Origin of the sequence: Terribacillus sp. 7520-G, assembly GCF_002271665.1 — a bacterium.
Lineage (GTDB): Bacteria > Bacillota > Bacilli > Bacillales > Amphibacillaceae > Terribacillus.
Window position 1 is genome coordinate 1 of the sequence record NZ_NQFP01000046.1, and the last position, 45,040, is coordinate 45,040.

46 protein-coding genes, 2 pseudogenes and 4 riboswitches are annotated in these 45,040 nt (G+C 46.2%); of the genes and pseudogenes, 37 read left to right on the forward strand and 11 right to left on the reverse strand.

From position 1 onward, the window contains the following. From CHH53_RS15310 to thiM, 6 genes and pseudogenes are all read left to right on the forward strand, one after another. A pseudogene (locus tag CHH53_RS15310) lies at positions 1–227 on the forward strand (hypothetical protein); the annotation flags it as partial. Positions 228–420: 193 nt separating this feature from the next. Further along, a complete protein-coding gene (locus tag CHH53_RS15315) occupies positions 421–663 on the forward strand; it encodes a transcriptional regulator SplA domain-containing protein (RefSeq protein ID WP_095217009.1) in 243 nt (80 codons plus the stop codon). After that, a complete protein-coding gene (gene splB / locus CHH53_RS15320) occupies positions 656–1,684 on the forward strand; it encodes a spore photoproduct lyase (protein WP_095217010.1) in 1,029 nt (342 codons plus the stop codon). Before CHH53_RS15315 ends, splB begins: the two co-directional genes overlap by 8 nt. 59 nt (positions 1,685–1,743) lie before the next feature. Beyond that, a riboswitch (TPP riboswitch) is annotated at positions 1,744–1,844 on the forward strand. Positions 1,845–1,964: 120 nt separating this feature from the next. Next, entirely contained in the window at positions 1,965–2,663 is a 699-nt protein-coding gene (gene tenA, locus CHH53_RS15325) for a thiaminase II (protein ID WP_095217011.1), read from the forward strand. After that, complete coding sequence (thiD, locus tag CHH53_RS15330) at positions 2,656–3,492, forward strand: bifunctional hydroxymethylpyrimidine kinase/phosphomethylpyrimidine kinase (RefSeq protein ID WP_095217012.1); 837 nt, start codon at positions 2,656–2,658, stop codon at positions 3,490–3,492. The genes tenA and thiD overlap by 8 nt, the downstream gene beginning before the upstream one ends. After that, positions 3,479–4,276 carry a hydroxyethylthiazole kinase gene (gene thiM, locus CHH53_RS15335; protein WP_095217013.1) on the forward strand — a complete coding sequence of 266 codons (798 nt, stop codon included), beginning with the start codon at positions 3,479–3,481 and terminating at the stop codon, positions 4,274–4,276. Before thiD ends, thiM begins: the two co-directional genes overlap by 14 nt. A 41-nt stretch (positions 4,277–4,317) precedes the next feature. Here thiM and CHH53_RS15340 read toward each other — a convergent pair whose 3' ends face one another. After that, positions 4,318–4,641 carry a YckD family protein gene (locus tag CHH53_RS15340; RefSeq protein ID WP_158221581.1) on the reverse strand — a complete coding sequence of 108 codons (324 nt, stop codon included), beginning with the start codon at positions 4,639–4,641 and terminating at the stop codon, positions 4,318–4,320. A 173-nt stretch (positions 4,642–4,814) separates the two neighbouring features. Here CHH53_RS15340 and thiE point away from each other — a divergent pair, with 173 nt between their 5' ends. From thiE to CHH53_RS15355, 3 genes are all read left to right on the forward strand, one after another. Then, the gene (thiE, locus tag CHH53_RS15345; RefSeq protein WP_095217015.1) at positions 4,815–5,453 is read left to right on the forward strand and encodes a thiamine phosphate synthase; all 639 of its coding nucleotides are present in this window, start codon (positions 4,815–4,817) and stop codon (positions 5,451–5,453) included. 332 nt (positions 5,454–5,785) lie between these two features. Further along, positions 5,786–6,850, forward strand: a complete 1,065-nt coding sequence (locus CHH53_RS15350; RefSeq protein WP_095217016.1) for a copper resistance D family protein — start codon at positions 5,786–5,788, stop codon at positions 6,848–6,850. 241 nt (positions 6,851–7,091) lie between these two features. Beyond that, positions 7,092–8,354 carry a S8 family peptidase gene (locus CHH53_RS15355; protein ID WP_095217017.1) on the forward strand — a complete coding sequence of 421 codons (1,263 nt, stop codon included), beginning with the start codon at positions 7,092–7,094 and terminating at the stop codon, positions 8,352–8,354. Between the two features lie 137 nt (positions 8,355–8,491). On the opposite strand, the gene CHH53_RS15360 is transcribed toward CHH53_RS15355, so the two are convergent. Together CHH53_RS15360 and CHH53_RS15365 are read right to left on the reverse strand one after the other, a co-directional pair. After that, positions 8,492–9,592: an MFS transporter gene (locus CHH53_RS15360; protein ID WP_095217018.1), complete on the reverse strand. Its 1,101-nt coding sequence runs from the start codon at positions 9,590–9,592 to the stop codon at positions 8,492–8,494. A gap of 4 nt (positions 9,593–9,596) precedes the next feature. Then, positions 9,597–10,640, reverse strand: coding sequence for an ArsR/SmtB family transcription factor (locus tag CHH53_RS15365; RefSeq protein ID WP_158221582.1), 1,044 nt, complete (start codon positions 10,638–10,640; stop codon positions 9,597–9,599). 70 nt (positions 10,641–10,710) lie between these two features. Between CHH53_RS15365 and CHH53_RS15370 the strand changes: the two genes are divergently transcribed. From CHH53_RS15370 to CHH53_RS15380, 3 genes are all read left to right on the forward strand, one after another. Continuing rightward, positions 10,711–11,199 (forward strand): NUDIX hydrolase, encoded by a 489-nt coding sequence (locus CHH53_RS15370; RefSeq protein WP_095217020.1) that lies wholly within the window; start codon positions 10,711–10,713, stop codon positions 11,197–11,199. Between the two features lie 217 nt (positions 11,200–11,416). Continuing rightward, positions 11,417–12,493: a tetratricopeptide repeat-containing glycosyltransferase family 2 protein gene (locus CHH53_RS15375; RefSeq protein WP_095217021.1), complete on the forward strand. Its 1,077-nt coding sequence runs from the start codon at positions 11,417–11,419 to the stop codon at positions 12,491–12,493. 69 nt (positions 12,494–12,562) lie between these two features. Then, positions 12,563–13,045, forward strand: a complete 483-nt coding sequence (locus tag CHH53_RS15380; protein WP_095217054.1) for a DUF456 domain-containing protein — start codon at positions 12,563–12,565, stop codon at positions 13,043–13,045. 113 nt (positions 13,046–13,158) lie between these two features. Here CHH53_RS15380 and CHH53_RS15385 read toward each other — a convergent pair whose 3' ends face one another. From CHH53_RS15385 to CHH53_RS15395, 3 genes are all read right to left on the reverse strand, one after another. Beyond that, a complete protein-coding gene (locus CHH53_RS15385) occupies positions 13,159–13,452 on the reverse strand; it encodes a DUF3817 domain-containing protein (RefSeq protein WP_095217022.1) in 294 nt (97 codons plus the stop codon). 94 nt (positions 13,453–13,546) lie between these two features. Beyond that, the gene (locus tag CHH53_RS15390) at positions 13,547–14,329 is read right to left on the reverse strand and encodes a carbon-nitrogen family hydrolase (protein WP_095217023.1); all 783 of its coding nucleotides are present in this window, start codon (positions 14,327–14,329) and stop codon (positions 13,547–13,549) included. Continuing rightward, the gene (locus CHH53_RS15395) at positions 14,326–15,420 is read right to left on the reverse strand and encodes an iron-containing alcohol dehydrogenase family protein (RefSeq protein WP_095217024.1); all 1,095 of its coding nucleotides are present in this window, start codon (positions 15,418–15,420) and stop codon (positions 14,326–14,328) included. Before CHH53_RS15395 ends, CHH53_RS15390 begins: the two co-directional genes overlap by 4 nt. 78 nt (positions 15,421–15,498) lie before the next feature. Beyond that, a riboswitch (SAM riboswitch) is annotated at positions 15,499–15,601 on the reverse strand. 107 nt (positions 15,602–15,708) lie between these two features. Between CHH53_RS15395 and CHH53_RS15400 the strand changes: the two genes are divergently transcribed. Continuing rightward, a complete protein-coding gene (locus CHH53_RS15400; RefSeq protein WP_095217025.1) occupies positions 15,709–16,887 on the forward strand; it encodes a pyridoxal phosphate-dependent aminotransferase in 1,179 nt (392 codons plus the stop codon). A 34-nt stretch (positions 16,888–16,921) separates the two neighbouring features. Here the strand turns inward: CHH53_RS15400 and CHH53_RS15405 are convergent, their stop codons facing one another. Together CHH53_RS15405 and CHH53_RS15410 are read right to left on the reverse strand one after the other, a co-directional pair. Next, positions 16,922–18,052 (reverse strand): MBL fold metallo-hydrolase, encoded by a 1,131-nt coding sequence (locus tag CHH53_RS15405; RefSeq protein ID WP_095217026.1) that lies wholly within the window; start codon positions 18,050–18,052, stop codon positions 16,922–16,924. A 13-nt stretch (positions 18,053–18,065) separates the two neighbouring features. Next, entirely contained in the window at positions 18,066–18,692 is a 627-nt protein-coding gene (locus tag CHH53_RS15410; protein ID WP_095217027.1) for a metal-dependent hydrolase, read from the reverse strand. Between the two features lie 284 nt (positions 18,693–18,976). Between CHH53_RS15410 and ddlA the strand changes: the two genes are divergently transcribed. The 16 genes from ddlA (at position 18,977) to CHH53_RS15490 (ending at position 37,280) form a co-directional block, all read left to right on the forward strand. Beyond that, on the forward strand, positions 18,977–20,083 hold the full coding sequence (ddlA, locus tag CHH53_RS15415; protein ID WP_095217028.1) for a D-alanine--D-alanine ligase: 1,107 nt from the start codon (positions 18,977–18,979) through the stop codon (positions 20,081–20,083). An 874-nt stretch (positions 20,084–20,957) separates the two neighbouring features. Then, positions 20,958–22,103: a ThiF family adenylyltransferase gene (locus CHH53_RS15420; protein WP_095217029.1), complete on the forward strand. Its 1,146-nt coding sequence runs from the start codon at positions 20,958–20,960 to the stop codon at positions 22,101–22,103. Between the two features lie 62 nt (positions 22,104–22,165). Then, complete coding sequence (locus CHH53_RS15425) at positions 22,166–23,005, forward strand: hypothetical protein (protein ID WP_095217030.1); 840 nt, start codon at positions 22,166–22,168, stop codon at positions 23,003–23,005. Positions 23,006–23,042: 37 nt separating this feature from the next. Further along, on the forward strand, positions 23,043–23,987 hold the full coding sequence (locus CHH53_RS15430; protein WP_095217031.1) for an ABC transporter ATP-binding protein: 945 nt from the start codon (positions 23,043–23,045) through the stop codon (positions 23,985–23,987). Continuing rightward, complete coding sequence (locus CHH53_RS15435; protein ID WP_233135150.1) at positions 23,974–24,750, forward strand: ABC transporter permease; 777 nt, start codon at positions 23,974–23,976, stop codon at positions 24,748–24,750. The genes CHH53_RS15430 and CHH53_RS15435 overlap by 14 nt, the downstream gene beginning before the upstream one ends. Before the next feature lie 5 nt (positions 24,751–24,755). Further along, the gene (locus CHH53_RS15440) at positions 24,756–25,484 is read left to right on the forward strand and encodes an ABC transporter ATP-binding protein (RefSeq protein WP_158221583.1); all 729 of its coding nucleotides are present in this window, start codon (positions 24,756–24,758) and stop codon (positions 25,482–25,484) included. Next, positions 25,477–26,193: a hypothetical protein gene (locus CHH53_RS15445; protein ID WP_095217033.1), complete on the forward strand. Its 717-nt coding sequence runs from the start codon at positions 25,477–25,479 to the stop codon at positions 26,191–26,193. Before CHH53_RS15440 ends, CHH53_RS15445 begins: the two co-directional genes overlap by 8 nt. A 226-nt stretch (positions 26,194–26,419) precedes the next feature. Continuing rightward, positions 26,420–26,464, forward strand: a riboswitch (PreQ1 riboswitch). A gap of 105 nt (positions 26,465–26,569) precedes the next feature. After that, a complete protein-coding gene (gene queC, locus CHH53_RS15450; RefSeq protein ID WP_095217034.1) occupies positions 26,570–27,229 on the forward strand; it encodes a 7-cyano-7-deazaguanine synthase QueC in 660 nt (219 codons plus the stop codon). Then, positions 27,226–27,663 carry a 6-carboxytetrahydropterin synthase QueD gene (gene queD, locus CHH53_RS15455; protein ID WP_095217035.1) on the forward strand — a complete coding sequence of 146 codons (438 nt, stop codon included), beginning with the start codon at positions 27,226–27,228 and terminating at the stop codon, positions 27,661–27,663. The genes queC and queD overlap by 4 nt, the downstream gene beginning before the upstream one ends. After that, complete coding sequence (gene queE, locus CHH53_RS15460) at positions 27,653–28,384, forward strand: 7-carboxy-7-deazaguanine synthase QueE (RefSeq protein WP_095217036.1); 732 nt, start codon at positions 27,653–27,655, stop codon at positions 28,382–28,384. The genes queD and queE overlap by 11 nt, the downstream gene beginning before the upstream one ends. 185 nt (positions 28,385–28,569) lie before the next feature. Further along, positions 28,570–29,829: an argininosuccinate synthase gene (locus CHH53_RS15465; RefSeq protein ID WP_095217037.1), complete on the forward strand. Its 1,260-nt coding sequence runs from the start codon at positions 28,570–28,572 to the stop codon at positions 29,827–29,829. After that, entirely contained in the window at positions 29,826–31,241 is a 1,416-nt protein-coding gene (gene argH, locus CHH53_RS15470; protein WP_095217038.1) for an argininosuccinate lyase, read from the forward strand. Before CHH53_RS15465 ends, argH begins: the two co-directional genes overlap by 4 nt. A gap of 89 nt (positions 31,242–31,330) precedes the next feature. Beyond that, a complete protein-coding gene (locus tag CHH53_RS15475; protein WP_095217039.1) occupies positions 31,331–32,416 on the forward strand; it encodes a carbamoyl phosphate synthase small subunit in 1,086 nt (361 codons plus the stop codon). Further along, the gene (gene carB / locus CHH53_RS15480; RefSeq protein ID WP_095217040.1) at positions 32,409–35,612 is read left to right on the forward strand and encodes a carbamoyl-phosphate synthase (glutamine-hydrolyzing) large subunit; all 3,204 of its coding nucleotides are present in this window, start codon (positions 32,409–32,411) and stop codon (positions 35,610–35,612) included. Before CHH53_RS15475 ends, carB begins: the two co-directional genes overlap by 8 nt. Then, positions 35,609–36,559 (forward strand): ornithine carbamoyltransferase, encoded by a 951-nt coding sequence (gene argF, locus CHH53_RS15485; protein WP_095217041.1) that lies wholly within the window; start codon positions 35,609–35,611, stop codon positions 36,557–36,559. Before carB ends, argF begins: the two co-directional genes overlap by 4 nt. Positions 36,560–36,707: 148 nt before the next feature. Then, positions 36,708–37,280, forward strand: a complete 573-nt coding sequence (locus CHH53_RS15490; protein WP_095217042.1) for a VanZ family protein — start codon at positions 36,708–36,710, stop codon at positions 37,278–37,280. On the opposite strand, the gene CHH53_RS15495 is transcribed toward CHH53_RS15490, so the two are convergent. Together CHH53_RS15495 and CHH53_RS15500 are read right to left on the reverse strand one after the other, a co-directional pair. Next, positions 37,281–38,549 carry an MFS transporter gene (locus tag CHH53_RS15495; protein WP_095217043.1) on the reverse strand — a complete coding sequence of 423 codons (1,269 nt, stop codon included), beginning with the start codon at positions 38,547–38,549 and terminating at the stop codon, positions 37,281–37,283. A 2-nt stretch (positions 38,550–38,551) separates the two neighbouring features. Next, positions 38,552–39,172 carry an ArsR/SmtB family transcription factor gene (locus tag CHH53_RS15500; protein WP_095217044.1) on the reverse strand — a complete coding sequence of 207 codons (621 nt, stop codon included), beginning with the start codon at positions 39,170–39,172 and terminating at the stop codon, positions 38,552–38,554. Between the two features lie 157 nt (positions 39,173–39,329). Further along, positions 39,330–39,470: riboswitch (FMN riboswitch) on the forward strand. A gap of 298 nt (positions 39,471–39,768) precedes the next feature. On the opposite strand from CHH53_RS15500, the gene ribE reads away from it, so the two are divergent. The 7 genes and pseudogenes from ribE to CHH53_RS15535 all read left to right on the forward strand — a co-directional run bounded on the left by ribE (position 39,769) and on the right by CHH53_RS15535 (position 43,857). Next, the gene (ribE, locus tag CHH53_RS15505; RefSeq protein ID WP_095217045.1) at positions 39,769–40,416 is read left to right on the forward strand and encodes a riboflavin synthase; all 648 of its coding nucleotides are present in this window, start codon (positions 39,769–39,771) and stop codon (positions 40,414–40,416) included. Between the two features lie 11 nt (positions 40,417–40,427). After that, a pseudogene (gene ribB / locus CHH53_RS15510) lies at positions 40,428–41,039 on the forward strand (3,4-dihydroxy-2-butanone-4-phosphate synthase); the annotation flags it as partial. An 86-nt stretch (positions 41,040–41,125) separates the two neighbouring features. Beyond that, positions 41,126–41,590: a 6,7-dimethyl-8-ribityllumazine synthase gene (ribH, locus tag CHH53_RS15515; RefSeq protein WP_095217047.1), complete on the forward strand. Its 465-nt coding sequence runs from the start codon at positions 41,126–41,128 to the stop codon at positions 41,588–41,590. A gap of 225 nt (positions 41,591–41,815) precedes the next feature. Beyond that, on the forward strand, positions 41,816–42,340 hold the full coding sequence (locus CHH53_RS15520; protein WP_095217048.1) for a P-loop NTPase family protein: 525 nt from the start codon (positions 41,816–41,818) through the stop codon (positions 42,338–42,340). 121 nt (positions 42,341–42,461) lie between these two features. Further along, positions 42,462–42,785 carry a PadR family transcriptional regulator gene (locus tag CHH53_RS15525; protein WP_255374718.1) on the forward strand — a complete coding sequence of 108 codons (324 nt, stop codon included), beginning with the start codon at positions 42,462–42,464 and terminating at the stop codon, positions 42,783–42,785. Beyond that, a complete protein-coding gene (locus CHH53_RS15530) occupies positions 42,785–43,234 on the forward strand; it encodes a permease prefix domain 1-containing protein (RefSeq protein ID WP_095217050.1) in 450 nt (149 codons plus the stop codon). Before CHH53_RS15525 ends, CHH53_RS15530 begins: the two co-directional genes overlap by 1 nt. After that, positions 43,231–43,857: a hypothetical protein gene (locus CHH53_RS15535; RefSeq protein ID WP_095217051.1), complete on the forward strand. Its 627-nt coding sequence runs from the start codon at positions 43,231–43,233 to the stop codon at positions 43,855–43,857. The genes CHH53_RS15530 and CHH53_RS15535 overlap by 4 nt, the downstream gene beginning before the upstream one ends. A 24-nt stretch (positions 43,858–43,881) precedes the next feature. Here the strand turns inward: CHH53_RS15535 and CHH53_RS15540 are convergent, their stop codons facing one another. Beyond that, complete coding sequence (locus CHH53_RS15540) at positions 43,882–44,652, reverse strand: SDR family NAD(P)-dependent oxidoreductase (RefSeq protein ID WP_095217052.1); 771 nt, start codon at positions 44,650–44,652, stop codon at positions 43,882–43,884. A gap of 170 nt (positions 44,653–44,822) precedes the next feature. Here CHH53_RS15540 and CHH53_RS15545 point away from each other — a divergent pair, with 170 nt between their 5' ends. After that, positions 44,823–45,026, forward strand: a complete 204-nt coding sequence (locus CHH53_RS15545; RefSeq protein WP_095217053.1) for a hypothetical protein — start codon at positions 44,823–44,825, stop codon at positions 45,024–45,026. The last annotated feature ends 14 nt before the right edge of the window (positions 45,027–45,040 follow it).

The window sequence follows — 45,040 nt, forward strand, 5'->3', positions numbered from 1 at the left end:
AAAAATTAAGACATAATACGATGTGCATGCAGGTGGAAAGTATTTATGAAATCTATAAACAAGCGCGGGTAAAGCTGAATGACATCCGGACAAAGGCGAATCAGAATGAAGAAGCTTATGATTTGTTTGTCGAAGATGACGCAACTGAAGAAGGAGCTGCCTCATCCGGTTCGCTTTCGTATCTTGCGGAAGAGCTGCAAACCTCTGTGGCCCGTTTCCGGATATGATTCAATTGGCCAGCAGATAGTAAACGATAAAAGACAAGATGATGAACAGAAAAATATATATAAAGATTTTCACTATGGACCCCTCCTTAAGAAGTAGACGAATACTTCCTGGAAAAGGGTTCATTTTTTTACATGCTTTGTCTGCAATTTGTGCATACTACCCCCAGTATGTATAAAAAAGGAGGCCAACGGTATGGCATTTCAGCCAGGGGATATCGTCTATGTGATCATTCGCAATCCTCATGCACAGGGAGTGGCAAATATACAGGAAGCAGCAGTCGTCCATCATCCGGAAAAGCCCGGGGAACTTGCTTTGTTCATTTATGAAACGTATTATCCGCTGACGGATGAAGTTGCAGTCTATCAGGATCTTGGCGAGGCGGAGGAGGCGTATGTGTCTGCTTTCGGCCTGACCGAGGGTGGGTATTATGGTTAAACCGTTCGTGCCGCAGCTCGTCTATATCGAGCCCAGGGCATTGGAGTATCCGCTTGGCGTGAAACTTCGGGATAAATTCCAGGACATGGGAGTGGAAATCCGTGAGACCACTTCCCATAACCAGGTTCGTAATCTGCCGGGGGAAAATGAGTTCCAGAAGTATCGCACTGCCAAATCGACATTGGTCGTCGGCGTACGGAAAACATTGAAATTCGATACGTCCAAACCATCTGCGGAATATGCGATTCCTTTTGCGACAGGATGTATGGGACATTGCCATTATTGCTACCTGCAGACAACGATGGGATCCAAACCTTATATCCGTACGTATGTGAATACAGATGAGATTTTCGAGGCGGCAGAGCAATATATGCAGGAGAGGGCGCCTGAAGAGACGCGTTTCGAGGCTTCCTGTACTTCGGATATTGTCGGCATCGACCATCTGACGCACACGCTGAAACATGCAATAGAATACTTCGGTCGATCCAAACATGGACAGCTGCGTTTCGTGACGAAATTTGCCCATGTGGATCATTTGCTGGACGCAGATCACCAGGGACGGACAAGGTTCCGATTCAGCATCAATGATGACTATGTGATCAAATACTTCGAACCTGGAACCTCCCGTTTGAAAGATCGGATCGAAGCTGCCGTGAAAGTTGCAGAAGCAGGTTATCCGCTTGGCTTCATCGTTGCTCCGATTTATCTGCATGAGGGCTGGCAGAAGGGCTACCCGGAAATGCTGGAGCATCTGGAAGCAGCGCTGCCCGCTCATGCCAAAAAGAACCTTACCTTTGAATTGATCCAGCACCGTTTCACAAAGCCGGCAAAACGTGTCATCCAGAAAAATTACCCGATGACAAAGCTGGAACTCGATGAAAATAAGCGGAAATATAAATGGGGCCGCTACGGTATCGGGAAGTATGTTTATCAGAATGAGGAACAGGAAGAAATCAAAGACATTCTTGGGAGCACGATCTATAAAATGTTCCCGCATTCACGGATTGAATATTTCACTTGATGCATCGGTTGACAATCTTATCCATGCATGTGATAGTTAAAGGGACAATTGAATTTGAGGAAGTCCACTAGGGGTGCCGTTCGGCTGAGATAAGAGAAATCTTTATCCCTTTGAACCTGATCTGGTTAACACCAGCGTAGGGAAGTGGAGCCGGATTCGTGTGAACTTTGACACTATCGCTATGTATACGAGTCGCTCCATACTTCTGGAGCGGCTTTTTTATTTAGCCGGCGCCAATCACTCTTCATCAGGGCTTTCTCCAATAAGGGGAGGAATTTACATGTTTTCTGCACAATTGAGAGAAGAAGCAAACCCGGTTTTCGAAGCAATCTATCAGCATCCTTTCGTCGAAGGAGTTGCAAATGGCCATGTGCCTAAAGAGGCGCTGATCCATTACGTGAAGGCAGACTATGAGTACCTGACTGCATTCGCTCGTATTTATGGCTTGGCAGTAAGCAAATGTGAGACAAGGGAAGAGATGGATTTCTATCAGTCCCAGATCAATTTTGTCCTGCATAGTGAAATTCATCCGCATAATGTGTTCTGTAAGGTGGCTGGTGTGAAATACGAGGATTTGCAGCGTATGACACCGCCGCCGGCAGCAGATCATTACATTTCCCACATGATGAATAGTGCTGTACATGGTGATATCGGGGAGCTGATGGCAGCACTCCTGCCTTGCCCGTGGACGTATCAAGCGCTGGCTGCCCATATTATCGAGACGAAGGAGCCGGATGAATCCAATCCGTTCCTGGAATGGATCCAGTTCTATGCCAGCAGGGAAGACGGTATGCCGGATGTGACAGCCGAGCTTTGCAAGCGGCTGGACAAATGGGCGGAAACAGCAGGATCTGCTGCCAAGGAACGAGCGCGTAAAGCATTCCTGAAAAGCTGTATGCTGGAGCATGCCTTTTGGGAGATGGCAACCACCGAGCAAGATTGGATGATACCATTGAAAGGAGAGTCCCTTCATGCCTGATGTGAAGAGTGCTTTGACGATTGCCGGTACGGATCCTTCAGGCGGTGCCGGCATCCAGGCTGATCTGAAGACATTCCAAGAGCGCGAGGTATATGGCATGAGCGTGATAACATCCCTTGTCGCCCAGAACACGACTGGTGTGCAGGCAATTCATCACGTTCCGGTCGAATTTCTAAAGCAGCAGCTGGAATCCATTTTTTCGGACATCATCCCGGCTGCTGTAAAGACCGGAATGATTGCATCGGAAGAGATGATGCGCTGTATCGCTGCTATGCTGAATGATGCAAATACCATTTATGTCATGGATCCTGTCATGTATGCCAAAAGCGGGCATGCCCTAATGGGAGAAGATTCGAGAGATGCGCTGAAGACACATCTCGTGCCGCTGGCATCACTGGTTACGCCGAACGTACCGGAAGCGGAAGAACTGACTGGAATGCGGATAGAGGACGAAGCCAGTATGAAAACAGCAGCAAAAAGAATCGTCCGGGAATATGGGGCAAAAGCTGTCCTTATGAAAGGCGGGCATATGGAAGATGCTTTAGCTGCAGATTGGCTTTATGATGGGGAAAACTTTACGTCCTACACAGCCGAGCGAATCCCGACAAAGCATACTCATGGAACAGGATGCACATATTCGGCGGCAATCACAGCGGAATTGGCGAAGGGGAGATCGTTGCAGGAGGCAGTCAAAATCGGCAAGGAGTTTGTAACAGATGCGATTCGTTATTCGCTGCAGCTAGGCAAAGGGAACGGGCCGACAAACCATTGGGGCTACCGTCTGAAAAGTGTGCCTGTACAGGAGGGACAGCATAATGAAGTATACTGATGTGATAAAGGAAGTCCGCACAAAGAACCCACTGATTCATTGTATTACAAACAATGTGGTCATCAATTTTACTGCAAACGGATTGATTGCACTCGGAGCTTCTCCGGTTATGGCATCCGCTAAGGAAGAAGCAGCGCAGATGGTGCAGCATGCACAGGCGCTGCTGATCAATATCGGCACCCTGGCTGCTGCCGATGCGGAAGCGATGATCTTAGCTGGGAAAGAAGCGAACAGACTCGGTATCCCGGTGATTTTCGATCCTGTCGGTGTGGGTGCGACGACCTACAGGACAGAAACAGCCCGTCGTATTTTGGCAGAGGTGGATGTCACTGTCATACGGGGGAATGCGGGTGAAATAGCTGTCCTCGGCGGTATATCGGCTAAAATAAAAGGTGTGGATGGTTCTGGTGAAGGTATATCCCCAGGCCACGTCCAGCAAATTGCAAGAGAGCTGGATACGATTGTGATCGCAACAGGCAAAATAGATGTCCTCTCGGATGGGAACCATACGTATAGTGTGTCGAATGGCCATGAGATGCTGACGAAAATAACAGGATCCGGCTGCCTTCTCGGTGCAGTCGTTGCAGCATTTGCAGGAGCTGCGGATGATGTGATGAAAGCATGCATCGGCGCACTAAGTTTCTATGGTATCGCAGCAGAGGCTGCAGCCGAGCTTGCGCAAGCTCCGGGAAGTTTTCAGGCTGCTTTCCTGGATCAGCTTTATCTTTTGGGGAATGACGTAAGTGGATTGGAACGAGTGGATGAAATTCCGGTAGAAGTGTAATGAAACAATCAGCAGGATTCCAGCCTGCTGATTGTGGACAGTCATTTATCTGGGTGCGCAGGATGTCCATGCCGATGCGGTTTCGGGATGAAGCCATCCTGCTCCAGCTGTTCGAATCGCTGATCCAAATGCTTCACGATTTGGTCGGCTTTTTCTTCAGAAAAGACACCGAATTCAACGTATTTCTCGATGATTTGCTTTTCTTGCTCCAATGCTTGTTTCTGCAGCGCCGCTATTTCCTGCTTCTGCTTATCTGTCAGTACATCTGCAACAGCTTTGTCAGCGGCGAAGGAAGCGGCAGGATTGGCAACCACCAATCCAAGGCATAGAGCGATAATGACAGCCCCAGCTTTTATCCATTTCAACTTTATCAACTCCTTGTTCAAGCTTGGGCTTACTTTACGCAGTTTTGGGATTACTATCCATCTTCCACACTTTTTCCTAAATTAGGAGCAAGGGATTTTTCTATCTGAGGAATGAGAGCAAATTCAATACAGGTTTGGGATGTGAAAAGTATCAATGGCAAAGGAGCAGTAATATGAAAGAGGAATTGGAGCTTTATTTCATCATGGGCAGTCAAAACTGCCCGGACAAGGATCCGGAGGATATATTGGAGCAAGCGCTCGATGCGGGCATCACGATGTTTCAATTTCGTGAAAAAGGGGAGGGGGCAAGGACTGGAAAAGCAAAACGACAGCTGGCGGAACGGCTCCAGGCTAGGTGCCGTGCGCATAGTATTCCTTTCATCGTCAATGACGATGTCGATCTTGCCATTGCGATTGGCGCAGATGGTGTGCATATCGGACAGACGGATGAAGCGATGCAGCTGGTGAAGGCACGCTGTCCAGAGCATTTCATCATCGGTGTAAGTGCCCAAAATGCCGAAGAAGCCAAAAAGGCAATCCAGGACGGGGCACATTACATTGGTGTCGGTCCCATTGCTGCCACACGGACAAAAATAGATGCCAAGTTCCCGATCGGACTCACGGGACTGCGGGAAATCCGGAAACAAGTCGGTGAATTTCCGATAGTCGCAATTGGCGGCATCAATCAGAAAAATGCAGAAGCTGTCCGTCAGGCTGGTGCGGATGGAATCTCGTTCATCTCGGTTTTGACCAAAGCGAGCGATATCCAAGAGGCAGTGAATATGCTGAAAGCGGGGAAGGTGCACGGATGAGTGCGCCTTTTTGTTATAATGCCACCCTGAAATAAGATTCCCGCTTCAAGACACCTGCTTCACTACGAAAAACTCCTGATAGCGGACAGAAAATCCTGCACAGCTGACAGCAATGCGGCATGGGAAAATATATGGATGGAGACATATCCCAGTCAATGCATATCTTTTGTTTCTCATGCTTAAGTGTACGGATTTGGTCACATTTTCTTCTATACGCTAGTACATTTCTTTTATACGATGGAAGAAAGATAAAGGAAAAAATGGAGTTGTAGAGTAATGAAAGAAACGATGTTGGTTATGCTGGCATTTTGTAAATATAGAAGGGCATATCCGTGATTCTCATTCCATTATTGGAGTTGCTGTCGTATATCGCTTTCTCTTTTGTTGCCGGTCATCTTGTTTTCCGATTTGTGCGCAAGGAAGAAGCAGCTATCCGGACGCCGCGAAGTGATGTCTTGGCAGCTGCGGCATCGGCGGCGCTGGTCACGAGCGGACCGGTCATTAATCTTGTCTCGCTGCATGGTGCACAGGATGGATATGGACAAGCATTGGGGCAGGTGCTCTTCCAGTTTACAGCCGGAAGAGTCTGGATCGGCATCTTTATCCTGGCCATCACTGTCTGGGTGCTGCTTTATTTCGATAAACTTCCGGTTCTGACACTCCTCTTGTTCCTTGGTATGCTGTTTCTTCATGTGTATGGCGGCCACACAGAGAGGGATTTGATGGGGGCATTCGCCTATTTCATACATGTAAGTGCCGCTGTCCTCTGGGTTGGTGTGTTGATTCATGTTTGTTTTTATGCTCCCAAGTACTTCAGTTGGGAAAGTTTCCTGAAGTGGTTCACACCATTTGCAATCCTGCTCGTCATCACAGTGACAGCCAGCGGCATCGTCGTTATGCTGTTTGCAATGGACATACGGGATTACGGAAATGCTTTGATGCTCACATATGGACAAATGCTGTTCGTGAAGCATATCGTGTTCATTCCGGTACTTGTTTTTGCTGTCATCAATGGATTTCTGGCAAAGAAGGCCCAGCGCGATCCTGGATTCCGCCCGATTAATTGGATACGTGCCCAAGCCGTCTTGCTGGCGATTGTCTTCATTTGCACCGCGATACTCAATACATCTGCCCCGCCGGACAACATAAAGAGCGCGTTAAGCAATGAAGGCTCTGCGCTGATTTTCGGCAGCATATTTCCTAAAGTGACGGCTGAAAGTGTCGCAACCTGGCATTTAAGTGGACTTGGAGTTGTTTGCTTCATCGGATTTGGCTTGTTTTTGGCCAGTATTGTATATTTTTTCAAAAAAAGAGCAGCAGCAAGCTTTGCATTGGCGGCAGCATTCGCTGCTTCGGGTCTTTTGTACACAGCCATAATGACCAGTTTGCAATTCTGATAGCTTAGACAGAAAGACATTATTCCGACTTTTCTCACAGAAATTTTCACCTGCGCAAATATTCTGCTGGAAAAAGGAAAAAGAAATTGGAATGATGTCTTTTTTTGTATGCTGCTGTCGGCTGTTTTCCCAATACATTTTGCTGGAAGCCTATGCTAGATTTACTTTAATAGTTTCTGAGAGTCTCGAGCAGAGGATTGGACACCACCTCAGTGACTATAAAAACCAGCGAGGTGATCGAATGAAAAGAAAACTGGTAAGTGTCGCTGCTGTCGCAATGATAGGATTATCTGCATTCCAGCCACTGCAAGCTTCAGCTGCTCCTGATGAAACGGCAAAAAATGGGGAAGTCCGTGTTCTTGTCAAGCAGAAGGATGGGGTCTTCTCCACACAAGCCACTGACGAGGTCAAGGAAGAGCATGGTGTACGTAACAGCTTTGGCAACGAGGGCTTCACTACCGAAGTATCGAAAGAAGAGCTTAAGGAATTGAAAGCTGATAAGGACTTGGAAGTAACCGAAGTAACGGTGTATTCGAAGCAGGAAGTGTCAGCCAAACGAGATGTTTCGACCCAAGCGGTATCCGATCGGACACCATGGGGGATACAAGCAATCTATGACAATCCATCCATAACGAGGACAAGCGGCGGGGATAATATCAACATTGCCGTTCTCGATACAGGAACATCTGTCAATCACCCTGATCTGGCTGCCAATGTGGAGCAATGCATCGACTTTACACAAGCATCCAGCGGACAGGTGAATGGCACTTGTGTCGACCGTGATGGACATGGTACGCATGTTTCCGGATCTGCACTTGCCAATGGCGGTAATGGCTCGGGCATCTATGGTGTAGCGCCGGAAGCTGACCTTTGGGCGTACAAGGTACTTGGTGATGATGGCCGCGGTTATTCCGATGATATTGCCAACGCAATCCGGAAAGCTGCCGACGAGGGAGCCAATCGCGGGGAAAGAGTGGTTATCAGTATGTCGCTTGGCGGCGGACAGGATTCCCTCATCTCCAGTGCGGTGCGATATGCAAACAGCAGCGGGGCACTAGTGATTGCAGCCAGCGGGAATTCAGGTCCATATGAAGGCTCCATCGGCTATCCTGCTGCACTGCCGGAAGCCGTGGCAGTCGCCAACTTAGAGAACCGTCAGCAAAATGGAACATACCGTGTCGCCGATTCTTCCTCCAGGGGCTACAGCCGTACGGATGGCGACTACTACATCCAGCAGGGTGATGTGGAAGTGTCAGCTCCTGGATCAGCAATCCTATCCACATACCCGGGAAATACGTATGCAACACTTACTGGTACATCCATGGCTACACCGCATATCTCCGGTCTGGCAGCAAAAATATGGTCTGAAAATACAAGCCTCAGCAGCTCTCAAGTAAGACAGACGCTGCAGTCGCGTGCACGAGCAAATGATATCCTTGGAGGCTATGGTGCAGCACGCGGAGATGATTATGCCTCCGGTTTCGGATTCCCACTGGTTCAATGATGCAAAGGTAATGGAAGGAAGAAGGCTCCTTTTTCGAGGAGCCTTCTTTTTTATAGTTTTCGAGGCAATCTCCACACTAGAAGACTGGCTAAGCTGGCAATACATCCGCCGAGCACTATCGTAGTTCCGATGCCGATCTACTCTGATAGGAAGCCGGCAAATATTGAGGCTGCCGGTAGTAAAGTGAATGTGATGAAGCGGGATGTGGATTGGACTCGTCCTAATAAATGGCGAGGTGTATGACGCTGTCGAATTGTTTTGATGATTGGATTCACAGCCCCGGCAGCTGCTGTGCCGATCATATTGAAGCAGGCTGCCAGCCATATGGTATCTGTTAGGCCGACCAGGATGATGGATAATCCGCCAATCACTTTGGCAGCGAATAGTATCTGTCTATATGTGGAGAAGCGATCTGCAAGAAAACCTAGCGAAGTTCCCAGAATGGCTCCAATCCCCCCTGAGGATAGGACGACGCCGATAAGCACGGGGTCAGTTGTGAGGTTGTCTACATGGATGACCAGTAAGACAATGAGAAATTGAATGCCGAAATTGGAAATAAGTAAAACGAGATTAGTGTACCAAATTTCTTTCTGATGATATAAGAATGTGAAACCTTCCTTCAGCTCTTGTATGTAGGTGGAAATGGAAAATGTGCGTGCGCTGGCAGTATGCTGCTCATATGGCAGCATGAGGACTAGCCATACAGCGAGTAAGGATAAAATGCTTACGGCTATCAAGCTGTTGTAGATGCTGAAAAACAAAAGAATAGTGCCGCCAAGGCTTGGGCCAATCACTATAGTAAGCTGATATAAGGCGCTTTCCAAGCTATTGGCATAGTGAAGCTGACGTTCGGAAACCATGGCAGTGAATTGTGCGCCTTGGTAGAATTGCCCGGCAAAACCGATACATACAGATAGGAAGCAGATGAGGGCTAGACTAAACTGTCCATTCATGGCAAGGACACTTAACAGAAGAAAGCAAAGAAAGCGTGCCAAATCGGCCGCCAACAGAACGTGCTTCCAGTTCGCGCGATCAAGCAAAGGGCCGATGAGAGGCTGCAGCAGCATTGTCGCCCGCTCTGCAGCCAAGGCAATCGTAACGGCGATAGCCGAAGAGGTCACTTCCAATACGAGCAATGGCAGCAGGATGCTGTACACTTGGCCGGCCATGGCCGCCATTGTCGTACTCATCATCAGGCGCGATAACGGATGGGTCAGAGTGATTTTTTGAGCGGGCATTTAATCATCCTTCCAGATAGGTCTGCAGTTCATGATCCAAAGAGGCAATCATATCCTTGTTTGCATAGTAGATTTGTTTATTTGAACCGATAAGCCCGGCTGATTTGAGCATTTTCAAATGATGATGAAGAGTGGATTTTGCAGCGGGAAGCTGTTCGGCTAATTCCTGGAGCGCATGTTCCCCCTCCATCAAACGCTTCAATAAATTAAGCCGCGTTGCATCCCCCAATGCTTTATACTTTCTTACAAGCATCGTATCCGGATTATATTTGTTTTCGGGATCGATGCTGCCTGCATGGATTGGATAATAAAACACCTTAGTACCAGGCAAATCAGCGAGGATTGTCCACGGTCTGTAATGGTAATGCGGAATGAAGAGAATGGTGTGGATAGACTCATCCGGTTTATAGCTGGTGCTGTTGGTTACCCATCGAATGAAAGCAAGTTTATCCATTGCCGCTAGTCTTTGTTTTTTTTCGGCGATATCCCGTTTCAACATATCCTCTAATCGCTTTTTGTTCGGCTCAATCACCGATGCGAACCAATTGGTCATAGTCGAGATCAAGTGGTTTTTCAGGAAGGAAATATCTGCTGTCACCATATAATCGATATAATCCGGGAAGAAAGGGTTGTCCGCGGTAACTTCTTGCAGCAAGGCCAAAGAGCTGGCATTTCCCTGGGCAGCCATGGTCCGATGCTTTTCGAATGTGCTGCCGATGTAAGGAAGGCAACGCTCCCGCATTGTCTGTTCAGACATGTCAGAAATTTCACCTATCCACTCTGTCAAGGTACGGACATTGGAATGATGGAGCAATTGAAGCAGTGCTTTCCATGTATTATGCTCATGAACAATTTGTAAATCGTGCTGAAGCGCCGGCGAAAAGCCGTTTTCCGGGTTATCCCACATCTTATCCACATGCTCGAGTGTCCCTTTCAGTGATTTGTTTGTAACTGCGGCTATTCCTAAGGCAGCTTCCCATAATAACGATGTTTCGAACAAAATGGTATAATCATGTTTTGCCTTAAATCCAGTCTGAATTATCTGCATATTCATCACCTCACTGTAATTCTATAATAATAGAATATATAATTCAATAAAAGTAGAATGGAGTGAAAGCATGACTAATCATCATCAAGCATTCGGTGTGTATGCCGTCATACAGAACGACAGCAAACTGCTTGTCATCCATAAAAGCCGCGGTCCATATATCAATCGCTATGACTTACCAGGGGGAAGTCCGGAAAATGGGGAGGGGTTACTGGAAGCTGTCATCCGTGAGGTGAAAGAAGAGACGGGCCTGACCGCGGAAGTTGAAAAACAGATTGGCGTGATTGATTTCAAGCTTCCCTGGCAGTGGAAGCAATTTACCGACTTGCACCATACTGCTGTTTTTTATACAGGGGAGGTAACGGGGCAATTGAAACTTCCTATACAATTTGCGGGGCAGGATGCATCTGCGGCTGAATGGGTTCCCATTGAAAGTCTATCCAGTAAGAACAGCTCGCCTTTGGTCATGCAGGCAATCAAGTGGCTATCTTCATCCGAATTGCCCCTTGAGACTGTTGTCTATCCGCATTGGGAAATTAGGAAGGGAATTTTCGAGTGAGGGGATTAGGAGTTGCTGTATTGCATGGCTGGATTTTGCATGAGATGCTGCCGTCTGTCTCCTGGCAAGCGTCTCCGCGGGGGTGGGAGAAACCAAGCGATCCATCCTTATCCGGTGCGGAGAGGGTTATGGGATGAATTCATCCATAAGCTTGTTCTGGCATATTCAAGCTCCGCTTGCATAGGTTTGAGTACAACAATGTATGTCGAGGTGACGTATGCGTACCATCAGTCTATGCATGATTGTTAAAAATGAGGAAGAGGTATTGGCTGGCTGTCTGGAAAGTGTTAGGGATCTGGTTGATGAAATCGTGATTGTGGATACTGGATCGACTGATCAAACGAAGGCAATCGCAGCAAAGTATACATCACATATCTACGATTTTGACTGGATAGATGATTTTTCGGCTGCCAGGAATTACAGCTTCAGTAAAGCAACCAGTGAGTATATCATGTGGCTAGACGCGGATGATGTGCTGCTGCCGAAGGATCAGCAGGCCTTCCGGGATTTGTGGGGAAATCTGGCGGGAGATGTGGATGTTATTTCGATGTATTATCATACTGCACTGGATGAGAAAGGTCGCCCGTTATATCTTTATCGGCGCAATTGCATTGTGAGGCGCAGCAAAAATTTCCGCTGGCATGGTGCCGTTCATGAATACTTGGAATTCGGCGGCAATATCGTGGCCTCGGAAATAGCTGTCACACATCGCAAAAGCAAAAAAAGGCATACGGTATCGGATCGCAATCTGCGAATCTATGAGTCTTACATTGCCTCGGGAAGACAGCTGACGCCGCGCGATATGTTTTACTATGCGAACGAGCTGAGAGATCATGGACAATTCGAACGTGCCAAAAACTGGTACACGGAATTCCTTCAATCAGAACAAGGGTGGGTGGAGGATAATATCCGTGCATGTCAATATCTGGCGGAATGCTGCAAAGCAGAAGGAGATATGGAAGGGTATCGGATGCACTTGTTCCGATCATTCCGATATGATCGCCCGCGCCCTGAATTTTGCTGTTTGATCGGGGACCTGCTGACGGAGGAGCGGAATTATGAGGCGGCTGCCTATTGGTATCGGCAGGCTTTGGACTATGAAGGCAAGGAGCTGCCGGGCTTCAGTGTACCTGCTTATACGACATGGTATCCTTATTTGCAGCTGACACTTTGTTATTCCAGACTAGGCTTGCTGAAGGAGGCAAAATCCGCTCATGAAAAAGCTGTGTCTTATCACCCGGATCACCCGAGTATCCTCCATAACACAGCATTCTTTGAGAAGCTTACGCTTTGATTTCCTTTTCCTGCTTCCTGTGTCATAATACGTACTATCAAGGAAAGATATGGAGGATTGGTTGTGGCACTGGATATAATAGCTTGGATTATCATTGCGGTGGCATTCATCGCAAGTTTTGCGGGGATCATCTATCCTGTCATCCCATCGCCGCTTATGCTCTGGATTGGATTTTTGGTTTTTCAGTTCATGCTGAGCGATGGAGATTTATCTGTCTTCTTCTGGATTGCGATGGTCATCCTGACGGTGATTCTGATCATCTCGGATATCATCGCGAACAGTTACTTTGTCAAGAAGTTCGGCGGCAGTAAATGGGGAGAGCGAATTGCGGCAATCGGCGTAATCGTAGGTTCTTTCATCATACCGCCTTTTGGTATCATCATCGTGCCGTTTGTTGCTGTGCTTGTGACGGAGTTGGTTCAAAAAAGGACACCAAGGGAGGCTATCTATTCCTCCATTGGCTCACTGCTTGGTTTCCTTGGCGGATCGATAGCTAAAATCGTCATTCAATTGATCATGATCGTTTGGTTCTTCATAGCAGCCTTCGTATAAAATGGAACAACCAAGGGTGATCTCCATGTGTGAGGTCACTCTTTCCCGTTTATATAGAAATCAAAAACACCCTGCAGGAACAGGGTGTTGGTTTGAGTTTGAGATAATATTGTTTATGCATATTGTGTTTTCTGCAATTTCATATCGAAGATGTAATAGCCGAATGGAATGACGGATGCGAGTAAGGCAAAGATCGCCCATTTCAATCCCCAGCCGACTTTCAATGTTGTGTAGCCAGTCCAAATCACATACAGGACGAACAGGCCGCCGTGGATGGCACCTATATAGGTGACGAAAATCGGTATATCCATCATGTATTTCAGCGGCATCGCTATGATTAACAGCAAAAGCAAAGAAGTCCCTTCGAGAAATCCGATCGTTCGGAACCATTTCAGTGTCGCTTGCATGAAAGCCCTCCCAGAAACCGTTTGTAAATAGTATAAGCAAGCCAGCCTATCTTTACCACAACTCGGGATAACTTGTCATAACATTGTCAAAATATCATTTCACATCATAGATGGCAGGCCGTCTATCCTGGAAGACCGGAATACGGCTGCGTACGTCGTCCACTTGGCCCAGATCCGCTTCCCCATATAGAATGGTCGCTTCTTCGCCTGCTTCAGCAATTACTTCACCCCACGGCCCGATGATCAGGCTGTGCCCGGCGAATTCATTAGCTGGATCACTTCCTGCGCGATTACAAGCGACTACAAAACATTGATTTTCGATGGCCCTGCTGAGCAGGAGTGCGCGCCAGTGGTCCAGCCGCTGCTTCGGCCACTCAGCTACGACGAATAATACTTGCTGATCATGTATCATATGCGTGCGGATGAATTCCGGAAAACGGATATCATAGCAGATGACCCCGGCCGCTTGCTTGTTTCCGATGGAGAAAGAGGCAGACCTGTCGCCTTGGGTGAGGAACTTCTCTTCATCCATCAGCCGGAATAGATGTGCCTTGTCATATTCATGCAGCAATTCGCCTGCTGGCCCGAAGACAAGCATCGTGTTATGGATGCCTGCTTCCGTTTGCTTGGCGATGGAACCAGCGACGATATATACCTGATGGGCCTTGGCCAGCCTGCTGATGAACCGCTTCGTCGTTTCTCCCTCATCATCGCTGATGGCATCAAGCCTTGTCAGATCATAACCAGTGGTCCAAAGCTCGGGCAGCACAATGACATCAGCATTTTCCTGTGCCTCATTTATCAATGCTTCCATTTTTCCATAATTGGCTTCTGGATCGCCAAAAATGATATCATGCTGAATCAATGCAAGCTTCATTGTGTCACTCCCTGATTTGCCGCAACGAATGTTTCTACACGGTGCATTGCCTCCACTACTCGATCCGAAGAGGAAACATGCATGAAATGAATCGATTCCCCTGGAGCTACTGCGCCGTCTGCGGTGATTTTCATTGCTCTATCAAGATCCCCTTTCACGCCAAGCTCTTTCAATACGGTAGGTAGGCCGAGCTTACGGTAGAATGGCAGCAAAGTGAGAATCTCGTCAAATTTCCCCTCCAACGCAAGCTGGATAAGAATGCCGTAAGCCACTTTATTCCCATGCAGCTGCTCATGTGTTTCTGGCAATCTGGTCAATCCGTTGTGAATGGAATGAGCACCGGCGATACGGCCGTACTCGTCCCCGAATCCGCCTACCATACCGCCTGCCATGATGATGGTTTCCGCAACTCTGAGGAATGAACTGTCTGCTCGCTTATCCTGTAAAGAACAAATCGCTGCATCACCTTCAGCAATAAGGATATCACGGCATAATTTGGCAGCATTGCGAGCGATTTGGACAGCTAGCGGCTGATCGGTCATATTTTCGGTCAGCACATCTGCCTCATACCATTTTGCCAATGTATCGCCAATGCCGGCAATCAGATAAGGTGCTGGTGTCGTGAGCAGCAGCCTTGGCTCGACCAGGAGCATGAATGTGCTGCGAGGGAAGATTGTATATTCGACAAAATTGCCTGCCTCATCATAGAAGACGCTAAGGGAAGCCCATGGGGAGCAGTTGGATATGATTGTAGGGATCAATATGACGGGAAGCCCTGCCTCATCAGCAGCGGCTTTGGCGGTATCCAACACTTTTCCGCCGCCTACGCCGATTATGAATTGAGCAGCTTCTCCTGTTGCGATATTTGCTAATCTAGCTGCTTCCGCATGTGTGCATTGACCATTATAGGCAACACGTTTAACCGGCAGATCGATGTGGTCCAGGAATGGAGAAGCGGCTTTCCAGGATGCATCACCGTGAATAAGCAAGCCGTTTGTCCAATTCAATCCTGCAAGCCTTGCGGGAAGGCTGTCCAATATATTTTCTTCGCACGCATAATAGTTTGGTGCACCTTTAATGTTGATCGTCATGCTGTCACCTCATTGATTTTTTATACAAAAAAACTCTTCCAAGCGAAATTGGAAGAGGGAAAGGCCAACGCATCCGTCCCCTTATCCCTCAGCATTTGCTGTTGGAATTAGCACCGTGTGCATTACGCACCGGTTGCCGGGCTTCATCGGGCCAAGTCCCTCCGCCTTCTCTTGATAAGAGTGAGTGAATCATGTATGATTTGTTCATTATTACATTGTATTTCCAAGACTGTCAAGATTGTCAATAGTCAGAATGGATGGATGCAAGGTGACAGGAGAGTGAGTCAAATGGATTTTCCGTTTTCAGATGCGCTGAAACGATTGCCGGAACAGTTTTTTGCCGGCTTGGTACACAAGGTGGGTTTGCTGGAGCAACAGGGGCACGATATCATCAAGCTCGGGCAGGGGAACCCTGATTTGCCGACACCGCAGCATATCGTAGATAAATTGAAAGAAGCCTCTGATAATCCGGCTTATCATAAATATTCACCATTCAGAGGCTTTGATTTTCTTAAACAGGCAGTCTGTGACTTTTATGACCGGGAATACGGCGTGAAACTAGATCCCGAAACAGAAGTGGCCATCATGTTCGGCTCTAAGACAGGTTTGGTGGAGATCAGTCAATGTCTTTTGAATCCGGGTGATTTGGCATTGCTTCCGGATCCGGGGTATCCCGATTATATGTCCGGAATCGAACTTGCACAAGCACGGACATCGCTCATGCCATTGACTGCTGAGAATGGATTCCTGCCTGAGTATGATGCTATTTCTGCGGGTGATCTGGAAGAAGCAAAGCTAATGTTCCTGAATTATCCGAACAACCCGACTGCTGCTACAGCAGATCGGGAGTTCTTCGATAAAACAGTGGAACTGGCAAAGGAACATAAAATTTGTGTCCTGCATGATTTCGCTTATGGTGCACTTGGGTTTGATGGAGAAAAACCGCAGAGCTTCCTGCAATCCGAGGGCAGCAAGGAAGTCGGCATCGAGATGTACACCTTATCCAAAACCTATAATATGGCAGGCTGGCGCATCGCTTTTGCTGTCGGCAATGCTTCCGTGATAGAAAGCCTGAATTTGATTCAAGATCATCTTTATGTGAGCTTGTTCGGAGCCATGCAGGAAGCGGCAGCGTATGCCCTGACGTCAGATCAAACCTGTGTGGAAGAGCTGATTCACACATATGAAGCCAGAAGGGATGCCTTTATCGGCCATTTGCGTGCAATCGGCTGGGATGTACCTGAACCAAAGGGGACTTTCTTTGTTTGGCTGCCTGTTCCGAACGGATTCACATCGGAGGAATTTGCGGATTTGCTGCTTGAAAAGGCCCATGTGGCGGTTGCTCCCGGCAATGGTTTCGGGAAGCATGGTGAAGGATACGTTCGAGCCGGTCTATTGGATACGGAAGAAAGATTGCTGGAGGCTGCAAAGCGAATCGAAAGGCTCGGCATCTTCTCGAAGGCATAGAAAAGAGCCAGTCAAGGGGACTGGCTCTTCTTGGTCAGTTGGTGACTGCACAGCGGTTAGGACCGGATTCGATGTCTGCTGCCTCTGTTTCATCTATGGTTGTGTTTCCTTGATTCGCTTCCCGGATCAGCTGATAGCTATTGGGCTGACGCGCAGGGATGCTGTTTAAAACGGAAGCAGTGAACTCGCTCGAATCTTTCATCTGCAGATGAGGGTTCTTTCGGTATAGATCTTCCATTCGTGCTTGTACCGTTCCATCTGGTCCGATTTCCGAAAGCTCCGAGAAATGGGCAGGCAGGACGATCAAGTCCAGCGACAATAATGGATATTTTTCATATAAGGTGCTGTACAAATCTTGTACCCATTGTTCTGCCTGACCTGCCAGATCCGGGCGTCCGATCGACTCGGTAAAGAGCGTATCCCCGGATAACAGGTATGTGTCATCAACGACAAAACTGATGCTTCCCTCTGTATGACCTGGTGAGGCAACACAGCGAATGCCTTCCTCGGGCTTGCCCAAGGGTATTTTGGTCCCATCTTGTAACGGGGAAAAGCTGAACTTTGCTTCTTTTCCATCATTGGCAGGGAACCAATAGGTCGCCCCGGTTTCCTCTGCGAGCTTTTGTCCGCCGGATAAATGATCTGCGTGGAGGTGGGTATCCAATACATGTTTGATTTCCCATCCATTCTCCTTTGCGAAAGAAACATAGGCTTCCGTGAATCTGGCCGGGTCCACTACGGCTGCTTCGCCTCCAGAGACGATCATATAGGATAGGCAGCCTTTCCCGATGCGCATAAACTGGTAAATCGATCCGCCATACGTAAGGTCACCGATCTTCGCTGGACTGATTGTTTCTCCCCATGCTTGCATACCGCCGACCACATGGACACCATTATCCATGCCAGCCGACTCTAAAAGAGAGACAGCTGTCTGGGCTGATTTGCCCCGATAGCACATCACATAGACAGGCTCTTGTTCTGGCAGCTGTCTGCGGGCTTTATTCGGGTCAGCTTTGATGTCGGCAAATGGAATGGCGTATCTTTTGACGCTGCCGGCATCAATGGCCCAATCTTGTACATCCGCCGTTTGCCGGATATCCAGCAGATGGACGGTTTCTTTCTTTTTGATTTTTTCTGCCAGCTCTGCTGTGTGCAATGGATTCATGCAATCGTCTCCTTTAGAAATCTTTTTTTATTATAGGAAGGAGTAATTTGACTCCTTTCTTATTGACAGGGAATATCCTGCTGTCAGCAAGCAGATGGCTAGCATAGCCGGCTGTGCCGGCAAGCTGGGTTCCGAAAAGGGCTGTCTCTTGTTCGAAGAATGTCATCAATATGTAGAAATAGATCAGCCCGATCAAGGAATGCGTGTAACTTCTATGAGCAAGGAAGGATGCGATCCCGATATAGCATCCGCTCATGACAACCCATGTATGCCCGGCATACAACCCTGTCAGCAGCACAGCGATGCCGGTGATCAGCAGCATGAACTTCTTATTGATTACGCGGGAGAGAACCATAATTCCTGCTCCGATCGCCAACCCGATATAACGATCTTGGCCAAATAAATTCCACATACTATACAGGATGAGCAATAATCCGATGAAAATTGTAATATTGCGGATAGCTTTGTGTGAAAAAGTGATGCGGTTGGAGAGGATGCCCCCTGTATCCAAATCGGGTACCAAGCTTGCGACTGCTGCTGTACAGGTCATCGTGACGGTGACGGCACCTTCTGCATCCAAGGCGGTTGCGCTGGCGAATCCAGCTCCTGCTCCAATTAATAAATGTGTGATCCCTTTCATTCTAGCTGTGCCTCCAAAAGTTAGTCTTTAAAAGCATACTAGAATCTTTATGTCATGGCTATCCGTATTGCTTAGGATGTGCTTTCTTGCAGGATGGATAATCTTCATTTCCCAAAAATGACCGAAATAGCCCATATCCATCATCCTGCCTTTGTTGTTAATTTATATAGTTACCGAATGCATTGCCTGTGAAACACGATTTTTTCTTATGGACATGGGGGCAGCCGCATTCGTTTGTGATAAAATGAAAGTAATGGTTTCACGTCAGAAAGGAATGGTTACAGGTGGGTAAAACAAAAGTAGGCATCATCTTCGGCGGAAAATCCGCGGAGCATGAAGTATCCTTACAATCAGCAAAAAATATTGCCGATGCAATTGATAAAGATAAATACGATGTTGTCCTGATCGGGATCGACAAAGATGGAAAATGGCAGCTTAATGATAAAGCGGATTATCTGCTGAATGCACATGATCCGAAGCATATTGAATTGAAACCATCCGAGCAAGGCATTGCCGTTGTACCTGGTGTGAAGGAGAGGCAGCTTGTCAGCCCTGGTCAAGGTGCTGTCCTCGATCAAGTGGATGTCATTTTCAGCATCCTTCACGGTACACTCGGGGAGGATGGCAGTATGCAAGGCATGCTGCGCATCGCCAATCTTCCGTATGTCGGCCCGAATGTTCTCAGCTCGGCAGTCTGCATGGATAAGGATATTGCAAAGCGTCTACTGAAGGAAGCGGGCATCCGGGTAGCGAATGGATTCACCTTCAAAAAGCGTCAGCTTGGATCCATTCGATATGAAGAGGTGGCAAAAGTGCTGGGCAGCACAGTATTCATTAAGCCTGCCAATCAAGGATCCTCTGTCGGCGTCAGCAAAGCAAAGACAGAAGAAGAGTTCTACAAAGGATTGGTAGAAGCATTCCGTTATGACACGAAAGTGCTTGTGGAGGAAGCCATCGCAGGCCGCGAGATCGAAGTGGCGGTGCTTGGCAATGAAGAGCCGATGGCGTCCTTGCCTGGAGAAATCCTGCCAAAAACGGAATTCTACTCTTATGAGTCCAAGTATATCGACGAATCTGGTGCGGATCTCGCCATCCCGGCCCAGCTTTCCGAGTCTGTCACGGAACAAGTGAGAAAGCTTGCGGTAGAAGTATTCCAGACACTGGATGTCGAGGGACTTGCCCGGGTAGACTTCTTCTTGACAGAGGAAGGGGAATTCGTTGTGAATGAAGTGAACACATTGCCAGGCTTCACAAAAATCAGCATGTATCCGAAGCTATGGGATATCACTGGCATCTCCTATCCGGAGTTGATCGATCGTTTGATCCAGCTTGCCATTGAACGTCATAAACGAGATAACGAACTAAGCAACGCAGCTTTTGAGCAGTTCTGATTACTCGGATTGTAGTTGTTTAACCAAAAAGAAATCCGAACCAGGAATGATTTCCTGGTTCGGATTTTTAATTTTATTCATAAGCCCCCAGACATCCTTCTGTGCCCAGTCCTGTTGTCTCCTTGTAAAAAACAAAGGACTGGTCGATATTCAAGGCTCATGTACTTTGAGTACGTCATTTATGTCCCCTTGCTGGATCATGGATTCATTCTCCACTTAGAAGTGTTCCGGACACGCCTATGGCATGGTTATAGGATTGTTCCTTTTTTAACTCATTGATTACATAATAGATTCCTTTTACAGTCCGAACTATAACATCGTACTTCTAGACATAATGGTATTGGCTGCAACGTTTTTTCCTTTCACAAAGCCATTATGCATGAATGTTGTAATCATTTGATTAGTTTTTTAGCGGAGAGACAAATCAGAGCAGCTACGCATATATGAATTTATCTGACTCTAATTCAATAAACTGCGTGTAATACATAGTGACTGTTTTTCTGTAAATAAATCGTAAAATTGATTGTTTTTTACATAAAAATAGTTCGAACGTATCGTATTCGTCGGAATCATAAGTATACTATTGATAGAATTAATTGTAATTAAATTACATATTAGAAACTTATTACTAACAAAATGGTAATTGCAATTGATTCAATAAAAGGCAAATAATCAGACTATATTTTATATTCTGTCATTGTTTGCTGTTCAAGGAGGTGACAATATGAAAAACGTTACAGTTCGTAGAGCAGTAAAAGTTGATGCTACAGCATGGTGGATTATTGTTTGATTTCTTTTAAACAAGCAAAGTCGAGACTTCTTTTATACAGTCTCGGCTTTGCTCTATAAAGCTAAAATTATGGAGGAGATTAATATGATCAATAAGTACGATAGACCTCGAATTAAAGCTATATATCCGCTATATAAACTTAATAAGAATGAGTTTAGAATTGGCGCGCAACTAGGTATCACCGCTGAGCTTGGTGATCCCGATGGTTACCTATGGGAACTGGCTTCGCGTTTAGATGGAAGAAAAGTTGAGGATGTTATAAAAGAGATGGTAGAAATATTTCCGGAGTTATCTGAAGAAGACGTGTTAGAAGGGATCAGTATATTAGATAACGAAGAATTTCTTGAAGAAACTCTTAATGGGCATGAAAGCACTATTCAAGAACGTTACATAGCAAATGTTAATTATTTTAGTAGATACACTGGAACGGATGGTAATAGATATGATTACCAGAAGAAAATTAACGAAACAACAATTCTTCTTTTAGGGCTTGGTGGGGGTGGATCAAACATACTCACTCTGTTATCGGGATTGGGTCCAAAGAAAATCATTATAGTTGATTATGACAATGTAGAAGAGAGTAATTTAGGAAGACAGTTGTTATATAAAGAATCCGATATAGGGTTACCTAAATGTGAGGTGGCTGCAAAGGCAATTTCTGAGATGAATTCTCATATAATAATTGAGGCACATAATAAGAAAATTGAAACGACTGAAGACGTTTTACAGTTTACAGAGGGGGTTGATTTAGTAATCTGTGCTATAGATGAGCCCCCATTTGAAGCACAAAGAACTGTTAATCAGGCCGTAATTAAAGCCAATATCCCTTGTGTTTTCGGGGCTCACCAAGTAAGTCGCGGAAGAGTCTTTACTGTAATACCGGGAAAAACAGGCTGTTTCGATTGTTTGAATCTGCATTTTAGTGTGAATGATCCAAAATTTATAGAGCAATTCGTTGGCTTTAGGAATATAAACTTTGCCCCTCCTTCAATTGCCTATGCACCTGCAATTTATCAATTAACATCTGCCATTGTGGACGAAGCGGTTAGAGTCATAACAGGTTACGCGCAACCAAGAAGTTTAAGCACCCAATATGAAATTAATTTTGAAGACGGGTCTTCCTTTACTCACCCAAGCTGGGATAGATATGATGAGTGTCCAACTTGTGGTAAGGGACGCACAGAGGATTGGGAAATATTTCGTTATTACGAAAGGACCAATAAGGTGTGATTGTTAATGACAATGGAAGGTTGCCTTAAATCCATACAAGGAAGAAAATTGAGGAGTGGAGATTGGATAGTTGTAGCGAGGGATGCAGATCCTCTTGTGGTAAATTAGCTAAATCTTTAATTTATAATAATAGTTCTTTAAAGGATTATGATGAGGAAATAGCGAATATACTTAAAGATAATGACTTCTGTAATTCTTCATCTGATAAAATTAAGTCCCTTCCGGACGAGGAAAATAATTTAAAATGGAATATTAAAAGGATGTTTCTCTTCATAATGGGCGGACTCTCTATATTGTCTGTCGTTATATTAACATTGTTTAATGGAGTGCCTAATGGCAGCATTCTCATTAACAATTCAATCTCCCTGCCACTCAATATATCCCTACTCATAGGTTTCGCTTTGATAACAACTTTAATTCATGAATTGATGCATATCATATTTGCACGGTCTTATAAGCTAAGGACAGGAGGACTTCGATTAAATATTTTGCAAGCCAATGCGACTGTATCCATGACCCATATATGGGTCTGGTCTTTCTTCCCCAGATTAGCAGCTTTATCAGCCGGTTTGATATTTGATTTTTTTCTGCTGTCTTGCTTGTTGATTTTCAATATCTTCATAACAGATTGGATGTTAGCAGCAGCTATTTCAATCTTATGGTTAAGAATTGCTTGGCAATTTAGATTTCATAAGAATTGCGATGGACATTTTATTGTATTGAGTCTATTAGATAATCCAATGCTTGCAGTAGATGAAGGAAATAGCAATGTTGCGAATGTAAGAACATGGTCTATATTGAAAAAAGTGGGTTACGTTGTTAATCTGATCTTAATTGCATACTGGTTTTTACCTTTTCTATGGATGTTATTCTCGAATGTGTATTTTAATTTTTTTGAATGATTCATCAGATTAGATTAAGTAAATGGAGAGTTTGACTATGAAGGATATAAAAGAATCTAAAGGGAGTTTGCAAATTAGCTCTATATCCAAGTCCTATAAAAATGGAAGTGTAAAAGCAAACTGTGATATTTCAGTCGAACTATATGCAGGAGAGATAGTAGCAATTATAGGACATAATGGTGCTGGCAAAACCACGCTATTAAATCAAATCATTGGCATAGTTAAGCCAGATCAAGGTCAGATTGATTATCAAGGTAAATCGTTGATTGATGACACAAAATTTGCTAGAAATCTTGTATCCATGATGCCGCAGTTCCATGCTCCATTATCGGGTGTTACATTACGTCAGTCCATAGAATCAATTTTACATATACGCGGTATTTCCGGTAGTCAGAACAAAGAGTTGAGCAAAGAAATATTAGCAGAATTGAAGGTTGAGCAATGGGCAGACAGACCGGGTGAAAAACTTTCCGGAGGGTTGCAACGGTTGGCTTCGTTTGCCATGGCAGTGATATGCCCTCCGCCTATAATTCTTTTAGATGAGCCAACAAACGACGTAGACCCCGTTAGAAGGAAGTTGGTGTGGAATTATATGAGGAAACTCGCTAATAAAGGTCATATAGTTATTGTGGTTACTCATAATTTACTGGAAGTTGAGCAATACGCTGATCGTTTTTTATTATTTAATCATGGCAAGCTAATTCAAGATGAATTAACCACGGGTCAGCAAAAACAATTTTCAACCAATGTACTTTACGTGGCCGTCAGCGATTGGAATTCATTTTCTGATGCGCCTGAATCACTGAAAACTAGATATATTGAAGAAGAGATGCAAGTTATCTTTGATCTTTCGGCCGAACAAGTACCTGATGCGATTAATTGGGTGCTAAAACAAATTGAGGAAAGAAGAGTCGCTAATTACAGACTTACTTCAGCATCACTGGAAGCGTCATACGGAGGATTGACGGATGGAAATGTATGAAGGTAAATCAATCAGTAAGTACAGTGGGGTGGGACTTAGTATAAGAAAGTTTTGGGGATTGGTTCGTTGGAGCCTTGTGAGACATAAATATCTTCTACCGGTATTCAGTATTGTGCAAGTGGCTTTTGCTTTAGCTATTGTCTATGGTCTTGCGCTGTTGATTCCGGATATAAATGAAACACTAGCTTTATATCTTTCATCAGGGGCAGTTTCACTAGGGGTAATTGCCGTAGGGTGTGTATTGGCTCCACAAATAGTCAGTACTGCAAAACAAGACGGTATTTTTAAATACCAAAGAACATTACCAGTTTCGCGCAGCTCGATAATATTTGCAGATATTATCATCTGGTGTGTTGCATCATTGCCCGGTGTATTTATGGGATGCCTAGCTGCGATGCTTCGATTCGATATCACTCTACATATAACACCTTGGAGCTTTTTGATTATATTGATAGCTCAGGTAACGATGATTTGCATAGGGTTTGCTATTGCCTATACTTTCCCGCCGAACGTTATGGCATTAGTTACACAGTTGATAATGATTGGTGGATTACTATTTTCTCCTATTACTTATCCTATGGATAGATTGCCGGAGTGGACATCTTTCATCCATCAAACACTGCCATTCGTTCCAACAACAAATTTATTACGTTCAACACTATTTGAATTCGGAACATTTTCCGTGACCGATTTGTTTATAGTGTTATTCTGGGGAGCTTTTTCATTTTTTATATCTCTTATTGTACTTTCAAGAAGGGAATGAGTATCATGAGCCTAATATCGATAGATAAATTAAGTAAATCTGTGAATGAAAAAGAAATTATAAGGCGCGCAAATGTAACCATGCATGAAGGGGAAATCTGTGCATTCATTGGACCGAATGGGGTGGGGAAAACCACTTTATTGAAATGTTTACTAGGCCTGGTTTTTCCGGAGCAAGGGTCCATCAAAATAAATAATAAAATATTGTCTGAATCAACACGTCCAGAAATATTAAAGCTGATCGGAGCTGTAATTCAATTTCCACCAAGTATTTCTGATATGACAATCTCTGAATTGTTTGATGAACACTATCATTACATGCAATTAAAAAACAGTGAATCATATACCGGAATGTTGGAATTGCTCGAATTAAATGTGCCATTGACAACAAAGATAAAAAAATTATCTTTAGGGATGAAACAGCGCCTTCAGCTGGCAATAGCTTTATCTCACCGGCCTAAAATACTTATCTTGGATGAACCATTTAATGGGCTTGACTTTGATGGTATAGACTTAATGAAGCGTATCTTTACCGACTTGAAAAAAGAAGGGGTTTGTGTAGTAATTACAAGTCACTCATTGTCAGAGCTCGAAAACTTTGTGACTAGTGTAGTATTTATGTTTAACGGTGAGACTTATGAAAAAAAGCCAGTTAAAGATATTGTTAGAGCTTATTCAGGAGGTCTTAAAGAATACTATAAGGTTCTAAAGATGGAGGGTGAAAACATTGGGTGAAAATTATGAGTTTGAATCATCCAAGCTAAAAAAGTATAGAAAAGTCATTTTTTCAATGGCTTTTCTCGGACAGCTCCTTACACTTTATTTTTTTACTGTCATTGGACGATTCGATACTGCTGAATCGGATAATATCCTTAAGAATTACGTAAGCCTTTCAGGATTGGCTTCTACTATTTGTATGTGTATTTTGGTTATATATGGATCTATCATAATCAATAGGTGCTTGGTCAAGAATTATATCGGAGAAGATAAGCTGAGGACATATTTATACCCTAATGGAAGATCACAATTATTTTATGATAAAGTGATGTCATTCTGTGGTATGTTCTTTGGCGTCCAACTGTTGGGGATGTCTGTAGCGAACATCCTCTATTTACTGATGGAGTCAGTTGCTCCCATCCTTGTTACATCCAATACGGCACTATATTCCATCGGGCATTTTTTTGTCACCTCTATAGCCACAGTAATATTAACTATTTCTTTGATATTTTTTTCGGGAATGGCGGGTATATATTTAAACTCAACAGTGGCAACCATTGTAACGGGAATTATCCTAATAGCTGTGTTCGGTAATATAGTAGCGATGGCTTTTGCCAGTCAGTTATTAGTTACATTAAGTTCAGCTATTTTTATCCTCCTCATAACTTTAATCTGCATTAAAATTACCGGGGCGAAGATTGAGAAGGATGAAGTGCTTTCGAAGTGAGAAGATATTTTATTGTATTCAAAAAGACTTGGGTGTTAATACTTGAGTCCCTTGACCCAAAAGAGTGATGTTAAAAACGAGCATTTTGTACAGGAAGGAGGGTTTGTGATATCTATTTTTTGAGTTTTCTCCATCCTTGGCATGTAATGACTCGTCTTATCGTATGCAAAAGCGCCCAGCTGTGATACAATGGACTGCAGAAAAGTATAAAAAAATCCAGGCCATCCTGGGAGAGGTTCTAGCACAACCCTCTATAAAAAACTAAGGAACTATATCCTTGGGTATAGTCTTTTTTATTTTTTATGGATAATTGGCAGCCTCTTCCTTTGGGAAGGGGCTTTTTTATCGGGATAGTCTGGATAAAAGGAGAAGCATAATGAAGAAGGGTAAAGCCATCGTCGTATTCAGCGGCGGCCAAGATAGTACAACTTGTTTATTTTGGGCAATGGAGCAGTTCGAGGAAGTGGAAGCTGTCACATTCAATTATAATCAGCGTCACAGTCTGGAAATTGACGTGGCAGAGCAAATCGCGAAAGAGCAAGGAATCAGACACCATGTATTGGATATGTCTTTATTGAATCAGCTTGCTCCAAACGCATTGACGAGAGATGATATCGAAATCGAGCAGCAGGAAGGGGAGCTGCCGTCCACGTTCGTTCCAGGACGTAATCTGGTATTCCTTTCCTTTGCAGCAATTTTGGCACATCAAGTAGGTGCCAAGCACCTTGTGACGGGGGTATGTGAAACAGACTTCAGCGGCTATCCGGATTGCCGGGATATCTTTGTGAAATCGCTGAATGTATCTCTCAACCTATCAATGGACAAAGAATTTGTCATTCATACACCGCTGATGTGGCTGGATAAAGCCGAGACATGGGAATTGGCGGATCAGCTCGGGCAGCTTGATTATGTGAAAGAAAAGACACTTACTTGCTATAACGGGATCATTGCCGATGGATGCGGAGAATGCCCAGCTTGTAAGCTGCGTAAAAACGGGCTTGATCAATATGAAGCGAAAAAGGCGGAGCGAGCATGATACAGCAAATTTACCCGCAAGTGCAGCATGACTACTGCTATGAATTGAACAAGGATCTGCATTTTGCAGCGGCACACAGCATCCAGCATCCGGATGCGGGCAAATGCCAGCAGGTGCATGGTCATACGTATTTCGCCAATATAACGATTGCGGGGGATGAATTGGATGACAGTGGATTTTTATTCAATTTCTCCACAATCAAAGCATTGATTCATAAAAAATTCGATCACACGCTTTTAAATGACCATACCGATGTACTTGGAAAAGATGATTTTCCAACGACGGAAGTGATGGCCCGAAAAATCTATGAATTGATTCAGCAGGAACTGGATCAGCTGCCTCACAAGCCGAAATGCCTGCAAGTTTTCTTGCGTGAGACACCGACCAGCTACTGTGTGTATCGACCAAAGCGAGGAACAGAAAATGGCAAGTAAATTTCCGGTTTTAGAAGTATTCGGTCCCACCGTGCAGGGAGAAGGGATGGTTGTCGGACAGAAGACGATGTTTGTCCGTACCGCCGGCTGCGACTACAGCTGCAGCTGGTGTGATTCAGCCTTTACATGGGATGGATCGGCCAAGGAAGACATCCGGCAGCTGACTGCCGAAGAGATATGGGATCGCTTGGTGGAAGTGGGCGGAGATCGATTTGGTCACGTTACCATTTCTGGCGGGAACCCGGCACTGCTTAAGAATCTGGGGGAATTCACCCAGTTCCTTAAGCAGAAAGGTATCCGGATTGCACTTGAAACGCAAGGCAGCCGCTACCAGCCGTGGTTCCTGGAAATCGATGATTTGACGATTTCCCCGAAGCCACCGAGCTCCATGATGAAAACCGATTTTCATCGGCTGGATGAAATCATCGATAACCTAAAGAATGCAGGACGCCTTGCCAATGTCAGCCTGAAGGTTGTCATCTTTGATGAAGAAGACTTGCAGTATGCGACGAATGTCCATAAACGCTACCCGGATGTAAGTTTCTACGTACAAGTCGGCAATCATGATACAGCTACGTTGGATGATGCGCAATTGAGGGATGCGCTGCTTGCCAAGTATGAGTGGCTGATCGATCAGGTATCTCTTTCCAGCGAATTGAATCATGTGCGTGTCCTGCCGCAGCTTCATACGCTTGTATGGGGAAATAAACGCGGTGTATAAAAGGAAGACGAGTCCAAGGGCTCGTCTTTTTTCATGCTTGAAAGTAGGCAGGCACTATATATTTGCCAGATTAATAGGATACCTAGTCGATGAATTAATAAAAAGTGCTTGAATTTATATTAGTTATAATGCATAATAATTCACATAAATAAATCGAGCATTCAGCACGGAGAGGGAGATTCATAATGGCAAAGGATAAAATCGTACTCGCATACTCTGGTGGTTTGGATACTTCTGTGGCAATCAAGTGGCTGCAGGATAAATATAATTATGATGTCATCGCAGTTGGTTTGGATGTTGGGGAAGGAAAGGACTTGGATTTCGTTCAGGAGAAAGCATTGCAGGTAGGTGCAATCAAATCCTATACAGTGGATGCAAAAGCTGCGTATGCAGAGGAATATGTGCTTCCGGCTTTGAAAGCAAACTTGCTTTATGAAGGCAAATATCCGCTCGTTTCTGCACTTAGCCGTCCATTGATTGCCAAGGTGCTGGTCGATATTGCGAAAGAAGAAGGAGCCGTGGCAGTAGCGCATGGCTGTACTGGAAAAGGTAATGATCAGGTTCGTTTTGACGTGAGTTTCACAGCTTTGAATCCGGATTTGAAAATTGTAGCGCCTGTCCGTGAATGGGCAATGAGCCGTGATGAAGAAATCGAATATGCACAGCAGCATGGCATTCCGGTCCCGGTAGGGAAGGAGAGCCCATACAGTGTCGATCAGAATCTATGGGGACGTTCCAACGAATGTGGAATTTTGGAGGATCCATGGGAGCAGCCGCCAAGTGATGCTTTTGGTTTGACTGTTGATCCCGAAGAGGCACCTGAGGAAGCACAGATCGTGACCATCACTTTCGAAAAAGGAAAACCGGTCGCAATCGATGGCGAAGCTTATCCACTGGACGCGCTCATCCTGAAATTGAATGAAATCGCAGGCAAGCATGGTATCGGACGTATCGATCATGTCGAAAATAGATTGGTAGGGATCAAATCTCGTGAAATCTATGAATGCCCGGCTGCAGTGACACTGATTGCTGCGCATCAGGAATTGGAAGCTTTGACGATGACACGTGAAATTTCCCAGTTCAAACCGATCGTCGAGCAAAAACTGGCACAGACAATTTATGATGGTCTATGGTATTCCCCGCTTACAAAAGCGCTGCAGGCATTCATTGAAGAGACACAGCAGACGGTTTCCGGCAATGTGAAAGTGAAGCTGTATAAAGGACATGCACTCGTCGTCGGCAGAGAATCAGCTGAATCGCTATACAGCTTTGATTTGGCAACGTATAAGCCAGAGGATAAATTCGATCATGATGCAGCGCTTGGCTTCATCCAGCTTTGGGGTCTGCCAACGAAGGTGCAGGCTGAAGTTGCTCGTCAGCAGACAGTGCAAACGGAAGTGCCGTCACTTTTGAAAATAAATAAAAAAGAAGCTGTAAAACAATGAAGCTCTGGGGAGGAAGATTCACGAAGCCGACCAATGAATTAGTAGACGCCTACACTTCCTCCATCGGATTTGATCAGAAACTGGCTGAATACGATATCCAAGGCAGCCTCGCGCATGTGGCGATGCTTGGTAAATGCGGCATCATCGAACGGGATGAAGCGGAAACGATTGCTGAGGGATTGAAGCAGGTGCTGCACAAAATCCAGGCAGGGGAAGCAACACTCACGCAAGCAGACGAGGATATCCATATGAATGTAGAGCGGCTGCTGATCGAGCATATCGGCCCGGTAGGCGGCAAACTGCATACCGGAAGAAGCCGTAATGATCAAGTGGCACTGGATATGCGTTTGTATTTGCGTGAGGCAATCGTGGACATTGTCGGATTGCTGGGAGCCGTACAGACCGCATTGACGGAACAGGCGAAGCAGCATCTGGATACGATCCTTCCTGGCTATACCCACCTGCAGCGGGCTCAGCCCGTATTGTTCGGCCATCATCTCATGGCATATGCTTATATGCTGCAGCGGGATGTCGAGCGTCTGCAGGATAGCTGGAAGCGAGTGAATAAAATGCCGCTCGGAGCAGGTGCCTTGGCCGGCACGACATTCCCGATTGATCGTCATTTTGTGGCGGAGCAGCTGCATTTCGACGGGATTACCGAAAACAGTCTGGACAGCGTCAGTGATCGTGATTTCGTCGTGGAATTCTTGTCGGCAGCCAGCCTGATCAGTGTGCACTTGTCCCGTCTATCAGAGGAATTGGTGCAATGGTCCAGTGCCGAGTTCGATTTCATCGAATTGGATGATGCTTTTTCGACTGGCAGCAGCATGATGCCCCAGAAGAAGAACCCTGACGTGGCAGAGCTTGTCCGGGGTAAATCCGGCCGGGTCTTCGGTCATCTGATGGGAATGCTGACGACCTTGAAAGGCCTGCCGCTTGCGTACAATAAGGATATGCAGGAAGACAAGGAGGGCATGTTCGATACAGTGGAGACATTGAAGGGGGCGCTTGGGCTCTTTGCGCCGATGATCGAGACGATGTATGTGAAGCAGGATAATATGTATCAGGCTGTCCGCAATGATTTCTCCAATGCGACAGATCTTGCTGATTACCTGGTGGCAAAGGGCATGGCTTTCCGGGAATCACATGCAGTTGTCGGTCAGGCAGTCCTGTATAGTATCGAACAGGGAAAATATTTGCTGGATCTCGGCCTGGAAGAGTTTCAGCAGTTTTCGGGTCTGATAAAGGAAGATATCTACGAGGCACTTGCACCGGAAACCGTCGTAGCAGCAAGGAATATCCCGGGAGGTACGGCAAAAGCGCGGGTCCGGGAACAAGTCGACAATATAGAAGCCTTGCTGGAAACGAATAGAAAGTGGACAGAGGAGCAGGCTGCCAAACTGGAGGGGTGAGCAGCAGCTCACCTTTCTTTTTATTACGGATGCATAATTATTAGTTTATCGGAATAAAGATAAACTCGTTTCGGAAAGGAGCAGCATGAATGGAAGAGACAAAGGGTTATTTGATGCTCAGCACAGGAGATGTTTTGGAAGGCATCTGGCTCGGGAAGATCACGGAATCAGAGGGGGAAATGGTGTTCAATACAGCGATGACTGGCTACCAGGAAGTGATGACGGATCCTTCCTACGCTGGTCAGATCGTCACGATGACATATCCGCTGATCGGAAATTATGGCTTCAATGCGCAGGATAAGGAAAGCCACACACCCTCGATCCATGGACTTGTCATTTCGACACCATGTGAAACACCAGCTCACTATCAGGCAACCCAGACATTGCAGGATATTGCACACGCGTACAATTTTCCAATATTGGCACAGGTGGATACACGGAAACTGACAAAAATAATCCGTCAGCATGGTGACGTTTATGGAAAAATGACTAAGACGCCGGGACCCATCCCAAAAAAAGCAAAAGTGTCCGAGAAAATTGTGGAGAAGGTCTCCGTTAAAAAAGCACAGTTCCACCAGGCAGATGGCCCATCAGCGGCCCACGTAGCACTCATAGATTATGGCTATAAGCATTCGATCCGGGATATGCTGCTGGAAAATGACTGTGACGTAACCATCTTTCCTTTCGATGTGACGCTGGAAGAACTGCAGGAAGCAAAAGTGGATGGTGTATTGCTGTCCAACGGTCCTGGAGATCCGAAATCCCTGGAGTATTTAGCGGGAGAAGTAAAACGGATTGCGGAATTTTACCCGACTTTGGGAATCTGTCTCGGTCATCAGCTGCTGGCCCTTGCGTTCGGGGGAAATACGATGCGGCTTCCTTATGGACACCGGGGGAGCAATCATCCGGTTCAGCACTTGCCTAGCGGGAAGGTATCGATTACTTCCCAGAATCATGGATATGTCGTCGATGAAGCTTCTATTTCCCAGGAGCTTTGGAATATCCTATATAGCAATGTGAATGATGGTTCGATCGAAGGGCTGCAGCACTGCTCCAAACCGATCATGAGTGTCCAATTCCATCCGGAAGCGCATCCGGGGCCGAGCGATACGTATGATGTGTTCGAACAATTCTTGAAATCGGTACGGAACAGAGGAGTGACAGCATATGCCTAAACACCCGCACATCAAGAAAGTCCTAGTCATCGGTTCTGGTCCGATTGTCATCGGGCAGGCGGCAGAGTTCGATTATGCAGGTACACAAGCATGTCTTGCCTTGAAGGAGGAGGGAATAGAGGTCATCCTCGTCAATAATAATCCTGCGACCATCATGACGGATCAGGCTTTTGCCGATCAAGTGTATTTGGAGCCGCTTACTTGTGAATCCTTGACGAACATCATCGATAAGGAAAGACCGGATGGCCTGCTGCCCACCCTGGGCGGTCAGACGGGTCTTAACCTTGCTGTAAGTCTGGACCAAGCCGGGGTATTGGAAGAATACAATGTCACGCTCCTAGGCACTCCATTGGATGCCATCCAGCGTGGGGAAGACCGTGAATTGTTCAAGCAGATGATGCAGGATATCAATGAGCCAGTCCCGGAAAGCCTGCCGATCACTTCCATCGAGGAAGCGAAAGCTTTCGCTGAAAAAACAGGATTTCCCATCATCATCCGTCCAGCTTACACACTAGGCGGAGCCGGCGGGGGAATCGCCAATGACCTATCCGAGCTGCTGCGATACGTGAAAAGCGGAATCCAGGCAAGCCCGATCAATCAAGTATTGATCGAACAAAGCGTGAAAGGCTGGAAGGAGATCGAATATGAAGTGATGCGCGATGCCAATGATACCTGCATCATCGTCTGCAATATGGAAAATATCGACCCTGTCGGCATACATACAGGAGACAGTATCGTTGTCGCTCCTTCCCAGACACTGACAGACAGACAGTATCAAATGCTGCGGACGGTATCTTGCAAGGTCATCCGTGAACTTGGTGTCGTTGGGGGCTGTAATATCCAGTTTGCACTGAATCCGGATAGCGACGAGTACGTCATCATCGAGGTGAACCCCCGGGTAAGCCGCTCCAGTGCACTGGCTTCCAAAGCGACAGGCTATCCGATAGCCCGGATTGCTGCAAAGCTTGCGCTTGGCTACCATCTGCATGAGGTGCCGAATCCGATCACCGGTGATACATTTGCCAGCTTTGAGCCGGCCATCGACTATGTGGCGGTGAAAATTCCACGCTGGCCATTCGATAAGTTCACGCAGGCCGATCGCTTGCTCGGTACGCAAATGAAAGCGACAGGGGAAGTGATGGCGCTTTCCCGCAACCTGCCGGCAGGTTTGCATAAAGCGATCCGTTCCTTGGAGGTGGGGCTGGAGGAATTCCGTCTGCCAGCTGCTGAAGCGCTGTCGGATAGCGAGCTGGAACAGGGCCTCAAAGCTGCGGATGATCGCCGGCTGTTCCTGCTGGCAGAAGCATTGCGCCGCGGGATGACGATTGAAACCATTCATGAATGGACAGAAATAACGACCTTTTTCCTCCATGAGATGAAACGGATAATCGATATCGAGCAGGAGCTAAAAGATGGAGGTTGGCAGCCGGACGAAGTGCTGCTTCGAAAAGCAAAGACACTTGGATTCAGCAATGTGGCCCTGGCCAGGATTTTCGATCAGCCATTGGCTGCAGTCGAAGGACTGATCAGGGAGCTGGGAGCCAAACCATCCTATAAGATGGTGGATACATGTGCAGCAGAGTTTTCTGCACAAACGCCATATTTCTATTCGAGCTGGCAGGAAGAAGATGAGGTCGAGCCATTGCCGGAGGCAGCAAAAAAAGTCGTGGTGCTCGGCTCTGGCCCGATTCGGATCGGGCAAGGAGTGGAATTCGATTTCTGCTCTGTCCAATCCGCTTTGTCTTTACGGAATCAAGGGATCCGATCGGTCGTCATCAATAATAATCCAGAAACGGTCAGTACCGATTTCAATACAGCCGATCATTTATACTTCGAGCCGCTGACAAAAGAAGATGTACTGCACATCATCGAAAAGGAGCAAGCCGATGAAGTGCTCGTCCAGTTCGGAGGGCAGACCGCAATCAATTTAGCTGCGGATTTGGAGGCGGCTGGCGTGACCATTGCCGGAACCAGCACGGCCTCGATAGATCGGGTAGAGAATAGGGAAGCCTTCTATGATTTGCTGCATTCTTTGAACATCCCGCATATTCCAGGCACGACGGTGATGGATACAGCTTCTTTGAAAGACGAAGCCCGCCGTATCGGCTATCCGATCCTCATCCGTCCATCCTACGTGATTGGAGGGCAAGGGATGGTCATCCTCCATTCCGAAGATAGGCTGGAGTCTTATCTGGAAGGACTGCAGCATCAGATCCATAGCTCCCGCCTATTCCCGCTGCTGCTGGATAAATATGTTCCGGGCATGGAGGTAGAGGTGGATGTTGTATGTGATGGTGCAGACATCCTTATCCCGGGCATCTATGAACATATCGAACCAGCCGGAGTCCATAGCGGAGATAGTACGGCGATCTTCCCGTCCCCTGGTTTAAGTGAGTCGGAGAAGGAGTCGATCGTTTCCTATGCGAGCAGGATTTCTGATGCGCTCCAGGTGAAAGGCATCATGAACATTCAATTTGTCTTCAGTGAGGACCGATCGATCCTGTATGTTCTGGAAGTCAATCCAAGGGCCTCCCGCACAGTGCCTATTTCCAGTAAGGTGACAGGTATTCCATTGGTGGATCTGGCAACCAGGATCCAGATGGGGGAATCACTGCGGCAATCAGGTTACCCGCTCGGATTGCAAAAAGAGATACCATTCTATGCTGTGAAGCTGCCTGTCTTTTCCACAACAAAATTGGCAGGTATCGATCCGCTCCTCGGCCCGGATATGCAATCGACAGGAGAAGCAATCGGATTGGGGAGAACGGTGCCGGAAGCACTGAATAAGGCATTTGGCTGGAAGGAAAAGACGCTTAGATCTCTGACGGAGGATTCGCAGATTCTTTTGGATGTCGAAGCTTCCGACCTATCCCAGCTGGAAGCGTTACTTGGCAAGCTGCGATCGAACGCTGTCCTGACAGAGGGGACCGCGGCATTGCTGCCGGATCCTGGTTCATTCCGGATTGTTTCTGATGAAGAAGCGGTCGATTTGATTGAAGATCAAGAGATGACAGCAGTATGCAGCACAAGAAAAGGATTCCAAGCCATCCGTGAAGCAGCTTGGAAGACGGAGACCCCGTGTATGACGAGTCTGCCAACGGTGCAGAGCTACTGGCTGGCCGGGCAGGAGAAGCTGGCAAACAGCCTGTCCATGTCAGATTATCTGGAAGAAGCGGAAAAGGAGCATGTGCAATGAGACAATTGACACAAGAGCAATCCCTGGCAGGAAAAAGCCTCTTATCCCTGCAGGATTTGACGAAGGAAGAGATTCTTTATGTGCTGGACTTGGCGTCTGAGCTGAAAGGTCAGCAACAAAAAGGCGAGCTGATCCAGCCGCTGAATGGGAAAACCCTGGGGATGATTTTTGAGAAATCTTCCACACGGACACGAGTTTCATTCGAAACCGGCATCTACCAGCTTGGCGGTATGGGGCTGTACCTGAATGCGAAAGACCTGCAGCTCGGCCGCGGCGAGCCGGTTGCAGATACTGCCAAGGTGCTGTCCGGCTACCTGGATGCAATCATGATCCGTGCCAATTCACATAAGATGGTCGAGGAGCTGGCAGCCCATGCCGAGATTCCGGTGATCAACGGTTTGACAGATTTGTTCCATCCCTGTCAAGCATTGGCTGATATGCAGACGATTTTGGAATATAAAGGAACATTGGAAGGCGTGAAGCTTGCCTATATCGGAGATGCCAACAATGTAGCCAACAGCTTGATGATTGCTGCTGCAAAAACAGGTATGCAAATCCGGATTGCATCCCCTGCCGGTTATCAGCCGCTGCCAGAAATTGTGAAGAAGGCAAAAGCGATCAGCAATGATCCGGGATTCCTGCTTATTACGGAGAGTCCGGAAGTCGCCTGCGCCGGAGCGGATGTCATTTATACAGATGTCTGGACCAGCATGGGACAGGAACAGGAGACACAAGCGAGGCTTGCGGCTTTCCAAGGCTATCAGGTGAATGAAGCACTCATGGATTCAGCAGCTGCCGATGCCATCTTCTTGCACTGCTTGCCTGCACATCGGGGAGAAGAAGTCACTGCTGCTGTCATTGACGGTCCGCAATCGGCCGTCTTCCAGGAAGCCGAAAACCGATTACATGCCCAAAAAGCACTTATGCTTGCTGTCATGGGGAAATAAAGGGAATGACAAAGAAACCGCCAATAAAAAGGCGGTTTCTTTTCTGCGTCTATGCGTTCACAATATAGGAAAAATCATGTAGACTAAAGGGTATATGTCCACTTACTCTACGTAAGGGACTTCTAGCAAACAGGAGAGAGTAATTACTATGTTAACTTACGTAGCGCCGGCTATTTTCCTGGCGTTTGTTTATCTATTGTCCATCATTCCGTTTCATCAGACGTTCGGTATTACCAAGAAACAGCATTTATTGATGGCATCCTTTGCCATTTATGTGATTGCCGTCATTTGTCTTACATTCTTCCCGTTGCCTGTGGATCAGAACCTCATCGAAGAGAATCAGCAGCTGGAAACAAGCTACCGCTGGAATACATCTCCACTCGCTTCCATCATGCAAATCTGGCATACCACACAAATCGATGGCTTCGGTTACGGGCTGGCACTTAAAAATCTAGGAGGCAATATACTCTTATTCGTACCGCTCGGCTTTTATCTGCCTTTGCTCATTCGCCGGATCAGATCGTTCTTTGTCGTCGTGCTCTGCGGATTGGTGTTCAGTACGGCAATCGAATCGACACAAGGTCTGCTCAATTATTTTGTCGGTTATAATTATCGCTCTGTCGATATCGATGATGTCATCCTGAATGTATTGGGAGCTATGCTGGGCTATGCATTCTATTGGGTTGCACTGCGTCCATTATTGAAAAAGGACAAGCAGTGATCAGCTTGATTCCTGCTGGGCATGTTCTTTGAATCCCAGTAATTCGGGAGAAAGGGAAGCCAGCGGTCCCAGCTTGCGCAATTTTGGATACAGTAGCCATGTTATGGAAAGCAAGGCTAGGCCGGTACCAGTAGCGCAAAAGACCCAAGTGACGGGAATATGTGTGGCCGCATATCCACCGGTCAATGATCCAAGCGGAGTGGCAATCGTGCTGAAGCTTGCGCTTGCACTTGTTACTCTTCCGATCATGGAAACAGGCAGTAACGTCTGTAACATCGTGGCAAATGTGACATTGATACAGCCGACAGGCATCCAAGCGAGCCCGAATAGAATCACACTCAGCCAAGTCCATGGCACAAAGGCGGCAGCTGCCCATATTGCAGCAGCTAAGGACATGGTGAAGATTGTCGCTTTGCCGATGGGAAGTTTGCTGAAAGAGGCTGCTGATAGCGCTCCTATCAAGGCCCCGCAAGACATAGAAGCCAAATACAAACCATATACAGCAGCTCCTTGCCGTTCGTCTGCGAATGCCGGCATCACAGCCATGGCTGCACCAATAGCCAGGTTGCATAATACTGCCCCAAACAGTGCAGCAGCCAAAATGGTCGTGAATAATATCTTGAGTCCCTCTTTCAATTCCGTGAGGTAAGAATGAATAGCTGAACGAGCAGTGCCAGACATAGCAGTCTGTGCTTTTTGATGCGGAATTTTAATGAAGCTGAATAAAAGAAATGCAATGCAAAAGGTGAACGAGTCGATGATGAATAATAATGTTGCTCCAAAAAAGGCAAGCAGCACCCCTGCAATGGCATGGAAAATTAAATCGACGCCTTGATAGGCGAAGGAAAATAATGCATTGCCGGCAGGCAGTTCTTCTTTTTTCAGTACAAGGGGCAATGCTTTTGTTTCGGTAGGATATGCGAATGCATCGATACAAGCCAATAGAGGCATGAGTAGGAGCACCAGTGTAACAGTTAGAAAACCCTGCCAAGCTGCGAGCGGAATCAGCAGGATGAGCACGGCTTGGAGTGCCTGGGTCCATACTAGCGTCCGGCGTATCGGCCAGCGGTCGACCAGCGGGCCGATCAGGAACTGCAATATATTCGGTATTTGTGTCAGGAATCCAGCAAGACCCGAATAGAATGCGCTGCCGCTTAAGTCATAAACGAGCCACATTGCGGCGATGAAATAAATACTGTCCCCGATATTGGTGACAATCCTCCCCGAGAAAAGCAGACCGTAATTCCGCTGTTTTAAAATGGAGAACATCCTCAGTCCTCCTCTTCCAGTTCAATTTGATCAAACGATGGTGTATCGATTTCAAAACCGAAGGCGGAGAAATGATAGAGCTTGCCATCCGGGTCGTTCTCTGCAGCTTCACTCTTTTCACGCAGTGTTTGCATCAAGCCGGCTAAGCCCTGGATGAATTCTTTGAAATCAGCTTCGGTTGCACTTACTTCCCATATGCTGCCGATGGCGTCCCAGTCTTTCGGGTCAGTGGAGCCGGCAATTTTGGCAAACGAGGATTCTGGTGCGGCTAGAACCGCTGAACGTGTCTTATTGGTCATTTGTATATATAGCTGCCTCGTCGATTCGCTGAGTTCTTCTGCATAAGGAAGCAGATTTTCCGAGGGAAAAAAGCCTCTTGCAGCGGCTCGATAGAATTTCTGTATAATTCCATGCTTCTCTTCGGTGCGGATCACCTCGATCAACCCGTTTTTCTCCAACTCTTTCAGATGATAATGGATCTTTGGTCTGCTTGTTTCCAACAGGACAGCCAGCTGCTGGCCAGTATAAGATGTTTCGACTAGCTTCATCATCATTTCGGCGCGAAGCGGATCACTAATTGCTTTGAGCTGCTCAAGGGTCGTCAATGCCATTGCCTGTTTCATTTTGAAAACTCCTTTCGGTAAATTTATTTTGAACGGTCAACTTTATTTTACGGATTTAGTTTAGCGATTGTTCCACATATTGTCAACTCAGTTTTCAGACTTTTTTCCTGCTGTACAAGAAGATAAAAAATATGTTAAGGTAAAAGCAGTCGAATAGGTTTTCTCTTGGGGCAGGGTGAAATTCCCGACCGGCGGTGATAGGCAGCACAGCTGTCTTCAGTCCGTGACCCGTTTTTACAACGGTGGATTTGGTGAGATTCCAAAGCCGACAGTATAGTCTGGATGGGAAAGAGGAAACGAGCGTGCTATCCACACGCCAAAAATGCTTTTCGTCTATTGACGATAGCTTGTTTCGCTATACTTTTGAATTCCTGAGCCCCAGAATTTTTGATTCTGGGGCTTTTTATATGAAGGATAGTGATGAAAGAGACAAGATTAAACTTGCTTCTCTTATTTCGACATCTAAAAAATTTAGTGATGAGATGTTACATGTTCGATGGCATCTCCATACCCCGATCAACCGTCACATTGCCCCGAGACGGTAATATTCCCATTCGTAGTATCTATGGAAGATTAGAAGGATAGGAGGAAGAATTGTGTTTACTGGAATCATCCAGGAAGTAGGCAGCATGATTGCTGTCAATCAACAGGAAAAGGCGATGCAGCTTACCATTGCCAGCGAGAAACTGACCAAAGATATGCATATCGGAGACAGTATAGCGGTTAACGGTGTCTGTCTCACAGTCACTAGCTTTACATCGCATGCTTTCCAGGTCGATGTGATGCCAGAAACGTTCCGCGACAGTTCTTTATCGAATGTACGCAGTGCAGATGCAGTGAACTTGGAACCAGCACTTCAGCCGAGCGGCAGACTGGGCGGCCATTTCGTGAGCGGTCACGTCAATACGACGGGCACTATCCTAGCTATCCGGGAAGAGTCGAATGCACGTTATATTGATATTGGCGTCACGGAAGGTCTGCAGTATTTAATGAAAAAAGGATCGATTTCCGTTGATGGTGTGTCATTGACTGTGTTTGATGTGAAGGATGATTTGTTTACCATTTCGCTTATTCCTGAGACAAGGAAGGCGACGATTTTAGGGGATAAAATAGCCGGCGATCAAGTGAATCTTGAATTTGACCAGCTGGCCAAATACATGGAACGGCTTATGGAATATCAAAAAAGTCCCCGGTCTGCTGGCATTACGACAGAAACATTGGCACAGAACGGATTCATGGATTAGGAGGGAAACGAATGAAAACGACAATAGCCAATGCGCTCGACCATTTGAAAAGCGGTAAAGCCATCATCATCACAGATGATGAGAAAAGGGAGAATGAAGGGGATTTAATGGCCTTGGCAGCATTTGCAAGTCCTGAAACGGTAAATTTCATGGCTTCTGTCGGAAAAGGTCTGATATGTGCACCTATTTCCCGGGAAATTGCTGAAAGATTGGATTTGCCCCCGATGGTAAGTGAAAATACGGACCCGCATGGAACAGCATTTACTGTCAGCATCGATCATATCGATTCCACTACTGGTATCAGCGCATTCGAGCGTGCCCATACAATCGGTAAGCTGGCTGATGCAGCCAGCTTACCGACTGATTTCCAGCGACCGGGACATATCTTTCCGCTGATTGCCAAACCGAACGGAGTCCTGGAGCGTCCTGGTCATACCGAAGCAGCTGTTGACTTGGCTGCATTGGCCGGCACAGCTGAAGCTGGTTATATTTGTGAAATCATGAATGACGATGGGACAATGGCTCGCATGCCGGAACTTGAAAAGCTGGCTGAAAAACACAAGCTGCCCATTATCACGATTGCAGATTTGATTGCATATCGACAGCTGCATGAAAACAAGGTAAAAAGTTAAACCAGTCATCAGCATCGATTAAGAAATAGATAACTAAAAAATGGGACTGGATTGTCCATATACAAAGGAGTATTCATATGGTTAACGTACTGGAAGGAAATGTAGTAGGCACAGATTTGAAGATTGGTATTGTTGTAGGGAGATTCAATGAGTTCATCACCAGTAAATTATTAAGCGGCGCCATCGATACCCTGAAGCGTCATGGTGTCGATGAAGCGAATGTGGATGTGGCATGGGTCCCGGGTGCATTTGAAATCCCCCTTGCGGCCAATAAACTTGCCCAGGGTGGGAAATATGATGCTGTCATCACATTGGGGACTGTTATCAAAGGTTCTACACCACATTTCGATTATGTCAGCAATGAAGTCGCAAAAGGTGTCGCAAGTGCTGCCGATAAGGCAGGAATCCCGATTATCTTCGGGGTGCTGACAACGAATACGATTGAGCAGGCTATCGAACGAGCAGGTACGAAAGCAGGCAATAAAGGGGCTGAAGCAGCCGTTTCTGCGATTGAGATGGCTAATTTGCTAAAATTGATCTAATCTAAGTGAGAAGCAGGGGATTTCCCCTGCTTCTTTTTTATATTCTGAAAATATCGTATATTTTAGTGGGTGGTCATAAATACGATATGAATTAACGGGCGAGGTAACGAAACCAACATTATCATTTGATCCATGGATTGGATTGGAGGAAGAAAAGGAAGAAGTGGACCATCTCATCCTGATTGATAATAGTATTGAACAGAGTACGCAAGGGAGTATCGTCGCATGAACACGAATTATAGGGCAAAGAAAATACATATCATCGGTTCTGTCGGCAGCGGCAAAACGACGCTTGCCAGGGATTTGTCGGCCCTGTTGGATGCTGCTCACTACGAGCTGGATAATGTTGTTTGGGAGCGCAATGCAGAGGGCGACAGACGCCGTGCCGACACTGAAAAGCGGGAGATCCTGAAAGAGATCACCAGAGCGGCTGCGTGGATCATCGAAGGAGTGCATACAGATGATTGGGTGGAGGACAGCCTGCATCATGCGGATGTAATCATCCTGCTGGAGCCGGGATATAAGGTGAGGCAGCTGCGGATCATCAAGCGTTATCTGCGCCAGAAAGCAGGTTTGGAATCAGCCAATTATAAACCAACTTTGCGTATCTTCCTGAATATGTTCAAATGGAATCGTTATTTTGAACGTACGGCCAAGCCTTGCATCTTGGACAGATTTGTTAATGATGGACATAAAGTGATTGTCGCTGAAAATAAAGCAGATGTAATCGAATATTTGCGTTGTGATTAGAGTCATTTTGAAGCAGGCTGAATAGTCTGCTTTTGTTTTTGGAATATTACTTTGACACGCAGAGTAATTTTGATTATGATTACTTTATCAGACAGAGTAATTTGGAAGGAAGGGATACCAAATTCGGAGTGATACGATTCGAGGGCATCTGGATTCCATCATCCTTCGTCTGCTGATGGACGGGGATAAATATGGCTATCAGATTTCGAAAGACATAGCAGCTTGGACGCACGATGCATTCCAGATCAAGGAAGCGACGCTTTATGCTGTTTTCCAGCGGCTGGAGCGCCGTGAACTGATAGAGTCCTACCAAGGGGAAAAATCACATGGAGGCAAGCGTAAGTATTATACGATCACGACACTTGGGAAGGCGTATTTGCATGAAGCGGCAAAAGAATGGAAAGAAGCGAAACAATTAATCGATATATTCATGGAGGGTGTTTGATGCAAAAGATCAGTACGTATGTAGAGGAACAGTTTTCCGATCTGCCAGAGACCGAACAGGTAGTGACGTTAAAGGAAGAAATAAAGGATTCGCTGGAAGAGAAAGCGGCTGATTTCATGCTCGAAGGAAAAACGGAAGAGGATGCAGTCAATAAGGCAATCGTCGATTTCGGTAATTTATCGGAAGTGAAAAAGGAATTCCTTCTCCAGCATAAACCGAAGGATGCAGCAACGAAGAATAGGAAGCAAAAAGAAGATATGAGTACATTGAATCTAGGGTTTTCCATCTGTGGCAGTGCGCTGATCATTGCTTTGCTCATCTTTATAAATATGTACTATACACCGAATGAAATCTGGTTCGTTTATCCGACATTTGCCATTCTTTGGTGGCCGGTGAGTATGGCATTCGTTTGGCTGAAAGCTAGAAAAAGAAAGGTGATGCAGCGATGAATCCATGGAGAGTGCTGGTTGCGTTTATGTTGATCAGCTTGGGAGCATTTTCTGTTTACATCAATTTGGTGACTACACCCCAGGAGATTTGGTATACGTATAGTTTGGGAGCCGCTGTCATCGCTGCTTTACAGCTTCTGCTGCCAAAACAATTGGCATTGGTGACATGGCTGTCGGCGATCATAATCGGTGCGGTGATCGTAAGGGAGAATCTCGTGGATTCTCCATCGATTCCATGGTATTTGTACACTATCGGCGGCTTGGTCTTATGGCCGGTCGCAATCATGTTTCGGAAACATTTAGCGAATCTGGGCCCGGCGCTGATCATCAGCCTGGCAGTCTGCATCTATTATTACGGTCTGCATTCATATTTCGGTCATGATAATCCTTGGTATGGTTTTGTGATTTTTGCGATGAGCTGGTGGCCATTGTCGATCATAGGTCATCGCAGTTCCAGTTTATTTTTTTCCGTATTAGGGTTTGGAGCACTTAGCGTGTTTTTCCTGTTTGTGAACATTGCTTATTCGCCATCGGTGATTTGGGCGATCTATCCGATTTTTGCTGCAGCCTGGTGGCCACTGTCTGCTTATTTCTACAGCCATCGCCGCCATCTAAGCAGATAAAAAGACACCCTCTTGGAGTGTCTTTTAGCTTGTATACATATTCTTGGCAATTTTACTAAGCAGACTGCTCGGCAGGAGCTTCATGAGCAGGACGGCTGCATGGATGTTCGCAGATGGGAATACGACCCTTTTTCCTTTTATGAATCCTAGGAAACCTTGACGCGCCACATCTTCTGGTGCATCGCGGAACGAAGACATGATTGTGTCATTCCCGGCACGTTTGAAGAATTCCGTCTGTGTGGGACCAGGGCAAAGTGCCGTCACGGTCACGCCGTCTTCGGCTAATTCCTCGGCAAGTGCTTCTGAATAGCGCTGAACGAATGCTTTGGATGCGTGATATGCTGCCATATACGGGCCAGGCAGGAAGGCCGCCATGCTTGAGATATTCAAAATCCCATTCGGTACGTTCCGATACGGGGAATGAATGATATCATCGATGAACAGACGAGTCAGGTTTGCCAATGAAACCATGTTCAGATGCAGCAGTTTTTGCTGTGTCTCAAAGCTCGTATCCTCAAATTTACCGCTAAGCCCGAAGCCGGCATTGTTCACAAGCACCTCGACGGTTTTTCCTTCATCACGTATTTTCTCATATAATTCATATGCGCTGTTAGGTACGGACAAATCATGAGGAATGACAGTCACATTCGAATCTTGCAATTCTGTTTGCAGCGATAGGAGTTTGTCCTTGGAACGCGCTACGATGATAAGGTCATAGCCCGCTTTGGCGAACCATTTGGCTATATGGTAGCCGATTCCGCTGGAAGCTCCTGTAATTAGCGCAGTTGGTTTCATTGTGCTTCACCTCATTTGACAATCTTTATAAGCATGTACCCTATTGCCGGGCGGAAGAAACGCTATCTACTCCTAGTATACCCTTTGCAGGGGCCGGTTACAAAGCCGCAGGAATGTTTTTCTCAATGGAAGAAGGGGAAAGGGCTTACAAAGGAAGGAGGAGGGAAGAGATGGTACAAAAAAATGGCGCCAAAGGCGACAAGGATAAGCATGGATTTTCCAAAGCAGAAAGTGAGAATCGGGAAAAGCAACTCGAGAATGAACAGGATATGATGATGGATGATATACCTGTGGATGAAGTGGAGAGGGATCTCCAAGATGATCGGCATAAGCGGCGGACAAAGCAGTCCTCCGACTCGGATCCGGAACAATGAACCCTGCATCAGGC

Bases quoted from the DNA above. Each gene is read 5' to 3' on its own strand.
- CHH53_RS15315 (WP_095217009.1), top strand. From the start codon at position 421: ATGGCATTTCAGCCAGGGGATATCGTCTATGTGATCATTCGCAATCCT.
- splB (WP_095217010.1), top strand. From the start codon at position 656: ATGGTTAAACCGTTCGTGCCGCAGCTCGTCTATATCGAGCCCAGGGCA.
- tenA (WP_095217011.1), top strand. From the start codon at position 1,965: ATGTTTTCTGCACAATTGAGAGAAGAAGCAAACCCGGTTTTCGAAGCA.
- thiD (WP_095217012.1), top strand. From the start codon at position 2,656: ATGCCTGATGTGAAGAGTGCTTTGACGATTGCCGGTACGGATCCTTCA.
- thiM (WP_095217013.1), top strand. From the start codon at position 3,479: ATGAAGTATACTGATGTGATAAAGGAAGTCCGCACAAAGAACCCACTG.
- thiE (WP_095217015.1), top strand. From the start codon at position 4,815: ATGAAAGAGGAATTGGAGCTTTATTTCATCATGGGCAGTCAAAACTGC.
- CHH53_RS15355 (WP_095217017.1), top strand. From the start codon at position 7,092: ATGAAAAGAAAACTGGTAAGTGTCGCTGCTGTCGCAATGATAGGATTA.
- CHH53_RS15360 (WP_095217018.1), bottom strand. From the start codon at position 9,592: ATGCCCGCTCAAAAAATCACTCTGACCCATCCGTTATCGCGCCTGATG.
- CHH53_RS15365 (WP_158221582.1), bottom strand. From the start codon at position 10,640: ATGCAGATAATTCAGACTGGATTTAAGGCAAAACATGATTATACCATT.
- CHH53_RS15370 (WP_095217020.1), top strand. From the start codon at position 10,711: ATGACTAATCATCATCAAGCATTCGGTGTGTATGCCGTCATACAGAAC.
- CHH53_RS15375 (WP_095217021.1), top strand. From the start codon at position 11,417: ATGCGTACCATCAGTCTATGCATGATTGTTAAAAATGAGGAAGAGGTA.
- CHH53_RS15385 (WP_095217022.1), bottom strand. From the start codon at position 13,452: ATGCAAGCGACACTGAAATGGTTCCGAACGATCGGATTTCTCGAAGGG.
- CHH53_RS15390 (WP_095217023.1), bottom strand. From the start codon at position 14,329: ATGAAGCTTGCATTGATTCAGCATGATATCATTTTTGGCGATCCAGAA.
- CHH53_RS15395 (WP_095217024.1), bottom strand. From the start codon at position 15,420: ATGACGATCAACATTAAAGGTGCACCAAACTATTATGCGTGCGAAGAA.
- CHH53_RS15400 (WP_095217025.1), top strand. From the start codon at position 15,709: ATGGATTTTCCGTTTTCAGATGCGCTGAAACGATTGCCGGAACAGTTT.
- CHH53_RS15405 (WP_095217026.1), bottom strand. From the start codon at position 18,052: ATGAATCCATTGCACACAGCAGAGCTGGCAGAAAAAATCAAAAAGAAA.
- CHH53_RS15410 (WP_095217027.1), bottom strand. From the start codon at position 18,692: ATGAAAGGGATCACACATTTATTAATTGGAGCAGGAGCTGGATTCGCC.
- CHH53_RS15420 (WP_095217029.1), top strand. From the start codon at position 20,958: ATGATCAATAAGTACGATAGACCTCGAATTAAAGCTATATATCCGCTA.
- CHH53_RS15430 (WP_095217031.1), top strand. From the start codon at position 23,043: ATGAAGGATATAAAAGAATCTAAAGGGAGTTTGCAAATTAGCTCTATA.
- CHH53_RS15435 (WP_233135150.1), top strand. From the start codon at position 23,974: ATGGAAATGTATGAAGGTAAATCAATCAGTAAGTACAGTGGGGTGGGA.
- CHH53_RS15440 (WP_158221583.1), top strand. From the start codon at position 24,756: ATGAGCCTAATATCGATAGATAAATTAAGTAAATCTGTGAATGAAAAA.
- queC (WP_095217034.1), top strand. From the start codon at position 26,570: ATGAAGAAGGGTAAAGCCATCGTCGTATTCAGCGGCGGCCAAGATAGT.
- queD (WP_095217035.1), top strand. From the start codon at position 27,226: ATGATACAGCAAATTTACCCGCAAGTGCAGCATGACTACTGCTATGAA.
- queE (WP_095217036.1), top strand. From the start codon at position 27,653: ATGGCAAGTAAATTTCCGGTTTTAGAAGTATTCGGTCCCACCGTGCAG.
- CHH53_RS15465 (WP_095217037.1), top strand. From the start codon at position 28,570: ATGGCAAAGGATAAAATCGTACTCGCATACTCTGGTGGTTTGGATACT.
- argH (WP_095217038.1), top strand. From the start codon at position 29,826: ATGAAGCTCTGGGGAGGAAGATTCACGAAGCCGACCAATGAATTAGTA.
- CHH53_RS15475 (WP_095217039.1), top strand. From the start codon at position 31,331: ATGGAAGAGACAAAGGGTTATTTGATGCTCAGCACAGGAGATGTTTTG.
- carB (WP_095217040.1), top strand. From the start codon at position 32,409: ATGCCTAAACACCCGCACATCAAGAAAGTCCTAGTCATCGGTTCTGGT.
- argF (WP_095217041.1), top strand. From the start codon at position 35,609: ATGAGACAATTGACACAAGAGCAATCCCTGGCAGGAAAAAGCCTCTTA.
- CHH53_RS15490 (WP_095217042.1), top strand. From the start codon at position 36,708: ATGTTAACTTACGTAGCGCCGGCTATTTTCCTGGCGTTTGTTTATCTA.
- CHH53_RS15495 (WP_095217043.1), bottom strand. From the start codon at position 38,549: ATGTTCTCCATTTTAAAACAGCGGAATTACGGTCTGCTTTTCTCGGGG.
- CHH53_RS15500 (WP_095217044.1), bottom strand. From the start codon at position 39,172: ATGAAACAGGCAATGGCATTGACGACCCTTGAGCAGCTCAAAGCAATT.
- ribH (WP_095217047.1), top strand. From the start codon at position 41,126: ATGGTTAACGTACTGGAAGGAAATGTAGTAGGCACAGATTTGAAGATT.
- CHH53_RS15520 (WP_095217048.1), top strand. From the start codon at position 41,816: ATGAACACGAATTATAGGGCAAAGAAAATACATATCATCGGTTCTGTC.
- CHH53_RS15530 (WP_095217050.1), top strand. From the start codon at position 42,785: ATGCAAAAGATCAGTACGTATGTAGAGGAACAGTTTTCCGATCTGCCA.
- CHH53_RS15535 (WP_095217051.1), top strand. From the start codon at position 43,231: ATGAATCCATGGAGAGTGCTGGTTGCGTTTATGTTGATCAGCTTGGGA.
- CHH53_RS15540 (WP_095217052.1), bottom strand. From the start codon at position 44,652: ATGAAACCAACTGCGCTAATTACAGGAGCTTCCAGCGGAATCGGCTAC.
- CHH53_RS15545 (WP_095217053.1), top strand. From the start codon at position 44,823: ATGGTACAAAAAAATGGCGCCAAAGGCGACAAGGATAAGCATGGATTT.